General features: G+C 41.7%; 51 protein-coding genes and 2 tRNA genes (1 of these 53 cut by a window edge). 25 read left to right on the plus strand and 28 right to left on the minus strand.

Going from position 1 to position 55,794, the window contains the following annotated elements:
- The 9 genes from Q8M62_RS03510 to Q8M62_RS03550 form a co-directional block, all read left to right on the plus strand.
- Positions 1-923: the 3' portion of a M1 family metallopeptidase gene (locus tag Q8M62_RS03510; protein WP_304899607.1), read on the plus strand. Its footprint begins 706 nt before the window's first position; the window shows 923 of its 1,629 coding nt (coding positions 707-1,629); the start codon falls outside the window, past its left edge; its stop codon occupies positions 921-923.
- Positions 924-998: 75 nt separating this feature from the next.
- Positions 999-3,023: a M13 family metallopeptidase gene (locus Q8M62_RS03515; RefSeq protein WP_304899608.1), complete on the plus strand. Its 2,025-nt coding sequence runs from the start codon at positions 999-1,001 to the stop codon at positions 3,021-3,023.
- 156 nt (positions 3,024-3,179) lie between these two features.
- On the plus strand, positions 3,180-3,437 hold the full coding sequence (locus Q8M62_RS03520) for a type II toxin-antitoxin system Phd/YefM family antitoxin (protein ID WP_304899609.1): 258 nt from the start codon (positions 3,180-3,182) through the stop codon (positions 3,435-3,437).
- The gene (locus tag Q8M62_RS03525) at positions 3,438-3,704 is read left to right on the plus strand and encodes a Txe/YoeB family addiction module toxin (protein WP_304899610.1); all 267 of its coding nucleotides are present in this window, start codon (positions 3,438-3,440) and stop codon (positions 3,702-3,704) included.
- A 117-nt stretch (positions 3,705-3,821) separates the two neighbouring features.
- The gene (locus tag Q8M62_RS03530) at positions 3,822-4,025 is read left to right on the plus strand and encodes a hypothetical protein (protein ID WP_304899611.1); all 204 of its coding nucleotides are present in this window, start codon (positions 3,822-3,824) and stop codon (positions 4,023-4,025) included.
- Between the two features lie 144 nt (positions 4,026-4,169).
- A complete protein-coding gene (locus tag Q8M62_RS03535; RefSeq protein WP_304899612.1) occupies positions 4,170-5,636 on the plus strand; it encodes a DASS family sodium-coupled anion symporter in 1,467 nt (488 codons plus the stop codon).
- A gap of 340 nt (positions 5,637-5,976) precedes the next feature.
- Positions 5,977-6,138: a hypothetical protein gene (locus Q8M62_RS03540; RefSeq protein ID WP_304899613.1), complete on the plus strand. Its 162-nt coding sequence runs from the start codon at positions 5,977-5,979 to the stop codon at positions 6,136-6,138.
- A gap of 17 nt (positions 6,139-6,155) precedes the next feature.
- On the plus strand, positions 6,156-7,577 hold the full coding sequence (locus Q8M62_RS03545; RefSeq protein ID WP_304899614.1) for a sensor histidine kinase: 1,422 nt from the start codon (positions 6,156-6,158) through the stop codon (positions 7,575-7,577).
- Between the two features lie 3 nt (positions 7,578-7,580).
- Positions 7,581-8,258 (plus strand): LytTR family DNA-binding domain-containing protein, encoded by a 678-nt coding sequence (locus tag Q8M62_RS03550; protein ID WP_304899615.1) that lies wholly within the window; start codon positions 7,581-7,583, stop codon positions 8,256-8,258.
- 7 nt (positions 8,259-8,265) lie between these two features.
- On the opposite strand, the gene Q8M62_RS03555 is transcribed toward Q8M62_RS03550, so the two are convergent.
- Positions 8,266-9,147: an AraC family transcriptional regulator gene (locus tag Q8M62_RS03555; protein WP_304899616.1), complete on the minus strand. Its 882-nt coding sequence runs from the start codon at positions 9,145-9,147 to the stop codon at positions 8,266-8,268.
- Positions 9,148-9,278: 131 nt separating this feature from the next.
- Between Q8M62_RS03555 and Q8M62_RS03560 the strand changes: the two genes are divergently transcribed.
- The 3 genes from Q8M62_RS03560 to Q8M62_RS03570 all read left to right on the plus strand — a co-directional run bounded on the left by Q8M62_RS03560 (position 9,279) and on the right by Q8M62_RS03570 (position 14,908).
- Positions 9,279-12,782 carry a PVC-type heme-binding CxxCH protein gene (locus Q8M62_RS03560; protein WP_304899617.1) on the plus strand — a complete coding sequence of 1,168 codons (3,504 nt, stop codon included), beginning with the start codon at positions 9,279-9,281 and terminating at the stop codon, positions 12,780-12,782.
- Between the two features lie 2 nt (positions 12,783-12,784).
- Complete coding sequence (locus tag Q8M62_RS03565; RefSeq protein ID WP_304899618.1) at positions 12,785-13,645, plus strand: sugar phosphate isomerase/epimerase; 861 nt, start codon at positions 12,785-12,787, stop codon at positions 13,643-13,645.
- A 147-nt stretch (positions 13,646-13,792) separates the two neighbouring features.
- Positions 13,793-14,908: a Gfo/Idh/MocA family protein gene (locus tag Q8M62_RS03570; RefSeq protein ID WP_304899619.1), complete on the plus strand. Its 1,116-nt coding sequence runs from the start codon at positions 13,793-13,795 to the stop codon at positions 14,906-14,908.
- A gap of 460 nt (positions 14,909-15,368) precedes the next feature.
- Here the strand turns inward: Q8M62_RS03570 and Q8M62_RS03575 are convergent, their stop codons facing one another.
- From Q8M62_RS03575 to Q8M62_RS03590, 4 genes are all read right to left on the minus strand, one after another.
- Positions 15,369-15,746 (minus strand): hypothetical protein, encoded by a 378-nt coding sequence (locus Q8M62_RS03575; protein ID WP_304899620.1) that lies wholly within the window; start codon positions 15,744-15,746, stop codon positions 15,369-15,371.
- A 330-nt stretch (positions 15,747-16,076) separates the two neighbouring features.
- Positions 16,077-16,149: transfer RNA gene (locus tag Q8M62_RS03580), tRNA-Thr, on the minus strand.
- Positions 16,150-16,246: 97 nt separating this feature from the next.
- Complete coding sequence (locus Q8M62_RS03585) at positions 16,247-18,439, minus strand: DUF349 domain-containing protein (protein ID WP_304899621.1); 2,193 nt, start codon at positions 18,437-18,439, stop codon at positions 16,247-16,249.
- Between the two features lie 48 nt (positions 18,440-18,487).
- A complete protein-coding gene (locus tag Q8M62_RS03590; protein ID WP_304899622.1) occupies positions 18,488-19,057 on the minus strand; it encodes a YqgE/AlgH family protein in 570 nt (189 codons plus the stop codon).
- A 103-nt stretch (positions 19,058-19,160) separates the two neighbouring features.
- On the opposite strand from Q8M62_RS03590, the gene pdxH reads away from it, so the two are divergent.
- Positions 19,161-19,796, plus strand: coding sequence for a pyridoxamine 5'-phosphate oxidase (pdxH, locus tag Q8M62_RS03595; protein ID WP_304899623.1), 636 nt, complete (start codon positions 19,161-19,163; stop codon positions 19,794-19,796).
- On the opposite strand, the gene bshB1 is transcribed toward pdxH, so the two are convergent.
- From bshB1 to Q8M62_RS03635, 8 genes are all read right to left on the minus strand, one after another.
- Positions 19,797-20,516 (minus strand): bacillithiol biosynthesis deacetylase BshB1, encoded by a 720-nt coding sequence (gene bshB1 / locus Q8M62_RS03600; RefSeq protein ID WP_304899624.1) that lies wholly within the window; start codon positions 20,514-20,516, stop codon positions 19,797-19,799.
- A gap of 11 nt (positions 20,517-20,527) precedes the next feature.
- The gene (locus Q8M62_RS03605) at positions 20,528-21,568 is read right to left on the minus strand and encodes a M23 family metallopeptidase (protein ID WP_304899625.1); all 1,041 of its coding nucleotides are present in this window, start codon (positions 21,566-21,568) and stop codon (positions 20,528-20,530) included.
- A 9-nt stretch (positions 21,569-21,577) separates the two neighbouring features.
- The gene (trxB, locus tag Q8M62_RS03610) at positions 21,578-22,522 is read right to left on the minus strand and encodes a thioredoxin-disulfide reductase (protein WP_304899626.1); all 945 of its coding nucleotides are present in this window, start codon (positions 22,520-22,522) and stop codon (positions 21,578-21,580) included.
- A 162-nt stretch (positions 22,523-22,684) separates the two neighbouring features.
- The gene (locus Q8M62_RS03615; protein ID WP_092732058.1) at positions 22,685-23,548 is read right to left on the minus strand and encodes an RNA polymerase sigma factor RpoD/SigA; all 864 of its coding nucleotides are present in this window, start codon (positions 23,546-23,548) and stop codon (positions 22,685-22,687) included.
- Between the two features lie 67 nt (positions 23,549-23,615).
- A complete protein-coding gene (pnp, locus tag Q8M62_RS03620) occupies positions 23,616-25,751 on the minus strand; it encodes a polyribonucleotide nucleotidyltransferase (protein WP_304899627.1) in 2,136 nt (711 codons plus the stop codon).
- 99 nt (positions 25,752-25,850) lie between these two features.
- Positions 25,851-26,126, minus strand: coding sequence for a 30S ribosomal protein S15 (gene rpsO / locus Q8M62_RS03625; protein WP_092732064.1), 276 nt, complete (start codon positions 26,124-26,126; stop codon positions 25,851-25,853).
- A gap of 61 nt (positions 26,127-26,187) precedes the next feature.
- Positions 26,188-27,945: an LptF/LptG family permease gene (locus tag Q8M62_RS03630; RefSeq protein WP_304899628.1), complete on the minus strand. Its 1,758-nt coding sequence runs from the start codon at positions 27,943-27,945 to the stop codon at positions 26,188-26,190.
- A gap of 72 nt (positions 27,946-28,017) precedes the next feature.
- Complete coding sequence (locus Q8M62_RS03635) at positions 28,018-28,413, minus strand: START-like domain-containing protein (protein ID WP_304899629.1); 396 nt, start codon at positions 28,411-28,413, stop codon at positions 28,018-28,020.
- A 267-nt stretch (positions 28,414-28,680) separates the two neighbouring features.
- On the opposite strand from Q8M62_RS03635, the gene Q8M62_RS03640 reads away from it, so the two are divergent.
- Both Q8M62_RS03640 and Q8M62_RS03645 read left to right on the plus strand, forming a co-directional pair.
- Positions 28,681-28,754 (plus strand) — tRNA-Met (locus Q8M62_RS03640).
- Positions 28,755-28,769: 15 nt separating this feature from the next.
- Positions 28,770-30,137 carry an Nramp family divalent metal transporter gene (locus tag Q8M62_RS03645; RefSeq protein WP_304899630.1) on the plus strand — a complete coding sequence of 456 codons (1,368 nt, stop codon included), beginning with the start codon at positions 28,770-28,772 and terminating at the stop codon, positions 30,135-30,137.
- Between the two features lie 53 nt (positions 30,138-30,190).
- Here the strand turns inward: Q8M62_RS03645 and rplT are convergent, their stop codons facing one another.
- From rplT to Q8M62_RS03680, 7 genes are all read right to left on the minus strand, one after another.
- Entirely contained in the window at positions 30,191-30,535 is a 345-nt protein-coding gene (rplT, locus tag Q8M62_RS03650; RefSeq protein ID WP_092732221.1) for a 50S ribosomal protein L20, read from the minus strand.
- A gap of 106 nt (positions 30,536-30,641) precedes the next feature.
- Entirely contained in the window at positions 30,642-30,836 is a 195-nt protein-coding gene (rpmI, locus tag Q8M62_RS03655) for a 50S ribosomal protein L35 (RefSeq protein ID WP_304899631.1), read from the minus strand.
- 24 nt (positions 30,837-30,860) lie between these two features.
- Positions 30,861-31,412, minus strand: a complete 552-nt coding sequence (gene infC, locus Q8M62_RS03660) for a translation initiation factor IF-3 (RefSeq protein WP_304899632.1) — start codon at positions 31,410-31,412, stop codon at positions 30,861-30,863.
- Positions 31,413-31,499: 87 nt separating this feature from the next.
- Positions 31,500-33,446: a threonine--tRNA ligase gene (gene thrS / locus Q8M62_RS03665; protein ID WP_304899633.1), complete on the minus strand. Its 1,947-nt coding sequence runs from the start codon at positions 33,444-33,446 to the stop codon at positions 31,500-31,502.
- A 381-nt stretch (positions 33,447-33,827) separates the two neighbouring features.
- Positions 33,828-34,388: a hypothetical protein gene (locus Q8M62_RS03670; RefSeq protein ID WP_304899634.1), complete on the minus strand. Its 561-nt coding sequence runs from the start codon at positions 34,386-34,388 to the stop codon at positions 33,828-33,830.
- 70 nt (positions 34,389-34,458) lie between these two features.
- A complete protein-coding gene (locus tag Q8M62_RS03675; RefSeq protein ID WP_304899635.1) occupies positions 34,459-35,019 on the minus strand; it encodes a hypothetical protein in 561 nt (186 codons plus the stop codon).
- A gap of 169 nt (positions 35,020-35,188) precedes the next feature.
- Positions 35,189-37,666, minus strand: coding sequence for a DUF5686 and carboxypeptidase-like regulatory domain-containing protein (locus tag Q8M62_RS03680; RefSeq protein ID WP_304899636.1), 2,478 nt, complete (start codon positions 37,664-37,666; stop codon positions 35,189-35,191).
- A gap of 166 nt (positions 37,667-37,832) precedes the next feature.
- On the opposite strand from Q8M62_RS03680, the gene lhgO reads away from it, so the two are divergent.
- The gene (lhgO, locus tag Q8M62_RS03685; protein ID WP_304899637.1) at positions 37,833-39,035 is read left to right on the plus strand and encodes an L-2-hydroxyglutarate oxidase; all 1,203 of its coding nucleotides are present in this window, start codon (positions 37,833-37,835) and stop codon (positions 39,033-39,035) included.
- A gap of 48 nt (positions 39,036-39,083) precedes the next feature.
- Here the strand turns inward: lhgO and Q8M62_RS03690 are convergent, their stop codons facing one another.
- The 4 genes from Q8M62_RS03690 to Q8M62_RS03705 form a co-directional block, all read right to left on the minus strand.
- Complete coding sequence (locus tag Q8M62_RS03690; protein WP_304899638.1) at positions 39,084-40,049, minus strand: YheT family hydrolase; 966 nt, start codon at positions 40,047-40,049, stop codon at positions 39,084-39,086.
- Positions 40,050-40,189: 140 nt separating this feature from the next.
- On the minus strand, positions 40,190-40,534 hold the full coding sequence (locus Q8M62_RS03695) for a hypothetical protein (RefSeq protein ID WP_092732203.1): 345 nt from the start codon (positions 40,532-40,534) through the stop codon (positions 40,190-40,192).
- A 7-nt stretch (positions 40,535-40,541) separates the two neighbouring features.
- Entirely contained in the window at positions 40,542-41,744 is a 1,203-nt protein-coding gene (locus tag Q8M62_RS03700; protein WP_304899639.1) for an NAD(P)/FAD-dependent oxidoreductase, read from the minus strand.
- Positions 41,745-41,778: 34 nt separating this feature from the next.
- Entirely contained in the window at positions 41,779-43,314 is a 1,536-nt protein-coding gene (locus Q8M62_RS03705) for a helicase HerA-like domain-containing protein (protein WP_304899640.1), read from the minus strand.
- 316 nt (positions 43,315-43,630) lie between these two features.
- Here Q8M62_RS03705 and Q8M62_RS03710 point away from each other — a divergent pair, with 316 nt between their 5' ends.
- Positions 43,631-44,296, plus strand: a complete 666-nt coding sequence (locus tag Q8M62_RS03710; RefSeq protein WP_305668015.1) for a molecular chaperone DnaJ — start codon at positions 43,631-43,633, stop codon at positions 44,294-44,296.
- Positions 44,297-44,299: 3 nt separating this feature from the next.
- On the opposite strand, the gene Q8M62_RS03715 is transcribed toward Q8M62_RS03710, so the two are convergent.
- Both Q8M62_RS03715 and Q8M62_RS03720 read right to left on the minus strand, forming a co-directional pair.
- The gene (locus Q8M62_RS03715) at positions 44,300-44,902 is read right to left on the minus strand and encodes a tetratricopeptide repeat protein (RefSeq protein ID WP_304899642.1); all 603 of its coding nucleotides are present in this window, start codon (positions 44,900-44,902) and stop codon (positions 44,300-44,302) included.
- Between the two features lie 10 nt (positions 44,903-44,912).
- Complete coding sequence (locus tag Q8M62_RS03720; RefSeq protein WP_304899643.1) at positions 44,913-45,728, minus strand: 2,3,4,5-tetrahydropyridine-2,6-dicarboxylate N-succinyltransferase; 816 nt, start codon at positions 45,726-45,728, stop codon at positions 44,913-44,915.
- A gap of 20 nt (positions 45,729-45,748) precedes the next feature.
- Between Q8M62_RS03720 and Q8M62_RS03725 the strand changes: the two genes are divergently transcribed.
- The 8 genes from Q8M62_RS03725 to mnmE all read left to right on the plus strand — a co-directional run bounded on the left by Q8M62_RS03725 (position 45,749) and on the right by mnmE (position 53,649).
- Positions 45,749-46,876, plus strand: coding sequence for a hypothetical protein (locus tag Q8M62_RS03725; RefSeq protein WP_304899644.1), 1,128 nt, complete (start codon positions 45,749-45,751; stop codon positions 46,874-46,876).
- 325 nt (positions 46,877-47,201) lie between these two features.
- Positions 47,202-47,864 (plus strand): metal-dependent transcriptional regulator, encoded by a 663-nt coding sequence (locus Q8M62_RS03730; protein ID WP_304899645.1) that lies wholly within the window; start codon positions 47,202-47,204, stop codon positions 47,862-47,864.
- A complete protein-coding gene (locus tag Q8M62_RS03735) occupies positions 47,861-48,775 on the plus strand; it encodes a metal ABC transporter solute-binding protein, Zn/Mn family (RefSeq protein WP_304899646.1) in 915 nt (304 codons plus the stop codon). Before Q8M62_RS03730 ends, Q8M62_RS03735 begins: the two co-directional genes overlap by 4 nt.
- Positions 48,772-49,560: a metal ABC transporter ATP-binding protein gene (locus tag Q8M62_RS03740; protein WP_092732180.1), complete on the plus strand. Its 789-nt coding sequence runs from the start codon at positions 48,772-48,774 to the stop codon at positions 49,558-49,560. Before Q8M62_RS03735 ends, Q8M62_RS03740 begins: the two co-directional genes overlap by 4 nt.
- Position 49,561: 1 nt before the next feature.
- Positions 49,562-50,857, plus strand: a complete 1,296-nt coding sequence (locus Q8M62_RS03745) for a metal ABC transporter permease (RefSeq protein WP_304899647.1) — start codon at positions 49,562-49,564, stop codon at positions 50,855-50,857.
- Positions 50,844-51,740, plus strand: coding sequence for a metal ABC transporter permease (locus Q8M62_RS03750; protein ID WP_304899648.1), 897 nt, complete (start codon positions 50,844-50,846; stop codon positions 51,738-51,740). The genes Q8M62_RS03745 and Q8M62_RS03750 overlap by 14 nt, the downstream gene beginning before the upstream one ends.
- Before the next feature lie 74 nt (positions 51,741-51,814).
- The gene (locus tag Q8M62_RS03755; protein WP_304899649.1) at positions 51,815-52,270 is read left to right on the plus strand and encodes a thioredoxin fold domain-containing protein; all 456 of its coding nucleotides are present in this window, start codon (positions 51,815-51,817) and stop codon (positions 52,268-52,270) included.
- Positions 52,267-53,649 carry a tRNA uridine-5-carboxymethylaminomethyl(34) synthesis GTPase MnmE gene (gene mnmE / locus Q8M62_RS03760; protein WP_304899650.1) on the plus strand — a complete coding sequence of 461 codons (1,383 nt, stop codon included), beginning with the start codon at positions 52,267-52,269 and terminating at the stop codon, positions 53,647-53,649. The genes Q8M62_RS03755 and mnmE overlap by 4 nt, the downstream gene beginning before the upstream one ends.
- Before the next feature lie 73 nt (positions 53,650-53,722).
- On the opposite strand, the gene Q8M62_RS03765 is transcribed toward mnmE, so the two are convergent.
- Together Q8M62_RS03765 and Q8M62_RS03770 are read right to left on the minus strand one after the other, a co-directional pair.
- Positions 53,723-54,865, minus strand: a complete 1,143-nt coding sequence (locus tag Q8M62_RS03765) for a permease (RefSeq protein ID WP_304899651.1) — start codon at positions 54,863-54,865, stop codon at positions 53,723-53,725.
- Between the two features lie 13 nt (positions 54,866-54,878).
- On the minus strand, positions 54,879-55,613 hold the full coding sequence (locus Q8M62_RS03770) for a histidinol-phosphate transaminase (protein WP_304899652.1): 735 nt from the start codon (positions 55,611-55,613) through the stop codon (positions 54,879-54,881).
- Positions 55,614-55,794 lie beyond the last annotated feature (181 nt).

The raw sequence follows: 55,794 nt of genomic DNA on the forward strand, positions 1-55,794 counted from the left end.
ATGCCGGAGAAAAAGGCACTTTGGACATGGATTATTTTGTGCTGCGCGAAAATCTGGAGAAAGCAAAAGTTCATTTTCAGGACGCAAGAAGAATGATGGAGGCTTTTGAACATTGGTTTGGGCCGTATCCATTCTATGAAGATGGGTTCAAACTGGTCGATGCACCCTATTTGGGTATGGAGCATCAGAGTTCGGTGACCTATGGCAACGGCTATCAAATGGGCTATCGGGGCCGGGATTTGAGTGGCACGGGTTGGGGGCTGAAATTTGACTTTATCATCATCCATGAAGCTGGACATGAGTGGTTTGCCAATAATATTACCTACAAAGATGTGGCAGATATGTGGATCCACGAGAGTTTTACCAACTATTCGGAAAGCCTCTTTTTGGATTTTCACTATGGGAAAGAAGCGGGGCAGGAATATGTCCGCGGCACCCGAATGAATATTGCCAATGACCGTCCGATCATCGGAACTTACGGCCTCAATCAGCGGGGTTCGGGCGATATGTACTACAAAGGAGGAAACCTGCTCAATATGCTTCGGGAAATCCTCAACGATGACGAAAAGTGGAGACAGATCCTACGAGGCTTAAATCAGGAGTTTTATCATCAGACCGTGACTACATTACAGGTAGAAAGCTTTATTTCACAGGCATTTGGGATGGATCTCAAACCCGTTTTTGACCAGTATTTAAGAGATGCCCGAGTTCCGATTCTGGAATATTATTACTCAGACAATCAGACCCTTTCTTACCGATGGATCTCCTGTTTACCCAATTTCACCATGCCTGTGGATGTGGAAATCGGAGGAAAAAAGCTGAGAATCCTGTCCAAAACTGCCTGGTCAGAATTGAAAGTACAGCATCAGGGTGAAGTAAAGGTGGATCCTGATTATTATGTCGGTTTGATAAGAATGCGATAAGCCATAAAAACAATTACATGGATGGGTAAAATCCCCATCTATTTTTCTTTTATTTCCAACAAAAACTGACCTCCAATGAATCATAAAACCCTCCTCGCTTTACTTGCTTTGGCAGCTTGCACTTCCAAATCTCCAACACCTGAGTCCGGAGAGCGCCTGTTTGTCGATGTTGCAGGAATTGATTCCAACATCAAGCCCGGCGACAACTTCTTCATGCACGTCAACGGCAAATGGTATGATACTGCCAGGATAGCCGACGATCAGGTAGGGGTGGGGTCTTATTCGTTCTTGAATATTCCGCAGCGGCAGCTTTTGGAAAACATACTCGAAGAAGTATCAGCACAAACTCATCCAAAAGGAAGTAACGAACAGAAAGTAGGGGACTTCTATGCCTCCGGCATGGCCACTGAAGTCATCAATGCGCGCGGATACGAGCCTGTTCAGCCGATTCTAAATGAGATCGATGGAATCAAGGATCTTACAGGAATGATGGCATTTGTCACTATGCAAATCAGCCGAGGCAATAATTCCATCATCGGAATGAACGTTTCACCCGATCAGGAAAACAGCAGCATCAATATCCTGCATTTCAGTCAGTCAGGCTTGGGCTTACCGGATCGAGATTACTATTTCAAAACTGACTCAGCCACTCTTGGAATTCAAAAAGCCTATAAAACCTACATTGCCACACTTTTTGAACTGACAGGGTCAAATCAAGCAGATGCTCAAAAAAGTGCTGAGAAGGTATATGGAATAGAAAAGTCGCTGGCAGAATCCCATAAAACACGCATCGAGCGGAGAGTAGTCAAAGAGAATTACAATAAGATGGCTGTCGCTGAACTGGATTCAAAAATGCCGAATATCGGGATTGGTAAGATGCTAAATCAACTGAATCTCAAAGCAGATTCCGTTGATGTGCGCCAACCTGCCTACTACAGCAAACTGAATTCGATGCTGAATTCTGTCAACCTGGGCGATTGGAAAACTTATTTAAAAGCAAGTTCCTTAGTGACCTATGCGAGTGTCTTGAGCGAACCGTTCGAAGCGGCTAGCTTTGAGTATGAAAAAGTCCTACTAGGCCAATCCAAGCAACTGACCCGTGCGCAGCAAATGGTCAGCAAAGTAGACCGCCAATTGGGATTTGCTTTGGGTCAATTGTATGTCAAGCGGTATTTCAATGAGGATGCCAAAAAGCGGATTTCGGAACTGGTGGACAACTTCCAAAAAGCCTTCGAAACCCGCATCAAACAGTTGGACTGGATGAGCGACAGCACCAAAATCAAGGCAATCGAGAAACTCTACGCCATCAAAAAGAAAGTGGGTTATCCCGATGTCTGGAGAACATACGAAGCGGTCACAATCAATCGGGATACCTATTTTGAAAATGTGGTCGCACTGATGGAAAACGACTATCAGTATCAAGCGGCAAAGCTCAACAAAGCGCCAAACAAAGACGAGTGGGGGACTACACCTTCTACGGTGACGGCCTATTACAATCCTTCCCTGAATGAAATTGTCTTTCCTGCGGGAATCTTACAGTATCCATACTTTGATCTTTACGCTGACGATGCGATCAATTATGGAGGCATTGGCATGGTCATCGGACACGAACTGACGCATGCCTTTGATGATCAGGGTGCGCAATACGACAAAGATGGTAATGTCAAAAATTGGTGGACAGACGCTGATTTTGCGAAGTTCAAAGCCAAAACACAACAATTGATCGAACGCTATGACACCTTCACCGTCTTGGACAGTGTTCCGGTAAAAGGCGCCATGACGATCGGTGAGAATACCGCAGACAATGGCGCGCTCTACATCGCCTATGAAGCCTTCAAACTCACCAAACAAGGACAGGATACCACCAAAATCGACGGTTACACCCCGGATCAGCGCTTTTGCATTTCGATCGCACAAATCTGGCGAGTCAAAACCAGGGATGAGTTTATGCGCAACTATGTGAATACCAATTCCCATTCACCAGCCACATGGCGAGTCAATGGCCCGCTGATGAACTTTGATTCATTTTATACCGCATTCAACGTGCGGCCTGGAGATAAAAATTACAAGGCAGAAGGGGATAGGATTAGGATTTGGTGATGTATGTTGAATGGTTGTAAAGTTGTAAGGTTGAAAGGTTCTAAGAACACTATTCTTCATATTTGATTAAGACACGAAGAATTAAATTATAAAATAAGTACAGAATTACGTACATTTATTTGTAACTTTTTTGAAAAAATTAGGTTAAATAAAGCTATGAAAACTTCGACAATTACAGATTTTAGGACGAATATGAAAGAGCGGCTTCAGGAAATTGAAGAAGCCCAAGATATCCTGATTCTTTCGGGGCCTAAAAAGCGGGATTTCGTCGTGATGTCTTTGGATCAATTTAATTCAATGGAAGAAACTGTCCATTTGCTATCCACTCAAGCCAATACTCAAAGACTTCTGGAAAGTATCGCTCAGGATAAAGCAAGTGAAGCCCAGATCCGGGAAATAAAATTGGAGGAATAAATGCAAGTCGCATTTACAGACCACGCTTGGGAAGAGTATTTGTATTGGCAAGAGCAGGATGCCGATGTCCTTGAAAAAATCAATGAGCTGATCAAGGAAATCAAACGAACTCCTTTCAAAGGAAAAGGCAAGCCCGAACCACTCAAAGGAAATTTAGCCGGATATTGGTCCAGGAGAATAACGGGGGAGCATCGATTGGTTTATCGGGTTCAAGGCGCTGGAGAAGATCAAGTTCTCAGGATTGTGCAGGCGAGGTTTCATTATTGAAAACCGGTTTGAAGGTTTTAAACTTCTGTTGGAATTTCTATAGGAGCCTCCAAATACCAGCGAGTTAGGATTTGTAAATAGTGTTTTAAAAAATGGAAATCCAATAATTTGGTTATTGTGAAGAAACCTACAAAAAGTAGAAAATATAAACCATTGATTCGACCGACTACTTTTCAAATGTCCGTGAATGAATTACGTCTAAACAAAGCAGAAATTTACAATCGGATGGAGCTTCAGGCAAATGAGCTTGAGACGATTGAATTTTACAAGAAGGCTGAAAATGACCTTTCTAAATTGGATTTAGAAATCATGGAAGGATGATACGTTGGACAAAGGCTGGGATTTAGGAATAGATCTTAATGTTGTATAATTTATATTATGTTAAATAGAAAATCCCGATCTCCATTCGGGATTCTTTTTTATCTTTCCTGCACTATTCCAGCCCTAACCTCTACTTTGCCTTAAATGACAAATTGGCTTCCCCGATTCGGCTTATATTTCGGTCCGATTTCCTTTCTGTTGATTTATTTTTTTGTACAGTCTGCAGGATTGAATCCTGCAGCGCAGGCTATGCTGGGTTTGGCCTGCTGGATGGCAATCTGGTGGATCACCGAAGCCATACCCATTGCTGCCACCGCAATTCTGCCTTTGATCCTGATGCCGCTGCTTGGAATTCTGAATATCGAATCCATCTCGGATAATTACATGCACCCTACAGTACTCCTATATATGGGAGGATTTCTGTTGGCTACAGGAATTGAAAAATGGAATCTTCATCGCCGGATTGCGCTGAACATCATCAACCTGATGGGAACAGATTTACGACGGATTGTACTTGGGTTTATTCTTGCCACAGGATTTCTATCCATGTGGATTTCCAATTCTGCCACTGCCCTCATGATGTTACCGATTGGTTTGGCTGTAGTCAATCAGTTTAAAACCCAGCTGGGACCCGAAAATGAAGGAATTGCTTCCAGTCTCGGAAAGAATATCATGCTGGGAATTGCGTATTCGGCATCGATTGGTGGAATGGCGACTTTGATCGGAACCCCTACCAATGCCATTATGGCTGCGGTAATTAAAGAACTTTACAACTATTCCATTGGGTTTAATGAATGGATGCTTTTTGGTTTTCCATTTGCAGCTTTCCTTTTAATTAATTGCTGGTTGTATTTGGTCAAAACAGCCAATCCCCTACCTAAAAAACTAAATCTTGACGACATCAAATCCGTAATTGCCAATCAACTAAAGGCCTTGGGAAAAATGAGTTTTGAAGAAAAAGTGGTCTTGATTGTCTTTGGATTGGTTTGTTTTTCCTGGATAACGCGAAGTTTTATTTTGGCCAAAATTTTCCCTCAAATCGATGATACAATCATTGTCTTGATCGGTGTGGTGTTACTTTTTATCCTTCCCTCCGCTCAGAAAAATGTTCGGATTCTGGACTGGAAAACTGCCGAGAAGATCCCCTGGGGGGTTTTGATTCTTTTTGGTGGTGGTTTGGCTTTAGCCGAAGGCTTCAAAGAAACAGGCTTGGCTGAATGGATTGGCGGAGGTTTTACCACCATTGACGGAATTGGTTTTATCGTATTGCTACTTATAGTTGTCGCCTCGGTCAATTTCCTCACTGAGGTCACTTCTAATGTCGCTACTGCTTCGATGCTGCTTCCAATATTGGCTTCTGTTGCGCTCAAGCTTGATTTGCATCCTTTTGGACTGATGGTTGGGGCCACTTTGGCTGCAAGTTGCGCATTTATGCTTCCGGTGGCCACCCCTCCCAATGCTGTGGTTTTCGGTTCGGGTTACCTTCAGATGAAGGATATGGTCAAAGCTGGATTCCGTCTCAATTTGGTGTCCATCGTGGTCATCACGCTTATGGTCTACTTTATCCTTCCGTTGTTGTGGGGAATTGACCTGGAGCACTATCCATTTTGATTTCTGATTTCGGATATGTGATTTCGGATTTTTTCTTCAAATATGGGTACTAAAATATTTTTAGTTTCCGGAGATAATAATCCTAAATATTGATTCACCTGAGCATTTCGGTGTGTCAGGTTGAGCGGAGTCGAAACCGGACTTCGACTCCGCTAAGTCTGACACAACCACCTGCCAGTTTGATCGAAGATACCTGGTACCCAAAATTTCAAATCTCAAATTTCAAATTCCCTTTCATTTCCACCCCTCAAACCTCTCCTTTCGTCCCATTTTTTTGCCTGTATTTGGCTGGGTAAGTATTCTTGTGATGTCAATTGACGAAACGAAAACTAAACCAACTTTGAAAACCCCAAAGCTAAAAGTGGAACGCAAAACTGTCTTTTATCTGCTGATCGCTGCGGGGCTTTTCTATAATCTGTTTTTGGCTTTTTCGGATCCGGAGCCTCATGAACAGCGGCAATTGACCAAACATGAAATTTCCAACTCACCCAATCTTAAATAATCTTTATTTTACCAGCTATGCAGTCCAAAAGCTTAGATTTCCGACAGGTCGAATGGTGGATCGTCACCACAGCGGTTTTGACCGCCTTTCTTTTTGTCCTCTTTGGTTACCGTCCTCAATTCTACAATGATTCCGGAATGGCTATTTTCCAATTTGCCAGCAGGCTGCTGATTTTGGCTGCACTCTATTCCGCTTTCCATTTGATTCACATGGTCCTGATTCCAAAGTATCAAACAGATTCCAACAAGTGGCCATCCGTGGTCTGGATTGCACTGACCGGACTTGTTGCATTTGGTATTTGTGCGATTTTTGGATACACGTCCAAATTGGTCAAGACACCCTTCCCCACCTACTTTCTTGGAATAGTGGTGCTTTATGTCTGCTACCTGATCGGCTCCAAACTTTTCAGTCAGGTGCTGACTCCTCCCAAAATCCGCGATTTTCAGATTTACAATATCTCCCGTCTAATTTTGGGCTATCTGTTTACATTGCTTTTTCTGATTCAGCTCGATGTCATTTCCAGCGAAGGTCCTTCCATCATCTTTGGTGTCTTCATTCCGGTGATTTTCATTGCCAGTCTTTACAATTTCTTTCTGGTGTATGGAAAAAAGAAAACAGGCCAAATCAAGCAATCCAGGTGGTATAATTGGGGTTTGATGGCCATCATTTTAATTGGTGCTCTCATTATATCGGTAGAGAGTAATCATGAGGAAATATTTGTAATTGGCGGCTTGGGAACTGTAGCTTTCATCCAATTGATCTTTTTTCCTTTGACTTCCCTCCTTTTCAAAAAGTACGACTCATACATTGGTCAAATCTCCACCCTTTCTTACCAAGTCAATCAGGGTGAAGCAGGAATGGATTTCCTCCGCTCCCAAATCAACCCTCACTTTCTCTTTAATGCACTGAACACGCTCTATGCGAGCTCTTTGATGGAAAATGCGGAGAAAACATCCGATGGCATTCAGAAACTCGGTGATATGATGCGTTTCATGCTCCATGAGAACCAACTCCCCCGCATTCCGCTCTCCAGAGAAATCAACTACCTTAGAAACTACCTCGACCTGCAGATGCTTCGCTTTGGGGCTCAGGACAATTTGGATATCGATATCCAGATCAATGAAAATCAATGTGCCGGAGACATCGCTCCGATGCTGTTGATTCCGTTTGTCGAAAATGCCTTCAAACACGGCATATCTGCCAAAGAAAAATCCTGGATCAAGCTTAACTTGAGGTGCATTGCAGGGTCTGTTCATTTGGACTTGGTCAACAGTACTCATCCCGAGAAACCGGCCTCAGAAAAATCCCGTGAAGAATCCGGAATCGGACTTGAAAATGTGAAAAGCAGGCTTCAATTGGTCTATCCAAATCGACATAACTTGAATATAATTTCCAACGATACCGACTTCTTTGTCCACCTTTCCATTCAATTGAATTAACACATGATATCGGCAATCGCCATCGACGATGAATCCTACGCTTTGGAAGTGATCAAATCGCACGCTTCCAAAGTGCCTTTTCTGGAGCTCAAAGCCACATTTACCAATCCGGTTCAGGGACTTGAGTATCTGAAAAACGAGTCCATTCAACTGGTATTTCTTGATATCAATATGCCGGACATCTCAGGAATTGACTTGGCGGTTCTCCTTCCAAAAGAAACCGTGGTGATTTTTACAACCGCTTATTCAGATTATGCGGTAAAAGGCTTCGAGCTTGATGCCCTGGACTATTTGTTAAAGCCTTTTAATCTCAGTCGTTTTCTGAAAGCCTGCCAAAAAGCCCAGGAATGGATCGAACTTCATCCGAAAAATGAACCCTCCTTCCTTTTTGTCAAAACCAGCGATGGTCAGATTCGAGTCGATTTTTCGGATTTACTGTATTGCGAGGCTCAGGGAAATTACGTGACCTTTCAGCTGTTAGACCAAAAGATTATGAGCCGGATGACACTTTCTGAAACGGAAAAACTTTTGCCGGTATCCTTTATCCGAACTCATAGATCGTTTTTGGCCAATAAAAATCAGATCACTAAAGTCGAAAAACATCAACTTCATCTGAATGGATTTGTGGTTCCGATAAGTTCGTCCTACATCGATCAGGTTTTGGAACTATTAAAAACCTGAATTGATCCTAGGCGATCACAAATGTTTTATAAAACTCTTTCCTGTATTGCACAGGGGTCATTTTGATCCGTTCCTTGAAGAGTTTGTTGAAATTGGACAAAGTAAAAAACCCGCATTCATAAGAGATCTCGCTGATATTCAAATCAGATTCATGCAGTAGTTTGCAGGCATGAGAAATTCGAACATCAGTCAAAAAATCGGAAAATGATTTATTTACTCTTGATTTGAAGAATCTGCTGAAAGCAGACACCGAAAGATTGGAAATTTGGGCAGCTTCTTCCAAACTGACTTTCGACTGGAAATTGTGCATGACATATTCATACACCTGACCCATTCGATCCTTTTCGGATTCCTTGTTGGTATTTACATAAGCCGCATCGGTAATCAATTTGCAATCCGGTGAATCAGCTATTGTCTGTAGGATTTTGAGCAAACTGATAAGACTATTCACTCCTTTTAAATCGAGCAGCTCGATCATCATATTTTTAACCAAATGATTCGTGTTTCCGGTAATCTCAATTCCTCTCACTGATTTTTTGAGCATATTGGATAAGCCTTCGAATTCCTCCAACTGAAAAACTGAATTGTTAAGAAAATTATCCGGAAAGTAAACCACAATGCCATGCGTGCTCAGATTATTCTCAGGAATGTGATAAGCCTTATCATTTTTCCAAAGGTGAGGGAGATCAGGTCCGGTAAGTACCATATCCCCTTCCCGAAAAGTCTGCATATGATCTCCAATAAAGCGGGTACCACTCCCCTTCAAGGCAACGAATAATTGATATTCTGAATGAAAATGCCAGTTTACGTCAAAAAATGGAGCGATCAACTCTTTAACTACAAATGCTTTACCCTCTGGGATACGGGATTTTTGGAGTGGTCTTTTCACTGATTTCTGCTCTTTTTTTTCAAATATAAAATTCAAATTGGAAAAAAACAGTCACTATTCAAGTAAAAACAGTAAGGAATTCTGAGCCAAATTGAGGAATATTAGCATCTAAATTTTAGTAAGCCCAAAGCATGACCAATTTAAAAAATTGGAGAAGCTCTTATCTTCTCCTTCTCATCGCACTCACCCTCATTATTTCCTGCGGAAAAAAGGAAAATTTCCTTTCCATGACTGATCCAAGACGGGTAGAAATCCTCGTCCTAGGCCATGAAAGTGAACATCACAACTCCGAAAAGCTGATGATGTATCTTGGAACTCCCCTTTTCCAAAAAGGAATCAACCTCACCTACACTACAGATCTTAATGATCTCAACAAGGTGACCTTAAATAATTATGACGGGCTAATGATCTATGCCAACCATGAAAAGATCAGTCCTGAACAGGAAAAAGCACTTAAAGACTATGTTCAAAGCGGTAAGGCGCTAATACCGATCCATTCGGCTTCCTTCTGTTTCCAAAACTCCGACTGGTACATCGGTGCGGTTGGAGGTCAGTTTAGTACCCATGGAACAGGAGATTTTACCGTGGGCATTATTGATAGTGCACATCCGGTGATGGCTGGCTTGGAGGAGTTTGAAACTTGGGATGAAACCTACGTTCATACCAAAGTCAATCCCGACATGCATGTCCTGATGGAACGGGTCGAAGGCGGCAAAAAAGAACCTTACACTTGGGTAAGGAATGAAGGCAAAGGGCGTGTGTTCTATACGGCTTACGGCCATAATGAGAAGACATGGGGAAAAAAGGGCTTTCAGGACTTGGTGGCAAATGGTATTCTTTGGGCTGTTGGAGATAAGGTGAATGAACTTTTGACCAAATATGAAATTCCAATACCTGAATTTCAGGATGCCGAAATACCAAATTATGAAAAGCGGGATCCCGCCCCACGCTATCAGCTTCCTTTGACACCTGAGCAAAGTATGAAACTGATTCAGGTTCCTGTCGGGTTTGAATTGCAGCTTTTCGCTGCCGAACCAATGATCATCAATCCGATGGCAATAGCATGGGACGAAAGAGGCAGACTTTATGTCATCGAAACAGTGGATTATCCTAATGAAGTCCGAAAAGAGGGTGGCAATGACAAAATCAAAATTCTGGAAGATACCAATGGAGACGGCAAGGCTGATAAAGTTACTGTCTTTGCAGATAATCTGAATATTCCGACATCCATCATGGCTGTAAATGGCGGCATTGTAATCTCCATGGCACCTGATTTTATATTCTTAAAAGATACCGATGGCGATGATGTTGCCGATGTCAGAGAAGTAGTAATGACTGGTTGGGGCAAAAGCGATACCCATGCAGGACCTTCTAATTTGAAGTATGGTTTTGACAATAAAATCTGGGGCGTCTTGGGTTATTCCGGCTTCAATGGAGAAGTAAGTGGCGTAAGACATCAATTTGGACAGGGTGTTTATCGATTTGATCCTAGCGGAAATAATCTGGAATACCTGGGAAATACTTCAAACAATACTTGGGGATTGGGTTTCACCGAAGACTTTGAAACATTTATTTCTACGGCAAACGGTCAGCACAGTGTGTATTTTTCCATGGCAAATAACTACCTAAAGCGACCAGTCTTTCAAGGATCTGCCAATACAGTTCATGGCATCGACTCGCATTATGATATGCCTCATCTCACGCCTTTCCTAAGACAGGTTGATTGGCATGGAAGCTATACCGCTGCTGCAGGACATAATTTCTACACAGCAAGGAGCTTTCCTAAAAACTATTGGAACAAAATCGCCTTCGTGGCAGAGCCAACAGGACGAGTGCTCCACAATGCGATCATGAATCCGGAAGGATCTGGATTTAAAGAAAAAAATGGATTTAATATTTTGGCGAGTTCAGACGAGTGGTTCTCCCCTGTTCATGCCGAGGTTGGACCTGACGGAGCGCTTTGGGTTGCAGACTGGTACAACTTTATCATCCAGCATAACCCTACTCCAAGAGGATTCGAAAACGGTGACGGTAATGCTTACATCAATCCCCTACGTGACAGCAAGCACGGACGTATTTATCGAATGGTATACAAAGGCGGAGATGATTCAGAGACGTTTGACCTGAAAGATGCCAGCTCCAAAAAGCTAATCTCTGCCTTGAAAAGCGAGAATATGTTTTGGAGATTGACCGCGCAGCGTTTGATTGTAGAGACAAAAAATAAAGAGGTCCTTCAAGACCTGTATAAAATTATCGGAGATCAAAGTGTTGATGCAGTGGGGCTTAACGGTCCTGCAATCAATGCCCTTTGGACCTTGCATGGTTTGGGAGAATTGAATGGGACAAACAGGGAAGCGGAGCAAATGGTAGAAAAAGCACTTCGACACCCTTCCGGTGCGGTAAGGAAAAATGCACTTCGCGTGATCCCTCGTACTGAGGCTTCGCTGAAAGCCATCATGGCTTCCAATCTCCTGAACGATTCGGATTTACATGCACGAAAATATGCTTTCCTGACTTTGTCAGAAATGCCTTTCAATGAAGGTGCTGCCAAAGAATTGATCAAGGCTGCCGATGTTGCTGATAATGGAACAGATGCGTATTTGCCTCAGGCAATATTTGCAGCGGTTTTAGCACACCCAACTGAATTTGCAAAGCGAGACAGCAAGACAGCTTTACAGTCCGGTGACAATGCCGAATTGTCCTTGGCTGACCGAATCAGCAGAAGCTTGGTTGCGGAGCAATATCCATTGGATTCCAGAAACTCTATCCTTTTTCCACCTGAAGTGGCTGGAAAGGAAATTGCAATTCGAATGATTGCATCCAAAGGCAACAATCCTCTGGATGGAATTTTGGTGGCACATGGAAATGGTACCAATGGTTACAGCTTATATATCTATGAAGACAAACTTCACTTTGCAGTAGCTCAGGATGAAAAACTCACGATAATTAGTTCTAAAAAAGGCCTCCCTGAAGAGCAATTCATCATTGATGCAACCCTTGTGGAAGATGGAAGTATGACATTGATGATCAATGGGGAGGAAATCGGAAAAGCTAAAACCAAAGGACTTTTCGCCGCAGAACTTACTCCTAGACGTGTTCGTGTTGGTCAAAATGACTCAAGAAATCAAGTTGGAAAATATGAAGGGGGCTGGATGTTCGCTGGTAGAATTAGCAACAAATCAACCCTAGCACTGAAAAAACCAGGATCTGATATTCAAATGATGGCTGACGCTGGAGGTGCTACCACCGCAGCAAATGGTACAACTCTGATCAAATTGGGAGTAATCCCCCATGAGATGAAATTCACCTTGGCCACATTCACGGTGAAGGCTGGTTCTCAGGTTACGATAGACTTCGAAAACCCGGATTTCATGCAGCATAACTTGGTCATTGGACAAAAAGGATCCATGGAGACCATCGGTGAAGCTGCGGATGCTTTGGCCCGTGATCCAAAAGGTGCCGAACAAAATTACGTCCCTAAGATTCCTCAAGTAATAGCTGCTACCCTATTGGTTGATCCAGAAGGTCGTGAATCAATCGTATTCACTGCCCCAACCGAACCGGGAGACTATCCATTTGTCTGTACAGTACCGGGCCACTGGAGAATTATGAACGGAATCATGAAAGTAGAATAGGCATGGCGTTGAATGTAACATTTGCAGTCAGCACCTGGCTATGGACTTCGCCTTTCAACAAGGAAACCGTCAAGCTTTTTCCAAAAATCAAAAGCTACGGATACGATGCGGTGGAGATTCCTGTGGAAGATCCCGCTTTAATTGACATTGATTGGGTAAAGAAAGCACTTGCGGATAATGGGCTCAGGCCTGTTCTCTGCGGCGCTTTCGGCACAAGCCGGGATTTGACCAATGAAGATCCGGCATTTCATCAAACCTGCTTCGATTACCTTGATTCCTGTTTTGAAATTGCTTCTGAATTGGGAGCAAGTTTTGTGGCCGGACCGATGTATTCGGCGGTAGGAAAAGCCCGTTTGGTCTCAGCCGAACAAAAAAAAATCGAATGGAATCGCGCTGTCACCAACCTCCGGAAAGTCTGTCATCGTGCAGGTGAATTTGGATTGGAGATCGCAATAGAAACCCTAAACCGATTTGAAACTGACCTGATCAACACCTCCGAAGAGTTAATGCAACTGATCACAGATATCAATGAACCTCAGGCCAAGGCAATCCTAGATGGATTCCACATGAATATTGAGGAACCGAGTATCGAGCATGCGATTAAAACTGTCGGAGATAAACTGATCCATGTGCAGGTTTCTGAAAACTACCGAGGAACTCCCGGAACAGGCCAAACCAACTGGGCTGCCTGGAAGCGAGGCTTGGAAGGAATCAACTACCAAGGGGTAATTTCTATCGAAAGCTTTACTCCCGATGTGAAAGAACTGGCAGGTGCGGTATGCATCTGGAAACCATTGGTTCCTTCTCAGGACGGCTTTGCCAAAGAAGGACTGGAATTTTTGAGGAAGTGGGCAGCGGAATAGGTCCAAACCGCAAGTTTTTGTCAGTCCGAGCGGAGTCGAGGACCCTTCGACTCCGCTCAGGGTGACATCCACATTGGTCTTCCCAACTTCCTTACCTCCAAACCTCCATACTCCCCAACATCTTTACACCAAAAACACTAAATACCCATGAGTCAAAAACAAATCAACATCGCCATCATCGGATTGGGATTTGGAGCCGAATTTATTCCAATTTACCAAAAGCATCCCTTGGCCAATATGTATGCAATTTGCCAGCGAAATAAAGAAAAGGCAGAAGAAATCGGAAAAGCATTTGGAATCGAAAAGGTGTATACCGACTACGATGAGTTACTTAAAGACCCCAATGTCGATGCAGTTCACATCAATACGCCAATCCAAAATCACGCTGAGCAATCCTTAAAAGCCCTTCGTGCTGGCAAGCATGTCGCCTGTACCGTACCCATGGCTACTACCGTCGAGGAGTGCCGTGCGATCGTCGAAGAAACCGAGCGTACCGGTTTGACATACATGATGATGGAAACGGTGATTTACAGTCGCGAATTCCTCTTTGTAAAAGAAATGTATGAGAAAGGCGAGCTGGGCAAAATTCAATTTCTTAGAGCCTCTCATCAGCAGGAAATGGCAGGATGGCCAGGCTATTGGGAAGGCCTCCCTCCAATGCACTATGCCACCCACTGTGTGGGTCCGGTTTTGGCCTTGCCAAAAGGACAGGCAGAATACGTTTCCTGTTTAGGGTCAGGAAGAATTGATGAAAATCTTATTCCAAAGTACGGTTCTCCTTTTGCGATCGAGACTTGTCACATCAAGCTTAAAGATTCCGATTTGGCGGCTGAGGTTACAAGATCTTTATTTAACACGGCAAGGCAGTATCGGGAAAGTTTTGATGTGTATGGCTCTAAAAAGTCATTTGAGTGGACACTGATCGAGCACGAAGATTCTGTAATCCATACCGGAGAAAGTCCGGAGAAAGTCAAAATCCCGGATTATGCACATTTGCTTCCTAAAGAGATCGCTTCTTTTACAACTCAGGGAGTATATGACGGTGACGACAATCAGCATTTGTCTTTTATTCAAGGATCCGGCCATGGAGGTTCTCATCCACATCTTGTAAATGAATTTCTCAATGCCCTGATTGAGAAAAGAGCTCCATATCCGGATGCAAGGCAATCTGCCAATATTACCTGTGTGGGTATTTTGGCTCATGAATCTGCCATGGAGGGCGGAAAAATCAAGTTCCTCCCAGACTTTACAATGAACAAATAACAAACAGAAAAGGCAGCTGCGAGGCTGCCTTTTTCATTCAACGTTTTTTTAACCGTTAAGAACACAAAGTTGCGCAAAGGTTTTTATTGCAAAGTTCTTGGCTGGTTCAAGTCTTCAGACCTGCCTTGCCGTCAGGCAGGCTTGGACCTTCTATGCTGCAGTCTTCGGACTGCTTTCCTTTCGATTTCAAGCGGCAGTCTGAAGACTGCATTTAGGTAAGCACAAGTCAAAAGACTTGCGCTAAATGTTTACTTATTTTCAAAACCTCGGGTAGTCTAAGATCAAAAAATAAAAATCTGTGAATTTCTCTGCGTGAATCTGTGGGAAATAAAAATCTGCGCGAATCAGCGATTTTTTCTGGGGAGATAATAAAATGGCCCTATAAAAACAGAGACCTTCGAGGTTCTGGAAAACCTCAAAGGTCTAGGTCTTGATACTAAAATCTAGCTACTTGATACTATCACTTCACGCGTTTTCCCTCAGCGTTAAACATATCCATCAAAGAACCTCTAGATACATCCTCATCCTTTTTTACCAAACTAAGGTAAACATCATAGCCGGTGATGTTAAAGTAGGCAACCAAATTGTCACCTGAAATTGAAACAGAGGTCATTTCCTTTTCTGTACCGGAAGCATCTTCAATGAAATACCCTTTGGTCTTGCCATCTGCGGTCTCAAAGCGCATCGGGATGGTAGCAGTGCCCTGAGGCGTGTCAAATACGGTGACTTCCCATTTTCCCTCGTAATATTCGGGAGTCACCGTAGTAAAGCTGGAAAGCGCAAATGTGGCCGATAGTGCGATCAATAGGCCAAGGGTGTTGAATAGTAATTTTCTCATATACGAAAGAAGTTAAAATGAAGAACAAAATGTAGAAAAAAATAACTAGAAGCGATACTATAAAGGAAATATTAAAGAGTAAAATATGATGTATAAAGGTAAAAATACCCCCTGTGAGTTTAGCAGACGATACCAAATCATAGGTCAATACCTCTCCATGAATTCGAGTTTACCAAGGAGTAAGATCCGCTTCATTAAATTCGTCGAAAGGATTACTTCTTGATTTTTCTGATGGTTCCAAGGGTTTATTAGGTAAAAAATGGTCGGAGTAGCCTTACTCTGAAATTGACCAAAAAGCAAAAAGGGAAACATTTCTGTTTCCCTTTTAAGAGCCCCTTGCCGGGATCGAACCAGCGACCTACTGATTACAAGTCAGTTGCTCTACCAGCTGAGCTAAAGAGGCTTACTTTTATTGTGGTGCAAATATAGGCCTTCACATGATTTGCTCCAAACTCATCTCCTAAGAATTTTCTATCTCTCAGAGTTTGAGCAGGAAAAATTTAGAATTCTTTTAGAATAGTCAATTTCTTCTTCAACTTATCTACTTCCTCTTCGGCTTTTTGAATCTTTATATCAAACTGATCTTTTAGCTTATCTGCTGTTTTTGATGCCGCAAAGTATTCCAAATTGTTTTTCCAAAGGGTGATGCTGTTTTCCAAATCGGAAATCTGCTTGCGAATTCCGTGCTCTTTTCTGTTTAACGTTTTTATTGAATTTGGATCTGTCTGAATTCGATTCAGATTTAATCTGAACAAGAAGTCATCGCGATCTGATCCGCTAGGGTCCAGCTTTTCCAAATATTTATCAACGGCATCCTTAAATTGAGCCTGAATTTCTTTGATGTTTTTCCGAGGAACGAAACCTGTCTCGTTGAATTCAGAAACCCAGGTAGAAAGGGTTTCTTCTTGCAAGTCTGTACCGGCAGCTGCATCCAGAATTTGCTTGATGATATCCTGCTTCTTTTTGAGATTCTCTTCAAATTCAGAATTCGCCTGCTTGTTGGAGTTTCTTCGATTGTCAAAGAAAGCATCACAGGCAGCTTTGAATTTTTTGTAAAGGCCATCTCTGTTTTTCTCCGGAGTCGGACCTAACTTTTTCCATTCCTGCTGCAGCTTCACCAGTTGATTTGCTGTGTTTTGCCAATCTTTATTATCCTTCAAGGCATCAGCCTGTGCTATAAGTTCTTCGGCTTTCTTCTGATTGGTAGCTCTGATTTCATCCAGTTCTTTGAAAAACAAATTCTTGTTGTGAAAGAAATGCTTGAATGCAGCCCAAAACGCTTTGTTGATTTCCTTACCGGCTTCTTTGGTAACGGGTCCGATTTTTTCCCAAGCTTTTTGAATTTCGAGAATTTCCTTGGTTTTGGTATTCCAATCCTTAATTCGGTCTGCTTTGAAATCAGCAAATGATACCAGTTTGCCAATCAGTGATTCTTTTTCGGTTTGATTTTGCTTAAAGACTTCTTTTTGTCCTTCAAAGAAGTCTTTTCTCCGATCGTAGACTGCATCAGATGCCGCTTTAAAACGTTGCCAAAGATTTTCTTGTTCTTCTCTCGGTACAGGACCAATGTGCTTAAATTCCTCGTGGAGTTCATTAAGCATACGAATGGCATCTTTAAGATCTTTTACCTCTTTGAGGGCATCAGCCTTTTCACAAAGTTCAGTTTTACTTTCAAGATTCTTCTTACGATCAAGTTCCTTCAATTCAAAATAGATGCTACGGTTGTCGTAGAATCTGTCCATCAATGCATTAAAACTTGCCCAAAGATTTCTGTTTTGAGCAGTTGGAACCGGGCCTATCGTTTTCCATTCTTCCTGAATGGATTTGATTGTCCCCATGCTGAGTGTAGTTTCTTCCCCATCGACGAGGTCACGAAGCTTATTCAGCAATTCAGTCTTGGCGCTAAGATTCTTTTCTTTTTGTCTTTCGGCTTCTTTTCTCAACGAATTCAACTGATAACGGAAGTCATTAAAGACTTTTAAAAATTCCCGCTCCTCTTCATGTTGACGGTATTCAAAGTCGTCCTCAGCCCCACCTTCGGCTTTAAACTTATTCAGCGCTTCTTCTTTGTCTTTTCCGGTTAACTCGTCAAAAGCAGACTTGATTTCGTGTGCAATTTTGTCAAGTTTGAGAATCGGAATATTCTGAATTTTATCTTTAAGTAACTTTAAAAGCTGAATCTTGGTCAATCCGGAAAGTTCAACGGGGTCATTCGAATGATCTTCCTCCTCTTCACTTTCTGAGGTTTCGGTATCGGGAGATTCTTTTTGATCTATTTCATCTGTGACTTCTACTTCCGCAGAGCTGACGACGGTTTCTTCTTCTTGTTCCTCAGAAGCAATTGAAGCTTCATTTTCCGAAGAATCATCCGTCACTGTGGTGTTTTCAGCACTATCTACAGCAATTGGCTCAGATTCAATCTCAACAGAGTCTTGAGGATTTTCTAGAACAGGCTCAACCTCGGCGGCTGGCAGTTCCTTTTCGATGTTGTCTTTCGCCTCAGCAGATGGATTTTCAACGTTAGATTCCGCTTCTATTGAAACAGTATCTTCCAGCACAATCTCTTCCTTGGCTTCAGCGGCATCCACTTCTGATTGCTCAACTTGATCTTCTTTATCGATACCCTTTGCTTCATCCAAAGAAGCTTGAGTCACCTTGTCTTTATCAGACAATTCGTTACTTTTCTCAGTCATAAAAACACTACTATTTCGAGGCAATATGGGCAAAAGTAGGCATTTTGCCTAATTTAATCTTGGATCCAGAGGATAATTTGCCATAACCTTAAACTCCCCACCCATGTTTTTTAGGACTACTCTCCATAGTTCATCGGGCGTATTTTTAAGGACATTTAAATCAATTTTATTGTCAGAAATTATCCATGTATTCTCGCTAAGTTCGTCGGAAAGTTGACCAGAGCCCCAACCACTGTATCCAATAAAAAATCGAACTGAATCAGAGGCCATGGAACCAATTTTCAAATTTTCCACCAATCCTTCAAAATCTCCTCCCCACCATAGTCCTTCTCCTATTGAAATACTTCCTTCAAGTTTCTTTTCACCGAAATAGATAAAGTGCAAGGTATTTTGCTCAACCGGTCCACCCACGAAAATTTCAGATTCCAAGAAAGATAGCTCCTCAACAAGTTCGCTTAAATGCAAAATTGATGGTTTGTTCAAAACCAATCCAAAACTTCCTTCCGAATTATGTTCACAAAGTAATACAACAGAACGTACGAAGTTTTCATCCTGTAAAAAGGGTTCTGAGATTAATAGGTTACCAGCCTGTGGAATTTTAGAAGGATCGTTTGTCATTTGTTTATCTTTCCTTTTCAGTGAAAAATATAGGCTTAAATTTTAAAAAACCAATGGCTGTGGTACTTTTAACAAGTAATTTAAAATTCTTTTCAAAAGCCAAATGAAGCTATCCGAAATACGCAAAGACTACACAATCAAATCTCTGGATTTCAATGATGTAAGTTTTGACCCCTTTAATCAGTTCAGAGTTTGGTTGGATGAGGCTATTGATGCGGAAGTTCCTGAAGTTAATGCCATGTGTCTTTCCACGCTTGGATTAAATGGATTTCCCAATGCCAGAATTGTACTCTTGAAAGAAATGGATCATGGATTTGTCTTTTTTACTAATTATAAAAGTGAAAAAGGACAAGAAATTGAAGCCAATCCAAAAGCATCAATAACATTTTTCTGGCCCGAATTGGAACGACAAGTTAGAATCATGGGATTGATAGAAAAAGTAAGTGAAAAAGAATCCGATGAATATTTTCTTTCCCGTCCTAAAGGATCACAAATCGGAGCTTGGACATCACCTCAAAGTGCTACGATTGCGGATCGGAATGAATTAAATAGCCGCCTTGAGGAAATGGAAAAGCGATTTTCCAGTGAACCGCTCACCCGACCTGATTTTTGGGGAGGATATCGCCTTTTGCCATTCAAGATTGAATTTTGGCAGGGAAGACCAAGCCGACTTCATGATAGAATCTGTTATGAAAAACAGTCAGATGGTTCTTGGAAAATTTCAAGACTAGCTCCCTAATCACTTAAGATCAAAAAGATTACTTACACCTATAAATCTTTCCACAGTAAACCCTTCTCCGTATTTGGTCAGAATCCGATGGCCTAATTCCCTTGCCCGTGATTCGATAAATGGAAGAAACTCAGGAGATGAGATAAAACTTGTAGGTTCTTGGCTACCGGGATCATAAAATTGTGATTTAAACGCCATGATACTGGCAATTTTGATTTCCCAAAATTCAGATACATCAACAATAAAATCAGGTTGGATGTAATTATTCTGAATATAGTGGTACACAAACTTAGGCCTCCAGGGGTCTTGAGGCTGCTCTTCAAGGCTTGTTTCTATCTTTCGCAAGCCACTCATAAAACAGGCATGAGTAGCCAAAGAAGCCCCTTTTCCATGGTCCGGATGGCGATCGGTCACCGCATTTGCCAAAACTATTTCCGGTTGATACTTTCGGATTATTTTGATCAGTTCATGCTGGTGTTTTGTGTCGTCTTTGAAATATATATCCTCGAAACCCAAATTTTCCCGTGCAGAAAGCCCGAGGATTTTAGCGGCTTCTTCGGCTTCCTCAATTCGAGTTTCAGGAGTTCCTCTTGTCCCCATTTCACCACGGGTGAGGTCTACAATCCCAACCTTTAAACCTTTGGCAACATGTGCAGCAATCGTACCTGCGCATCCCAATTCAGCATCATCAGGGTGTGCTGCAATAACTAAAATATCAAGTTTTGTCATGTTTCCGCAAATTATTTAACCCTTAAATTTTGGCCTACACGCAATACAGTTCTTGTGCTAATGCTATTCAATCGTGTCAATTGAGTCACTGTCACACCATATTTTCTACTGATAGAGCCGAGGGTATCCCCTCTTTTTACTTTATGGTAAGCGGCAGTTCTAGCTTGAACCGCCTGTCCAAAAAGTTCTTTTGAAACTAATAAATCCTGAACTGAAATTGTGTTGCTCCCAAAATCATAGACGCGTTCAGGGTCAAACGGGACACCTTTATACCTCAATTCGTAGTGCAAATGCGGTCCAGTACTTCGCCCTGTCGATCCACCCCTACCCAATAAATCGCCGGCTTTCATTTCGTCTCCAACTTCGGCTACATGCTTTGACAAATGTCCATAGACAGTTTCAAGACCATTTTTGTGTCGAACCACATAAAAATACCCATACCCATACCGATCATATGATTTGACACGGACAATCCCATCAAAAGCCGAATAAACCGGATCGCCTGTATCCAAATCCAAGTCTGTACCATAATGCATTCTTCTCCAGCGATAGCCATATTTGGAGTTGATGATGGTTTTTTCAAGCGGCATTTTCCAATCCAAACCATACCTTGGATCGTAAAGCCTTAGACTAAGGCTATCCGTGAAGTTCCGGATATCAAAATTATAGATATCTACTTTTTGGCTATCCCAATTTGAAAAATATTCAAAGGCTGTCACCCAGATACTGTCAATCTGAATTTGCTCGGAAACTCTGATCATTTGATTAGTTGGAGACCAGGACATCACATTTCGATCTTCACTTATTATTGACTGAATCCGAGCGAGGTTCACATCATATTGAAAAATCATAGAATCAGTCTGAGAAGATAAAGTTCGCAGGTATGAATCTTGGTCAAATTGCCTCAGTTCGATATTTCTTCGTTCCTGGGCAGTTGCTGGAGTTGTGGTAGTGTTTCTCTTAATAATCTTTGGAAAAACTTGAGCATTGGCTTCAAAAAAACCAATGCTCAATAGTATTCCAAGAATTACTTTCAGATTAAAGTTACTCATCAATTAAATTTAATGATTCTCTTGTGAAGCAAGGAAGCGCTCTGCATCCAATGCAGCCATGCAACCTGTACCTGCTGCAGTAACGGCCTGTCTGTAAACGTGATCCTGCGCATCACCACATGCAAATACACCTTCCACATTTGTCTTGGTACTTCCCGGAATTGTTTTGATATATCCTGAAGAATCCATGTGAATAAATTCCTTGAAAATTCCGGTATTGGGCTCGTGTCCAATAGCAACAAAGAAGCCAGAAATTGGTATTTCGCGCTTTTCTCCTGTTTTATTGTTCATGACTCTTACACCAGTGACCTCTTCTTCCCCCAAGATCTCATCAGTCTCTGTGTTCCAAAGAATTTCAATTTTTGGATTATTGATGACTCTCTTTTGCATGATCTGAGAGGCCCTCATTTCGTCTCTTCTCACAATCATGTATACTTTAGAACAAATGTTGGATAAATAAGACGCCTCTTCACAGGCCGTATCTCCTGCGCCAACAATTGCAACTTCCTGACCTTTAAAGAAGAACCCATCGCATACAGCACAGGCTGATACACCTTTTCCATTCAACCTGGATTCACTTTCTATCCCAAGCCACTTAGCTGAAGCACCTGTGGAAATAATGACTGTGTCTGCATGAATGGTAATTTGATCATCGACAGTAACCTCACGGGGTGTAGCGTTAAAATCGACTTTTGTCACCATTCCATAACGCACAGAAGTACCAAATCTTTCAGCCTGCTTCCTGAAATCTTCCATCATTTCCGGGCCCATTACTCCGTCAGGATAGCCAGGATAATTTTCTACATCATTGGTAATTGTAAGCTGTCCTCCCGGTTGTGGTCCAGTATACAAGATCGGTGATAATCCTGCACGGGCAGCATAAATTGCGGCTGTGTAGCCGGCGGGCCCTGATCCTATGATCATTACTTTGGCCCGTTCAATTTCTTGATTCATCTCTTGATTGCTTAAATCGTTTAAATTTTGTCATTTCTGAATATGAAACAAAACTCAGGGAAGTTAAAATTCCCAAAGTGAAAGATTGTCACTTATACTCAGTCAAATAATTTTCCTCAAAAGGAATCGAAAAAAAAAGGGGCCTAAGCCCCTTTTGATAATTTATCCCAGATAAGGTTTAAGCGTCTTACTCCTTGAAGTATGACGAAGCCTTCGAATGGCTTTTTCTTTTATCTGTCTTACTCTTTCACGAGTTAAATTAAACTTTTCACCGATTTCTTCCAGCGTCATTGCGTGTTCGCCATTGAGACCAAAGTAAAGCGTGATAACATCAGCCTCTCTTTGAGTCAGGGTGGAGAGTGCACGCTGTACTTCTTTACGAAGTGAATCAGTCATCAAACCATCATCCGGCTTCTCATCTCCATCATTTTCCAAAACGTCAAGGAGACTGTTTTCTTCCCCCTGTACAAATGGAGCATCCATCGATACATGACGTCCAGAGATCTTCATTGTATCAACAACCTCTGAAGCAGACACTTCGAGTACCTCAGCTAATTCTTCCGGAGAAGGTTCACGCTCAAACTTTTGTTCCAATTCACTAAAGGTTTTGGAAATTTTGTTTAGAGATCCCACCCTGTTCAACGGTAGACGAACGATTCTTGATTGCTCGGCCAATGCCTGCAAAATCGACTGTCTGATCCACCAAACTGCGTAGGATATGAACTTAAAACCTCTGGTTTCGTCAAATCGCTGTGCAGCTTTGATTAGACCTAGGTTGCCCTCATTGATCAAATCTCCGAGAGAAAGACCTTGATTTTGGTATTGTTTGGCAACAGACACCACAAAACGAAGGTTTGCCTTTGTCAATTTTTCGAGCGCAAGTTGATCGCCTTCACGAATTCTTTTTGCCAAAACTACCTCTTCATCTGCTGTCAACAGATCAACCTTTCCAATTTCCTGCAAGTATTTATCCAGGGATTGGGATTCTCTGTTGGTAATCTGTTTGCTAATTTTTAGCTGCCTCATTCAATATAGAATTTGAGAAATAAATTTTTAATGTTTTAAGATAGTCAATTGTTGATCAAGCATGACCTCAAGAAACAGGTTTTTCTGGCTTTGGTAAAAGAACCTTTCTTGAAAGCTTAAATTTGCCTGTCTTTTTATCTACGTCAATCAATTTGACCATAATCTCTTCACCGGGTTCAAGTACACCTTCCATACTTTCCAAACGTTCCCACTTCACCTCAGAGATATGGAGTAAACCATCTTTGCCTGGCATAAATTCCACAAAGGCACCGAAAGGTTGAATATTTTTCACTTTTCCGGTATAAGTCTCGCCAATTTCAGGTTGAGCTACTATCGCTTTAATTCTTCTGATAGCCGCATCCATATTAGACTGATTAGCAGAGAATACATTGATCTTACCTTGATTGTCGATTTCTTCAATGATGATTGTGGTAGAAGTGTCTTTTTGGATTTCTTGGATCACTTTTCCTCCAGGTCCAATAACCGCACCAATCAATTCCTTAGGAATCCACATCATAAATGAACGTGGCGTGTGCGGTTTCAAATCAGCTTTTGGAGCTGCAAGAGTTTTGGTGATTTCATCAAGTATGTGAAGACGTCCTTCTTTTGCCTGATATAAAGCTTCCTTCAATACTGAATAATCCAGTCCTTCAACCTTAAGGTCCATCTGGCATGCAGTAATTCCTTTTGCTGTGCCTGTGACTTTAAAATCCATGTCACCCAAGTGATCTTCGTCTCCTAAGATGTCAGAAAGAATGGCATACTTTCCCGTTTTTGCGTCGGAAATCATTCCCATCGCAATTCCTGTCACAGGTGCTTTGATAGGAATACCAGCATCCATCAAGGCCAAAGAGCCTGCACAAACTGTTGCCATAGAAGAAGAACCATTTGATTCCAAAATATCCGAAACGATACGGATGGTGTATGGATTCTCATTATCTGCTGGAAGAACTTTTTTCAAAGCTCTCATCGCAAGATTTCCATGTCCTACTTCCCGTCTTCCTGGGCCTCTGTTGATTTTAACTTCGCCCGTAGAGAATCCCGGGAAATTATAGTGAAGGTAAAATTTATTGTAACCAGAAATCATCGCGCCATCTACCATCTGCTCGTCCATTTTGGTACCAAGCGTACAAGTGGTAATAGACTGTGTTTCACCTCTGGTAAAAATAGCCGATCCATGTGCCGATGGAAGATAATCCACTACTGACCAAATAGGTCTGATTTCATTTAAGGCTCTACCGTCTAATCTCTTTTTGGTTTCAAGAGTTAAATTACGAGCAGCTTCCTTGTGAATTTTATGAAAATATGGCCCGATCAAGCTGGTCTCAAAACCATGATCTTCACCTAATCCATTAACAAATTCTTCTTTTATCTTTTTAACAAGATCAGAACGCTCTGACTTATTTGCGATTTGCTTAGAAACCGACTCAAAAAGTTTTCCATAGAGCTCAGACTTCATTTTGTCAAAAAGCGCAGGATCAGATTTTTCGTGGTTATATATTCGCTTCACTTCTTTACCCACTGCTTTGGTCAATTCCATTTGAACATCGCAATGTCTTTTAATTTCCTCATGAGCATACTGAAGTGCTTCCACCATCTCGTCTTCGGAGATTTCGTTTGCTTCACCTTCTACCATAAGAATGTAATCCTTCGAACCGGCAACTATAAATTCCATGGAGGATTTTTCGAGTTGCGCAGGAGTTGGATTCAGGATCAAGGCTCCATCAAGCTTTGCTACTCGAACTTCTGATATAGGTCCGTTGAATGGAATGTCCGAAACCGCCAAAGCTGCAGATGCAGCTAATCCAGCCAAGCAATCAGGCAAAACGTTTTCGTCTGCTGACATTAATGTGATGGACACATTGGTATCTGCATGATAATCATCTGGAAAAATCGGACGAATGGCGCGATCTACAATTCGGCTAATTAAAATCTCGTAATCAGAAAGTCTACCCTCTCTTTTCAAAAATCCTCCCGGGATTTTTCCCGAAGCTGCAAACTTCTCTTGGTAATCAACTGACATAGGTAAAAAGTCGACCCCTTCACCAGCTTCTTTTTTTGATACAACTGTAGCCAAAATCATGGCTTTACCCATTCTCACGACTACTGCACCATCTGCTTGTTTGGCAAGTGCTCCTGTTTCAATAGTGATTTCTCTGCCATCCTGTAAGTGGATGGTCTTTGTAATTAAATTTGGTAACATAAATGGTTGTTTGTGTAGTTTCTTCGGTTTGAAAAATTTCTGCCTCTAGCTTAAAAAAGAAAAAAGTAAGGTTTTCATTTTGAAAACCTTACTAATGGGTTATTTTCTAATTCCGAGCTCAGCAATTATAGATCTGTAACGCTCGATTTCTTTCTTATGGAGGTAATCCAGTAGGCTTCTTCTCTTACCTACCAGCTTCAACAAACCCAATCTCGTAGAGTGATCCTTTTTATTTGACTTTAAATGCTCAGTCAAATGTTGGATTCTGTGGGTGAAGAGGGCAATCTGTGATTCAGGAGATCCTGTATCGTTTGCAGATTTTAACCGTCCATGATTTTGAAACAACTCTTGTTTTTTCTCTGGTGTTAAATACATGTTTAGCTAAATTAATTAAAACAGTCACAAATGTAAGACTATTATTTCAAAAAGTAAATATTCAATTGGTCTTTGCTGGGGATTTGTACAAAAACCCTCTAACTCTTTTCCAAATTCCCGAATAAAAATCTCCTTCAAATAGTCGGGCATCTTTTCTGGCTTGCCTCAAAAAAAACAAGCCGAATGGTACTAAGCAAAGATTAGAAAATACTGTACCAAAAAGTGAATCCGTCACGCCTTCCTTTGCCCATTTTTCTCCCGTAATAGTCAGCATGTAGAACATAATAAAGAAGATAATTGAAATCAAAACCGGCAAACCTAAACCTCCTTTTTTAATAATGGATCCTAATGGAGCCCCTATTAAGAACATGACAAAGCATGCAATTGCCTGCGTATATTTTTGATACCAAGCGATTTCGTACCTTCTGAATTCTCTTTCATGGTTATCGACTTGGGACATTTTTACATTGAAAGTATTTTTAAGATTTCTGGAGTTATTGAGCGCCATTGTCAAAGCATTTGACATGTATCCTCTCCTGTATACAACCGAATCAATCAATTCCTTTTCAGTTGCGGTTAGTGGAGTCGTTCTTATAATTTTTTTGGGAGCTCCTATTCCCAGTGTATCTACGGTTGTAATCAGCGTTGATTGCTGCGATGAAGAATCATTTACTGTCAAATTTCGGCTGCGCTTTCTTTGAAAGATTGAATCCAATATTTTGTTTTCGGACGTCGTAGCCACATTGATTTTCAATTCGCGATTAGAAAGCGTGTCAATTTCTTTAAATTCTGAAGGTGAAGAGTTAATATTATCAAGAGAGTCCCTCACCTTTTTTTCCTGCTCAAGTATCACTCTTCGAGCCTCATCATCCTTGATTTTTCGTTCTTTAATAAACTCAGGAGGAGTAAGTTTTCGATTTCTTGTAAAAAAAGGATAAATACTTTCTGCAGTTTGATAGTTCTGAAATTTAAGATCATTGATCAAGGAGTAAATTGAATCCAGGCCATCTTTGATTTGCGCTATATTTTTAATGGCTCTATTTGTGGACCAAAGATCCTCTGGAGTTCTGCTTAGCTGGAATGCGTCTAAGTCAAAAACAATTACGTTTTCTTCAAATTTAGTTCTGGAAAATTCAACCGGAGCTTCATTAATGCCTCTTGTCGCCCGAGCTTCCTTGTAATTATGACCTTGGTATAAGGTCAGCTTGAGGTAACTGTCATTGAAAAAGGTTTCCATCCTGCCTGAATCTGCCAAAGTAACATTCAAGTTCCCTTGCTGATCTGCATGATTGTAGATGATAATATCTCTTAATCTGATATCATCTTTTTTTTCATTGACTTTAATACTATATCCTGGAATTCCTGAATAAAATACGCCTTCCTTAATATCCAAAGCGGGCGATTTCATCCGGATATCATATAGCAAACTGAAGGTCTTCAGGTTGACTTTCGGCACCAAATAATTGTTTGATAAATAAGCAGCAATTGTCAATAAAATAGCAAAGATACCTATAGGTCTCATCGCTCTAATTAGGGAGATTCCGCTGCTTTTGATTGCCGTGAGCTCAAAATGTTCCCCGAGGTTTCCAAATGTCATCAAACTGGAAAGTAGGACGGCCAAAGGCAAAGCCATAGGCGAAATACTGATCACAAAATATCCAATCAGTTCTACATAAATCCAAAATCCCAATCCCTTGCCAAAAATCTCATCGAAATATTTGAGCATGTTGACAATGAGTAAGATAAAGTCAACGACCAAAAAAGTGAGTAGAAATGGGCCCAAAAAGGACCCGAGAATTAGCTTATCGAGTTTTTTCATCCGTAAAGTTCACCTCTGGCAAAGAAACGACATATCGGTACCAGAGTTCAAAGTTGGGAATTAGTATGGAATTTATCCACCTATAATCTCTTTTAACTTCGAAATTAATCCGTCCCAGATCGCTTCTAATTCGTCTTCTTCATAATCATTAGAATAATCAATCACTTTCAAAAAGAGTGACTGTGTTAATTCATTTTCCTCTAATTTGAATTCAATGAATGAATGATCGGTTTCATTTGGGCTTTTTGGATCAAAAAAATCGAATTTGACATGTAGGTTTGATCTCAGCGAAGTCAATTTTGCGTGATGGTCTTCATTATCAAAATTGAAGATGAAATTTCTGTCTTCATCAATTCGCACATCATCTGCAAACCACTCCTCTAATCCACTGGCAGTACTTAAATATTGAAAGACAATTTTCTTGGAAGCATTTATTTGATAATCAGCTACAAACTTATTTTTAACCATGATTAGTTATTTTAAAGGTGACTTTTTCACACTTTTTCTCAAAACTGAACTTGCATTTCAGAGCGCAAGACCTCATATTTGCATTCCCTTTGACAAGGGGAGCAAAATGGCTTAATTCAAAAGGAAAAAGCCCTGTTTTTTTGAAATTTGATGATGGTTTAATTTAACGATTAATTTCAGAAATCAATATTTAAAAAAAATTAAATAAAATATTTGGCGAGGTATCCCGATGACTATCGGGAGCAGGATATTATAAATAAAAAATAAGGCGAGGTAGCTCAGTTGGTTAGAGCGCAGGATTCATAACCCTGAGGTCGGGAGTTCAAATCTCCCTCTCGCTACAAAGGCTTTCAGAAATGGAAGCCTTTTTTCATTTTTGGCTATATTTCAAAGAGATGATGCCGAATCACACCCAAAATCCACCTGAGTCTTTTATTAAAAAACTTGGCTTTTTAGGGCCAGGATTCATTCTTTCAGCTTCTATCGTGGGTTCAGGTGAATTGATAGCGACCACTATTTTAGGAGCTAAGGGTGGCTTCATTACTTTTTGGGTAATCCTTGTCAGTTGCTTGATCAAAGTTTCGGTGCAACTCGAATTTGGAAAAAATGCTATCGTCTCAGGAAAACCCCTGATGCAGGAGTTCGGGGATTTGTCAGGACTAGGATTAACAAAAAGTAACTGGGCCGTTTGGTCCACTTTTGTCCTTACATTATTCAAGATCCTTCAACTTGGTGGAATGCTGGGAGGTGCGGCAATCGTTCTAAACTTGATTGTTCCTCAGGTTTCCATGGTTGTTTGGATTGTTTTTTTGGGATTAAGTTTGGGTCTTTTGATCTTCAAAAACTACTATCATTTAATTGAAAAGGCTTCCATGCTGATGGTTTTTGGGTTTACACTTTTTACAATTGCTTCATTGATTGGTCTTTTCTTTACTCCTTTTGCATTTTCTACTGCTGATGTCCTGTCAGGTCTAACCTTTGATCTTCCTCAAGAAGTCCTTTTTGTAGCTATCGGAGCATTTGGTATTACTGGGGTGGCCAGCGATGAAATCATTGCATATACCTATTGGTGTCAGGAAAAAGGATACGCAACCTTTACAGGATCAAATGACGGGTCTGAGGAATGGAAAAAGCGCGCTCAGGGTTGGATCAAAATCATGTATATGGATGCATTCTTGGCCATGACCATCTACACATTGGTGACCGCAGCTTTCTATTTACTCGGAGCTGCAATACTGCATGGTCAGGATTCTCTACCTGACGGCATGGATCTTATCAATTCTTTGGCGGCTATTTATACTGAATCGCTCGGTGCAGGTGCTAAATATGGCTACCTCATCGGTGCATTTTTCGCACTTTATTCCAGTGTATTTGCAACGCTTGCTTATTGGTCTCGACTTTTTCCGGACATCTTTTCTCAGCTAGGCTGGATAACTTCTAATGACGGGAAAGGTCGAGAAAAATGGGTCAAAATCCTGGCTTGGGCACTTCCCATAATTTGGATCCTGACATTTCTTTTTGTGCAATTACCGGGTTTTATGATTCTGTCCGGAGGCGTTGTTGGCTCGGTACTTTTGCTTGTGGTGGTATTTGCAGGGATCAAATTCAGAGCTAAAAACCGAAAGTTGCAATTAGTATCAGGATGGTGGTCTGAGCTTATTTTTTGGCTGAGTGTTGCTTCTATTTTGACGGTTTCCGGCTACGGTATTTTCAAGTTATTTTAAACAAAAAAAGCCTTCCCTAGGGAAGGCTTCTGCAAAATAAGGATGTGCCGACCTTATTTTACTCTTTCAACTACAGCTTTGAATGCTTCTGGATGGTTCATTGCCAAATCTGCCAAAACCTTTCTGTTAAGATCGATTTCTGCTTTCTTCAACAAACCCATCAATTGAGAATAAGATACACCGTGCATTCTTGCACCGGCGTTGATACGCTGGATCCATAAACCTCGGAATTCTCTCTTCTTCGCTTTACGGTCTCTGTATGCGTACTGAAGACCTTTCTCGTACTTGTTTTTAGCTACTGTCCACACATTTTTACCTCTTCCGAAGTAACCTCTTGTGGCCTTAAGTATCTTTTTTCTTCTTGCTCTGGACGCTACCGCGTTTACTGATCTAGGCATAGTGTTTGTTTTTTGACGCTTGGTGTCCTGATTTATTCGGGATCTTTTTTACCAAAGCATCTGGTGAATTAATAAACCTTAATTTTAAAGAGAGTTCAATTGAAGATCAGATCCTCAACATATCTCTTACTCTACCCTCGTCGGCAACGTTGACAAAACCAGTCTTGGTTAGGTTACGCTTACGTTTGGTAGACTTTTTTGTCAGGATGTGGCTTTTGAAAGCGTGTTTCCTTTTGATTTTACCGGTGCCTGTTAGGGCAAACCGCTTTTTTGCACTTGATTTGGTTTTTACTTTTGGCATTTTGCTGTATTTTATTAGTTGAAATTATTTTTTACCCGGTTTAGGTGCGATGAATATATTCATACGCTTACCCTCCAATTTCGGCATCTGCTCCACTATCCCATGATCTTCAAGAGCCTGAGCAAATTTCAACAAGAGCATTTCGCCCCTTTCCTTGAACACAATCGATCTACCTACGAAATGCACATAAGCTTTCACTTTTGCACCCTCTTTCAGAAAGCTAATTGCATGCTTCAATTTGAAATTGTAATCATGGTCATCGGTATTAGGCCCGAAACGGATTTCTTTCAAAACAACTTTAGCCGCATTGGCCTTGATTTCCTTCTGCTTTTTCTTCTGCTCGTATTTGAATTTGGCATAGTCCAAAATCTTACAAACAGGTGGATTGGTAGTCGGTGAAATTTCAACCAGGTCCAGCTCATTGTCCTGAGCCAGTTTAATTGCCTTTTCAAGAAGCAATACTTCGTTCCCTCCTTCGACGAAATCTCCTACTACTCTTACTTCGCGAGCTCTGATTTTTTGATTTACCTTATATGGTTCTTCTTGTCGACCTCTAGGTGGTTGTCTTTCTCTCAAGTGTTTTCTATTGTTTTTATTGAAATTGACTGCAAATATCGGAATTATTTCTAATTCTAAAAAGCAGAATAAAATATTAGCTAATTACTACTTACTCAATGATTCTGAAATAATCTTCTGGAAGTAAGCAATAAACTCAGCTGGCGTGAAGCTACCCAAGTCCCCCTGACCATGCTTTCGGACGGATACTTTTCCTTCTTCTTGTTCCTTTTCCCCTACTATCAGCATGAAAGGCACTTTTTTCACTTCCGAATCACGAATCTTTCGACCGATCTTTTCATCACGGTTATCTATACTTCCCGCGATATCCGCATCATCCAAGATACTTTTGAGTTCTTCGGCGTATGCAATATATTTTTCGGAAATGGGTAGAATATTGATCTGCTCTGGAGATAACCAAAGCGGAAAATCACCTGCACAGTGCTCAATTAGCACGGCAACGAATCTTTCCAAAGAACCAAATGGAGCCCTGTGGATCATCACCGGTCTGTGCTTTTGATTATCCGAACCGATATACTCCAATTGGAATCGATCAGGTAATTGATAATCTACTTGAATAGTTCCTAGCTGCCACTTTCTGCCCAAAGCATCCTTCACCATGAAGTCCAACTTAGGACCATAGAAAGCTGCTTCGCCTAGTTCAGTTACCGTATCCAGTCCTTTCTCTGCCGCAGCTTCGATGATTGCTGATTCAGCCTTTTCCCAAGCCTCATCCGTGCCGATATATTTCTCTTTTTTCTCAGGATCTCTTAGAGAAATCTGAGCAGTGTAATCTTCAAAACCCAATGCCTTGAAAACATAAAGCACCAAATCGATCACTTTGATAAACTCTTCTTTTACCTGATCAGGACGGCAGAAAATGTGCGCATCATCCTGAGTAAATCCTCGAACGCGGGTCAATCCGTGCAATTCACCACTCTGCTCGTAACGATAAACTGTTCCAAACTCTGCATATCTAATAGGTAAATCCTTATATGATCTTGGCTTGTGCTTGTAAATCTCGCAGTGATGCGGACAGTTCATCGGCTTTAGCAGGAAAGTCTCACCTTCATGCGGAGTGGTAATCGGCTGAAACGAATCCTTCCCATACTTTTCATAGTGCCCGGAAGTCTCATACAATGCTTTGCTACCGATATGTGGGGTTGTCACCTGCTGATAGCCTGACTTATCCTGCGCTTTTTTCATGAAGCTGATGAGTCGCTCACGCAAAAGGGTTCCTTTAGGAAGCCAAAGCGGCAAGCCCATTCCTACTTTTTCGGAGAATGTAAAAAGCTCCAATTCACGACCGATCTTTCGATGATCACGTTTTTTTGCTTCTTCAAGCAAAGTCAAGTATTCCTGAAGTTCTTTGGCTTTTGGGAAAGTGACGCCATAGATACGGGTCAGCATTTTGCGCTTCTCATCCCCTCTCCAATACGCTCCGGCGATATTGGTCAGCTTGACAGCTTTGATAAATCCGGTATTGGGAATGTGCGGTCCTCGGCAAAGATCAGTGAAATTGCCTTGCTCATAGAATGTGATCGAACCATCTTCCAATCCTTCCAAAAGGTCGAGCTTATACTCGTCTCCTTTCTCCTTGAAAAATGCGATAGCATCCGCTTTACCAACTTCTTTCCGAATGAAATCAGCTTTTTCACGGGCAAGTTCGATCATTTTCTGCTCGATCTTTTCCAGCTCCTCTCCTTCCAACTTGTGATCGCCGAAGTCCACATCGTAATAGAAACCGGTTTCAATCGGAGGACCGATACCGAATTTGATTCCAGGATAAAGCGCTTCCAAGGCTTCAGCCATCAAGTGGGCGGAGGAATGCCAAAAGGTATTTTTACCTTCTCCGTCATTCCAAGTAAGCAATTGCAAGCTTGAATCTTCTTGGATTGCTCGAGTAGCGTCCCAAATCTGACCATTGACTTTGGCAGCAAGGACATTTCGAGCCAAACCCTCGCTGATACTTGCAGCAATCTGTAGCCCGGAAGTTCCTTTTTCATACTCCTTCACAGAGCCATCCGGAAGGGTGATTTTAATTTGTTGTGACATGTATCGTAGTTTTTCTGCCCATACAAACAGGCAAATGGTTTAAGCTGCAAATATGCATAACCATCCTGCAAAGGAAAAATTTAGGCAAAGGGAATCTTGAAATGATCTTCTATTTCTTCTCCTTTAGCTGAAAAGGATTGGGATTAACCAAATGTTAGATGTGTATACGGATGACTGCACGTAGACTATTCCTAAAAACATTTGAGGATCAATTTAGGCAACTCCCTCCGCCGCGGCGGAGGGCAAGGAGCCAATCCCTGCGAAAGACGGGAGGATTTTCTGAATCTCGAAAACGGTCTAAATTCTGTAACCTACAGATATGAGGATACACATAAAATGATAATTTTTTTTCCTGATGGATTCAAAAAGATTTTTTCAAACTCAAAAACTCTTTCCAAAACTTATCCCTGCCCAGTAAGGAAAGAAGTACCAGCCATCCCCTCCTCCAATTGGAGTGTTAATTAAAGGAGTGTAGGCAATTCGAAAAAAGAATCCACCTTCAGGTTTTTGGTATCTGTAGCCTAATCTAGTCGACATACCAGCAGAAAATCCAACTTTATCAGTTACTTCAAATGATCCTGATTTAATCACTGGAACTCTTTCCAAATAAGTAAAAAGTCCTAAACCTACCTCAAGATGATGATTTGATTTTCCCCAAAAACCAGAAAACTCTAAGGGAATTGCAGGAAGCCAAGTTGTTTTAGAATTTATTCTGTGATGCCACATAGTAAAACCTGCACTTGCATTCAGCTTTAGTTTACCTTTTTGATGAAATATCTTGCTGTAGTTAACTGCATATCTTCCAGAACTTCCGCCTAATTCAAGATAAATGGCATTTTTAGCGGTGAATGTCTCGGGTTCGGTCTGTGCAAAAGTGAATTGAGATAGTGTCAGGAAAACTAGAAAAAATCCTATAGGAAATGTTTTGAATTGGATATTCATGTCAATATGGGTTTAGAATTTATTTCGGTTTTTATCTTGCCTGGTTGATTCAAAAAAGGTTTATTCCAACTCAAAAGCTCTTTCCAAAACTTATTCCTGCATGATATGGATTGAAAGACCAATTTCCTCCTGTTCTTGGCGGGAAGTCAATAATTGGCGTATATCCAACCCTAAAAAAGAATCCACCTTCAGGTTTTTGGTACCGATATCCGACTCTTAGAGGAATAAAGGCATCATAAACCACTATTTCTCTAAATTCAAATGTTCCCGAAATTCTTTCTAAAGTTCTACCTAGGTAAGAAGTGACTCCAAACCCCATTTCCAAATGATGATTTGACTTTCCGTAAAAGGCTGTTACCTCCAATGGAATTACAGGAAGCCAAGTTGTTTTAGAATTTAATTTGTCACGCCACATTGAAAACCCTGCACTCCCATTCAGCTTTAGTTTCCCTTTTTGATGAAATATCTTGCTGTAGTTAACTGCATATCTTCCGGAACTTCCTCCCACTTCTAGATAAATGGCATTTTTTGCGGTGAAAGTTTCGGGTTCCGTTTGAGCAAAAGTTGATTGAGATAAAGTAAGGAAAACCAGAAAAAATCCTGTAAGCAAAGATTTGGAAGAGAAGTTCATGGCAAAATGGATTTGAATTAGATCTGATTTCTTTGATCTTAAGCAATTGATAACCTATGTTTAATCCTAAGTCAACGAAACCTTAATTAGATTATTTTCCCATTAAATTAAAGTTTTTTTTTTTTTAGCAAAAATATTTAGTGAAACTAAATGAAGTTTTCTTCGCTAATCACAAAATAAACTGAGCACTAACCTTTACATGAAACGGCTTTGCTCCCGGATTATCCAAATAAGTCATCCGATGAAAAAAGTCTACCCGAAAGAATTTAAAAATATTTTCCACGCCGTACCCCAATTCCAAGTAAGGCGTCCCAAAATCCAATTGTCCAAACGTTTTGCGAGGATTTCCTTCAGGATCTACCATAGGCACATTGGCCACATTGTAATTTTCTACGGATCCCCAAAGCACATTGGCATTGCCGACAAATCGCCACTTCAATTTTTTAATCAGCGGAAGTGAATTCAACAAAAAGCCTTCAAAAGACTGCCGGTAGCGGATACTGAAATATTTATCCGAAGTGAATTCCGTGAAATTCATCGTATTAAATGCTGCCGTGGTGTAAAACAAGGTCTCATTCCCCAAATGATTTTTCAGAATTGGATAAGGAACTTCCCCAAAGATTTTCCCCGCATCCAATTCATACCTTCCTACCCCAAAACGCCCCAAATTAATCCGATGATAGACATATAAACTTAGCTTTTGATAATCTAAATCTCCCCCAAACCCATTTATTCCCTGGGTATAATTGATTTCAAAAATCGGCCATTTCACCGATCCAAGTGAGGCTCGCTCGTTGTCATTGATAATGATGATTTCATCTCTACCGTAGCGGATTCCTGCACGGATTTCGGTAGTTGAAAAGTTAGATTTGAATTCCCTGGTATTCTTATCCAAGTAGTAAAAGTCAAAAAGCGGATCAAATTGACCCAAGTTCACTCCCCCTTTTACCAAAAATCCTTTAAAAAATTCCCGTTGAATATTAAGTCCGTGATTCGTACTGAAGTAAGGGCTTCGTAAAGTGCCAAATCGGCTTGCAGCCAGAAATATGCTGTTGCCTTGAAGGTTTGAAATTTCAAGGCCTACTTGATCGATTTCTCTTGAAGAATAAGCCTGCAGGGATGTCCAGTGGTTTCTGTCTAATATATGGGTGATCGAACTTGCATATTTCCATTCCTCATCTCTAAATCCTCTGGCTAAATACCCTTTCAATTCCCACTTTTTACTGAATTTATAATTGGTACGAAAGCCCATACCCAAGCGCACTCCTTCCACATTATTGTAATTGAAAAATTCAGGCCAAGGCCCGACATCGATTTTTCCAAAAGATTTATATCCTGTGGCGAAGAACTTCAAGCCTTCAGAGTAAAACCTAATAATCGGAATATTCTTCAGGGTATCCACCATTTGAAGTACTGCCAACTCTTCCACGCTCAGGGGATCAGGTCTGTTTTTCTCCCAAAAATCTGCGCCAACAAGCCCAAAATCAGGCTTTAACTCAACTGCCTGGTTGAAAAATTTAGTGTCCTTTGGCTCATTAACCAATATGCTGTCAATGGCGGTGTAAAACTTAGCCAAAACTCCCGCTGTATTATCGCTAAGCTGCGAGATCTTAATTAGAACCCGTGTCTTGGAGGGGATTAAAGGGCCAGCCGAACTGGCTACCAATTCCTGTTGAATTTTTATCCGGTCTACGAAATTCAGATTCGCGGCTTTCGGAATTGTCAAATCGACCTGCCTGAGGGCGTAATTGTCTTTCTGGATCCAAATCGTCCCTGAAAACGCCAAATCCTGTTCTCTGCGTGGATAAACTTGGAGTTTGTAGCAAGTATCCCGACCAACCAAAACAGAATCAAGCAGGTCATAATCATAGGATGTTCGCCAGCCATCAGCTATCGGTGAAATAAAGTCTTTATTTAGAATGGAAAGCCAGTTTTTATAAAAATTATATTCCTGAAACACTGACCCCGTAATCTGCGAGGTAGTAGATCCATCGGTGATGCCGACCCCGGTGACTTTCGATTTTTCGATTACCTCTTTTTTGAGTTCAGGATTATTTCGGTAATAAAATTTTGAAACCGTCTCTGAAAAAAATACGGGAAGGATTTTTTCACCCTCATCATCGGTCAGCTGCTTGATGCTGTCGAGCACTGCCGTGACCTTCTTTACAGACCTACGTTGCCTAAAATCTTCCGAAAGGTTATCAATGTCAATCTCAATTTTGGTATAGCTCCTTGTTTCATAAGCCGATAGAGTCCTTTTATCAAAGTCTTTTCTTCGCTCTACGGCACGTCTTATGATCTCGAAAGCTGGATTTTCCCCAGCTGTAAAGACAAAAGTCTCTAAATCAAACGAGGCAGATCGAAGTTGAAAATTGATCGTTTGGTCTGCTGATTTACTTAATGCTTTTGACTGTTTGATATATCCCAAATAGCTGACGTCAAGGCTATCTGCCAAAGTTTTTGACTGTAGGAAATAATTCCCTTCAAAATCTGTGGTGATACCGACTGTCGTCCCTCTCAAAATCACATTTGCAAAGGGAATAGGGTCACCCGTTTCGGCATCAGTAACTTTCCCTTTTATGGAAAACTGCGCCAAAACTGAACTTGAAATCAAGAAAAAGCCAGCAAAAAGAAGGTTTCGAAGCATGGGGTGAACGCACTGAATTTTAAAAGTCTCGAAAGATAAAGTCAAACCGCCTTTTTAAGGTTCGATTTGAACGCAAAAATTTACAAATCACTGTTTTTTTTCAGAATGGCAAACCTACTTGGATTCAAATTTCGACATGTATATTTGGGGCCAAATAGATTCAGTGATGACATACGATGTAGTAATAGTGGGCGGCGGAATTGTGGGCTTGGCAACAGGATTGAAAATCCAAAAAGGCCGTCCAGACCTTAAAATAGCAATTCTGGAGAAAGAAGATCAGCTTGCCAAACATCAAACAGCCAATAATTCAGGCGTAATCCATTCAGGACTTTATTATAAACCCGGTTCACTGAAGGCCACCAACTGCATTAACGGGTATCATGAGTTGATACAATTTTGCACGGAAGAAAAAATTCCTTTTGAAATCACCGGAAAAGTAGTGGTGGCTACGAAGGAGGAACAGAAACCATTGCTCAAAACACTTTGGGAACGTGGTCTTCAAAATGGACTTGAGGGAACGCGCTACATCACTTTGGAAGAACTGAAAGAATTTGAACCGTATTGCGCGGGAGTAGCGGCCATTCATGTTCCTCAAACAGGAATTGTTGATTATTACAAGGTCGCACTAGCCTATGGCAGAAAAATAATACAAGCTGGAGGTGAAATTTTTTTAAACCATAAAGCCCTTAAAATCAACCAACAGAATGGAATTAATTTTATTGAAACGGCAAATAAAACTTTTGAAGCAAAACTGGTAATCAATTGCGCAGGACTTTATTCTGACAAAGTCGCCCAGATGAATGATCCCTCTTTTAACGATGTGAAAATCATTCCTTTTCGGGGTGAATACTTTAAGCTTAAAAAAGAAAAGGAATACTTGGTCAAAAATCTGATTTATCCTGTTCCGGATCCCAATTTTCCTTTCCTTGGTGTCCACTTTACCCGAATGATGAAAGGTGGAGTGGAAGCAGGTCCCAATGCGGTTTTGGCTTTTAAAAGAGAAGGATACAAGAAATCACAGATCAATTTGGGAGAATTAGCCGAAACCTTAGCCTGGCCGGGATTCCAAAAAGTGGCAGCAAAGTATTGGAAAACCGGATTTGGAGAGATTTACCGGTCCTTTTCAAAAGCCGCATTCACTAAAGCACTTCAAGAATTGATTCCTGAAATACAGGAAAGTGATCTGGTCGAGGGCGGAGCCGGAGTCCGTGCACAGGCTTGTGACAGAACAGGAGGATTGTTGGATGATTTTGCAATCAGAGAATCAGCCCATGCAATTAACGTCTTAAATGCACCCTCTCCTGCGGCGACAAGTTCACTTTCTATTGGCGGAACTGTCGCTGAGATGGCATTGAAGCGGTTTGGTTAAGTCTGGAATTTAGCTTTTCCAAAAGTTTCAAAACTTTGTAAAAGCTCATCATTCCTCTTTTGTCAGAAAATACAGAAATCGGTATTCTGCCCAAGTGAATTCTTGCCCTGAGACCATAAAACCAGTATGTCCTCCCCTTTTTGGCATTTCAAGAATGATTTCTGACTTTGATTCAGCCAACTTTACAGGATAGCATTCCGATCCAAGCAGGGGATCATTGAGTGCATTGATAATAAGGGTTGGAATACCAATATGTGCCATCCAATTATCTGCGCTGACAGCTTGGTAGAAGTCTGCTGAATCTTTAAATCCATGTAATTTGGCGGTGAAATGAGTGTCAAACGAATCAAAATCCTTCACTTTGTGCAACAAGTCCAGATCAATCAAATCAGGAAACTGCATAGCTTTTGCCTCAATTTTTTTCTTGAGTTTGCCCAAAAACCGATTTCTGTAAAACAGATTCCTAAGAAGCTTGAGGGTAGCAGCACTCGATGGAAGGTTACAGGGTGTTGAATACACGGCTGCTCTTTGGATGACTTTAGGCAAATCGTCTCCTTTTTCACCTAAATATTTGAGCGTTTGTGCTCCACCCATGCTTATTCCGACAAGGAAAATTTCAACGTAGGAATGAGTTGAAATGACATGCTCAATGACTGTATTCAGATCATAGCTGGCACCATGATGATAAAGAATCGGCCTGAGGTTCATTTCTCCCCCACAGCTTCGATTGTTCCAAACCAATACATCGATCTTATTTTGATTGAAAAGCTTCACCAAGCCCATAGCGTAATGCCTCCTTGAATCTCCTTCCAATCCGTGGGAAATAATCAGGAGTTTACTTCCGCCTACTTTTGACCAATCCAAATTCAAAAAGTCATTATCCGGCGTGTTGATTTTCTCTCGCACATAGTTGACTCCCAATATTTTTCGAAGCAAACTTGGTACAATGGTTTCCAAATGCCCATTAAACAAATGCCTTGGGGGATTAGGATAAGTACTTGGTATAATTGGCATTAATTCAAAAATTTAAATCTTCACATGAAGTTTACTTACCGGAAAGTCATCATCCTCAAACAAACTTTACCTTTGACTAATAAAATTTAATCATCGGGTCTAAAGCAAAATCGGAGCTGCATGTGCAAGCTCCTATTTTATTATTTCAGGCGATCCACTTCTGATATAGCCAATTCAACTTGGTGTAAAAATTTCTGAAAATGCTGTTCAAATTGAAATCCAAAACCCTGTGATTCTAAAATAACTTTTCCCTCATTTAATGCTTCTGCTAAGCCCGAAAACTCAAACATCATTAGTGTAGGTTTAATTTTGTGACGAATTTGCTGGATAATTACCTCATCTTTCTCTTTAAGACCTTCTGCATATTTGGATTGTAATTCAATCAGTCCATTGTATATCGCAGAAGTCAGTTCCATTCTAAATTCCTCGTCTCCTTCAGCCATTTCCAGAATTCGCTGATTTAATTCCGGGTAGTAACTATTCATAAATCTGTTATTTAATAGACTTTCCGGCTAAATATCCTGTAGACCAAGCGGCTTGAAAATTAAAGCCCCCTGTAATACCGTCAATGTTTAAGACTTCGCCGGAAAAGTATAGGTTTGGGTGGTAAAGACTTTGTAAACTTTCCGGATCGACCTCACTCAATTGGATTCCACCTGCGGTGACAAATTCCTCTTTGAATGTTGTTTTTCCATTTACTTCCAAAATATAGCAAAAAAGGTTCTGTACCATTCTGTTTAATTGCTTTTTCGGCAAATTTCCATAAAGTTGGGTTGAGTCGATCTCAGCTTTGAAGCAAAAATGCTCCCAGAGCCGTGACGGGATGTCAAATAAGGGATGTGTAATTACTTTTCGATTAGGATGATCTTTGCCATAGTTAAGTAGCTGTATTTGGTAATCATTTTCACCAAAACTCGCATTCCAATTGATAATCGCCCGAGCTTGGTACTGATGATCATGAAGCCATGCTGCACCGAAAGCGGAAAGTTTCAGCACGGCAGGCCCGCTGACACCCCAATGTGTAATCAATACCGGACCCCGATAATTCAACTTGGTCCCTTCTATTTTGACCAAACCATCTGGTACAGCCACTCCCATCAACTCTCGAATGGGTTCCCCCGGAGTATTGAAAGTAAATAATGAAGGAATTGGGCTATTTATCCTGTGATTTAATGATTTAAGAAAATTGTAACCTTCGGTTTTTGGATGTCCTCCGCTTGCAATTACTACTGCATCAGCACGGAATACACCCTTCTCGGTGATCAGCTCATAGCCTTTCTCAGTAGGGTTAAGTTCTTTAATCCCTGTGGAAACCAGGATTTTGACTTTGCACTTTTTAGCCTCAGCCATGAGCACATCAATAATAGACTGAGAAGAATTCGAAACAGGAAACATACGTCCATCTGACTCGACTTTCAGTTCAACCCCCCTTGACTCAAACCATTTGATAGTATCCGGAATGGAAAAGTGCCGGAAGACACGCTTTAGAAATTTCTCTCCCCTCGGATAGTTTTTTATCAATTTAGAAATCTCCATAGGCCGATGGGTGACATTGCATCTACCACCACCGGAGACCTTTACCTTGGATAAAAGCTTGGGGCTTTTCTCGAAAATAGTCACTTCCCTCCCCATTCCACTGGCATGGATTGCAGCAAAGAAACCAGCCGCACCCCCTCCTATTACTGCGATTTTCAATTGGTTTATCTAATTAAATAACAATAAGTTATGACTATCTTCTTTTACCGGTAAATGATCCCAAAATTCCTCTGGCTAATTCACGAAACAGGGTTCTCCCCATTTGCCTCACCATCGTGTTTTTACTAAGCTCACCGAGCAAAGATTCATCTTGCTTAGTCCTGGATCCGCTTCTTGGAGGAGGACCGGGAAGTGTAGCTTTATCCTGATCTCGTTGAACTTGTTCCATTTTTCGCTCCAAAATCTCGAATGCACTGTCGTGATCTATCTCCTGATTGTACTTGGAGGCCAACTGGGAATTTGATACCAAACCGCGGATTTCTGAATCCTCTAAAATATCCATGCGGGTAATCGGAGCCCGTACCAAGGTGTGTGCCAGTGGTGTTGGTATCCCTTTCTCATTCAGTGCTGTAACCAAAGCCTCCCCAATTCCCATGGAAGTCAAGACTTCCGAAGTCTTATAAAAAGGAGAATCGGGATAATTCTCGGCCGTTTTAGTGATGGCCCTGCGGTCTTTGGCTGTAAAAGCCCGAAGGGCATGCTGGACTTTCAATCCCAACTGTCCCAAGACGTTATCGGGGACGTCAGTTGGAGTCTGGGTACAGAAAAAGACGCCAACACCTTTAGACCGGATTAATTTTATGATGGTTTCGATTTTGTCCAAAAGATCCTTGGATGCACTGGAAAACACCAAATGAGCTTCATCAATGAACAAGCACAACTTTGGTTGATCAGCGTCTCCCTGTTCCGGAAAAGTCTCATAGATTTCAGAAAGCAAGCTCAGCATAAAGGTCGAAAACAGCTTTGGCCTGCTTTGAATGTCAGTTAAGCGAATGATCGAAATGACACCTTTGCCATCTTTTGTTCTCACAAAATCATTTACCTCAAAAGAGCGCTCACCAAAAAACCGATCTGCACCCTGCTGTTCCAATTCGATGATTTTTCGCATAATCGTGTTGACCGAAGCTGCAGAAACCTGTCCGAATTCTTTGGTAATCGCTTCTTTTCCTTCATTGGAAACAAACTGAAGCACGCGCTTGAAGTCCTTCAAGTCCAACAGAGGCAAATGATGCAGATCACAATACCTAAAAACCAAAGCGACAACTCCTCGCTGTGTATCATTCAATTCCATAATCTGGGAAATTAAAACAGGCCCAAATTCTGATACTGTTGCGCGCAAGCGAACCCCTTTTTCGTTGGAAATAGTCATCAGCTCCACAGGCAATCCCTGTGGGGTATAGTCCACTCCGATCGTGGCTGATCTTTTCAAAATAAAATCATTCGATTCTCCCGGCATAGCGAGACCAGAAAGGTCTCCCTTTAGATCCATCAATACGGAAGGAATTCCTTTCAAAGAAAGTTGTTCGGCTATTACCTGAAGGGTTTTGGTTTTTCCCGTTCCGGTGGCCCCAGCGATGAGTCCATGCCTGTTTAGAGTCTTCAGGGGTATTTTTATGTGTGTGTTGGTTATCGCTTCTCCATCCAAGATCCCTGTGCCGAGGACGATAAAATCTTTTTTGTAAATCTGACCCTCAGTCAGGAGTGTTTTAAACTGATCAATTTTGCTCATGGGAAAAATTTTGAATTCCAAACTACAAAAAAACCATGAGTCGCCTCAAGGTTTCCTGAATGAAAGATTCCGTCAGACTCAATGTGTGATAATAGGATCAAGTGATTCTGCCTAGCTGATAAAGTCTTTCCATTTGGAAGATGCCGAAATTCCTCTAAAAGGTCTCAAAACCTACAGTAATTTTTCTTATTGATCCGCTTGCAATTTTTAACTTTGGCTTAATAGAAAGTGTTCTTTACTTGCAAAACATTACAAATCTGAAATCTTGAAATTATATACGTTGATTTCCCGAATCTTTCTCGTCACATTATTGACAATGTCTTCCCTAGACGTCATTGCCCAAGCCGGACCGAATCTTGGTCAAACTGACCGCTGGATGAAAGGTGCTTTGGCCGCAATAGAGAGAAACGATTACCAAACTGCCAATTCTATTTTTAGAAACTTGATTGATTCGGGACTTCCACTTCCGGATGAGATGCCTTATTATTTTTCAGAGACACTTTATAATCTTGGCCAATTTGACAACAGTTCCAACTTCCTGAAAAAATATTTTGAATTAACGGGATTCAAAGGTGAAAACTACCAAGGGGCAAAAGAGCTTCAGGAAAAGCTTAAAATACATATCTCGGCAATTGAGGCATGCAATCTCTGTGATCGGAGAGGGTACCGATATGACACCTGTTTCACTTGCGATGGATCAAAGCAAATCGAGCAAACCTGCACTTATTGCAAATCAAAAGGAATCGTCGGCTGCAGCCGTTGCGCTGCCTCAGGTTTGATCAAAAAAGTAAATGTTTTCAACATCGTGGAGTTTTTTGAATGTGAGCGCTGCTCCGGCAAAGGTCGCTTGACCTGTCCTGAATGTGAAGGCTCCGGAAAAGAAGTGAGTGATTGTAAAACCTGCTCAGGTGCCGGAAAAATAACTTCCGATCATATTTGCGATCACAAGGACCATGATCATCAAACGGATCCAAAAAAGTAAAAATCATTTGCAATACTTATTGAATAAATCATCAGCACCTGGATATTCTAAAACTGATGCAAGCTTAAAATCTTCACATGCTTGTTTTTTTCTGTCTAAAGCTATTTTTAATAATCCCCTGTTAAGATAGGCCTGACCAAAATCCTTATCAATCTGAATGGCATTTCCATAAGCCTTCAAAGCATCTTCAGGTAATCCCAATTGATGCAATGCTCTGCCCTTTAAAAATGAGGCCATGGCCGGAGCCCCGGGAATAGCCTCCGCCTTTGTTGCATAGAGTAATGCACTGGCATATTTCTTTTCTTCCAACTGAACAGCTGATAAGCTTAGAAGAACCTGAAAGTTATTTGGATCATAAGCCAGAGCTGACTCAAAGTCAATTCTGGCTTTATTATAATCTCCCATTTCCTGATAGGCCCTCCCTCTGTTATACAACATGGTCACATCGGTAGGCTTTAACTTAAGATTATCCGTGTAAGTCTGAACCGCACGTTCATACTGCCCTTTTTCAAAATAACTGTCGGCTGGATTCTTTTTAGAATCGGAACAAGCCCAAACTGTCACAGCGAAAACCGAAACAATCAGGGCTTTGGGAAATAAATTCATCTTTTTTCTTTTATACTGCTACGTTATTTTCTCTCAGCGCATCATTGAGGGATGTTTTGAGGTCGGTAGAAGCCTTACGTTGACCAATGATCAGTGCACAGGGAACCTGATAGGTACCTGCTGGGAAATTTTTGGCAAGCGAACCCGGAATTACCACTGAGCGCGGAGGAACATATCCTTTGTACTCTACGGGCTCAGATCCTGTCACGTCTATGATTTTGGAACTTGCGGTCAGTGTTACCCCCGCTCCTATAACGGCTTCTTTACCGATTCTGACACCTTCTACGATGATGGCCCTTGAACCGATAAAAGCACCTTCTTCTACAATAACCGGTGCAGCTTGCACTGGCTCTAACACCCCACCAATCCCAACTCCTCCACTCAAATGAACGTTTTTGCCGATCTGCGCACAGGAACCGACCGTTGCCCAGGTATCAACCATCGTGCCACTGTCCACATAGGCTCCGATATTAACATAACTTGGCATCATCACCACCCCGGACGCCAAAAAGGCTCCGTAACGTGCAACAGCATGCGGAACTACCCGAACTCCCTGCTTTGCATAATTGGTTTTAAGCGCCATTTTATCATGGAATTCAAATGGTCCCACTTCGATAGTCTGCATCTTTTGGATCGGAAAATAAAGGATTACAGCCTTTTTTACCCAGTCGTTTACTTTCCAGTTTCCATCAGCAGTAGGCTCGGCCACTCTCAGTCTGCCCGCATCCAAATCAGCGATAATAGTTTTTATAGCTATTTCAGTTTCTTTCTCTTTCAGTAATTCCCTGTTTTCCCAGGCGGCTTCAATGATTGTCTTGAGTTCCATTATTTTAGTTAGTTTCGTTTATGAGTCAGTTTCCGGCCAAAAAGGTTTCCGTTCTGATCGCTTCCACGCTGAAGCCGATCTTGGATGTTCGAGCTTTTGGAAAGCTCGCCCTTTCGCTTGGCGAAACAAATAAATACAGGCTATTTATCATAGGTTTTTCTCCGAAAAGGCCGACATCCATCCACGAATTCCGATTTTATTCTTCTATGAGCCATTTCGATTCCCGCGTGGATCGCCTGTTGGCACAGGGAAGATTTATGTTTAGACTGCTCAAAATCAGACCAAAAATCCTGATTTGCTGCACTTATGAACTATTACCGATCGCTTCATTCCTGAAATCAATAGTGGGATACAAAATCATTTATGATGTCCAGGAAAACTATCGTGCAAATCTGGATCTCAATCCAAGCCTTTCAATTAACCAAAAAACAAAAGCTTCAAACCTGATTCGGAAAGCTGAATCTGTTCATGGCATCGATCTCTTTCTTTTGGCCGAAAAGTGCTACACAGATGAAATGCCCGAAAAACAACCTTACTTAATTCTTGAAAACAAATACCAAGGGCAAATCAAAAAAACGGGGCCTAAAAGCTTCGAAGGGAAAAACAAAATCCGGTTTTGCATCACCGGTACTATTACTCCGGCTTTTGGCACTTGGGATGCCATTCGTTGGTTTGAAGCAATCCTAAAGAGTTATCCCGAAGCTGAATTGGAAATAGTAGGGCACTGCCCTGTTGATTCTTTTCAAAAGCAACTGTTGGATATAGCCCGAGGAATCCCAAATCTGATACTTCGAATAGATCGAAATCCAATCGGACATTCCGAACTTATTGCAGTGATCGCAAAATCAGATTTTGCATTACTCCCTTACCAAAATCATACAGGTATTCGTGACAAAATGCCAACAAAACTTTTTGAATGCGCCGCTTTGGGAGTACCTGTTTTGATCAGTCCCAATGTAAAATGGGAGGATTTTTTGGCTGAGTTCGGCGGAGGATATTGCCTTGACTTTTTAGACCTCCCTCAGGCTGGGGACAATTTGAATGCCGCTTTAAGCCTTACTTTTTTTACAGGAATGCCCACAGACAACATCCTGTGGAAAACTGAAAAGTCTGATTTTCAGCAGGCTGTCCAAAATCTCCTCTCTTAATCTGTATTATTTTTCGTGGCAGAGTGGATAAATGTGGGTATTTATCCACTTACACCCCTTCTTTTACACTCATTTCCTCTAAATGGAAACTGATAAAATTCACTTTACAAATCGCATTTTGCATCATTCTTATAATTGCAACCAATTGTATTTCAATACAATAATTCATTTTTTAGAAACATATAATCTTATTTTTAGACTAATCTAAAAAGGAAAACACATTAATGAGACGGTTTTCCACAGACGATTTAGCATTTCTTAAAAATATATTTAGCCATATCTAAATTAATTTTTACATTTGACTTATTATACAATTTGGATTACCATGGATTTGACCAGCACAGAAGAGAATTACCTGAAGGCCATCTATCACCTCTCCGATGGAGGAAAGAAAAGTGTCTCGACGAATGATATCGCAGCGGAGATGAAAACCAAGGCAGCTTCAGTGAGCGACATGCTCAGAAAACTTGGAGAAAAAGAAGTCATCGAATACCGCAAATATTACGGCCTACAGATCACTGAATCGGGGAAACGATTCGCCCTACAGACCATTCGTAAGCATCGACTTTGGGAAGTGTTTTTGGTGGAGAAATTAAATTTTGCTTGGGACGAGGTCCATGAAGTGGCAGAGCAACTGGAACACATCCACTCCCCTCTTCTGATTCAGCGTCTGGACTCCTACCTCAATTACCCCAAATTTGATCCGCATGGAGATCCGATCCCTGATGAATTTGGAGATGTAAGAGCGAGACCCCGAGTACAGCTCAACGAAATGGAAGTGGATCAAACTGGTCAGATCGTGGCAGTCAAAGACAGTTCTGCGGCATTTCTACGCTACCTGGATAAAGTGGGTGCCTACATCGGTGCTCGGATCAAAGTACTCGACAAAGTAGAATTTGACGGCTCACTGGAAATCCTGGTAGATCAGAAAAAGACCCTATTCATGTCCAAGGATGTGTCCTGTAACATTTTGGTTTTGCAGTCATGAGAAATTTCTTCCTGTTTGTATTTGTGTTATTGATTTCTTTCTCCTGCAAAACGGACTCAAAGGAAAGCAGGGAAAAACCGTTGATTGTAGCGACCACCAGTATATTGGCCGATGGGATCAAAAATCTCGTGGGCGATCAGGCTGATGTCATCGCCTTGATGCCGGCAGGAGTAGATCCTCACTTATATAAGGCATCTGTCCGGGATCTGGATTTACTGACCAATGCAGATTTGGTCGTCTACCATGGTTTGTATCTGGAAGGAAAAATGACAGAGATTTTTGAAAAATTGGCCCTGAGTCAATCACTTATTGACATCTCTCAAGGACTCCCAAAATCAGAACTGATCCGATCCGGCCCCGAGGCGCATAGCGTAGATCCACACATTTGGTTTGATGTTAACCTCTGGTCAAAAGCGATGGCGTATGTATCTCAGGAAATGATTGAATGGAAACCTGAATGGCAGTCAATACTTGAATCCAATTCAGCAGCTTACCTTGACCAACTTCAGGAACTTGATGCAGAAGTTCGACTTAAAGTCAATGAACTGCGGTCAGCCGGGCAGATTCTGGTCACTGCACACGATGCCTTTGCCTATTTTGGAAAAGCCTATCTACTCGAAGTCAAATCGCTTCAGGGACTTTCCACCTTGAGCGAACCCGGGCTTCGGGACTTGACCGAGTTGATTCAACTGGTGCAAGTGAATAAAGTCAAAGCCATTTTTGCAGAACAGACCATTTCACCAAAGGCAATCCGGGCAGTGGCTGCAGGTGCAGCTGAAAACAACCATCAGGTCAAACTCGCAGGCCCACTGTATACCGATAGCCTGGATGCTGTCGGAACACCCGCCGGAACTTATATCGGAATGGTGAAAACCAATCTCAAAATAATCTACGAAAACCTATTGCTATGATCACACAAGTAGAAAATCCCATACTTGAAATCCATGACCTTACGGTCAGTTACGATCAAAATCCAGTGCTTTGGAATGTAGACCTCAGTTTACCCGGAGGAAAATTGGTGGGAATACTTGGTCCCAACGGGGCTGGAAAATCCACACTGATCAAAGCAATTATGGGTCTGATTGCGCCTACATCCGGCTATGTCAAAGTGTTCGACAAACCACTGAATGAGGTCAGGTCAAGAATCAGTTATGTTCCTCAGCGGGAATCTGTGGATTGGAATTTTCCGGCATCGGTACTGGATGTGGTGATGATGGGGACGTATGGTAAACTTGGGCTTTTTCGCCGTCCCGGAAAAAAGGAAAAAGACATTGCGCTAAAAAGTTTGGAACAGGTCGGAATGAGTGGTTTTGTGAAAAGACAGATTTCTGAACTTTCAGGTGGACAGCAACAGCGTGTATTTATTGCCCGGGCATTGGCACAAGAGGCCGATTTGTATCTGATGGATGAACCCTTTGCCGGGGTGGATATGTCAACAGAAACGGCGATTTTTCAGCTGCTTCAGGAAATGACCGCAGCCGGGAAAACCGTCATTGTAGTTCATCATGATATCCACTCGGCTATGAATTTCTTTGATTGGTTGATCATGCTCAACTTACACTTGGTCGCATCGGGGCCAAAAGAGCTGGTAATGAACGAAGAATTGCTCCGAAAAACCTATGGAGGAAAGCTGAATCTACTCACCCGAGTCACTGACATGATTCGCCAAAAAGACTTCAACCCATTGAAAAGCTGACATGGAAGATTTTATTTACTTCTTCACGTTTCAGGATCCATCCATAGTTTGGGTGGTTTTGGGAATCACTTTGCTGGGAATCGGATCGGCTTATGTTGGCACTTTCTCATTTTTAGACAAAAAGGCGCTTTTGGGCGATGCGATTTCTCATGCAGTTCTCCCGGGAATCTGCTTGGGTTTTATGCTGGCAGGTGAAAAAAATCCGGTTTACATCGTCACAGGAGCATTTCTTTCGGGAGGAGTGGCCACATTCCTGAGTTCATGGTTGAAGCGCAACACCAAACTCAGCGAGGACACCATTATAGCGACTATCCTTTCAGTATTTTTTGGATTTGGTATCGTGCTCTTGACCTCACTTCAGAAAAGCGGCAATCCCGAGATTGCCGGTTTGAATTCCTTCATTTTCGGAAATGCCATCGGGATATCCGAGTCTGATCTAATGCTTTATGGCGGGCTTTCCTTGGTGATCATTGTAGTGTTGACCTTGATGCTGAAAGAATTTCGTTTGATGGTCTTTGATCCGGAGTATGGAAAAGCAATAGGATTCCCCATGAAAGCCATTTCATTTCTGTTTAATGTGCTGATGATTTTGGCAGTGGTGATCGGGATTCAGGCAATTGGCGTAGTATTGATGGCAGCGCTCTTAATCACTCCCGGTGCGGCAGCCCGATTCTGGACAGATCGATTGAATCCGCTTTTGATTTTGGCCGCAGTTTTTTCGGTCCTATCCGGGATCCTTGGAACCTATGTTTCATTCGTCTTGCCGCAGATGCCGACCGGGCCTTGGGTTGTTGTTTTCCTTTCGATGTTTGCCTTGATCTCTTTTTTGATTTCTCCCAAAAGTGGTATTATTTCCAGATATTTTTCCAGAAAGAAATACCTCCGAAAAACACATCGCGATCACCTGATGAAGGCACTGTATAAAGCCAAAGAAGGAGGCAAGAATGGTTTGCCTGTAGAGGAAATCTATGAGCTCTACCCCTACCAAAAAGCGGAAACAAGTAAATCAATCAAATATTTAGATAGATCTCAATTTATTGTTAAAAATCAATATGTTATATCTTTAACAGAGAAGGGGATTTCTGATGCGATGCGCATTGTTCGATTGCATAGATTATGGGAATTGTACCTCAATGAATCTATGAATATTGCCCCCGACCATGTGCACGATTCAGCCGAACAACTGGAGCATTTGATTACACCAGAGCTTGAAGCTTTGCTTGAAAAGAGACTCAACTACCCTACCCTCGATCCTCACCAAGAAACTATCCCCAGAGAAAACCATGACCTTCGATAGCAACGCATTTCTGATCATTTTCACAGGCTCGCTGATTGCGATTTCCTGTGGATTTTTGGGGGTCTTTATGATGCTCCGCAAAATGTCCATGACAGGTGACGCCATTTCACACGCAGTGCTACCCGGTATTGTTATCGGATACTTTGTTTCAGGAAGTCAGCGGAGTTTGGAAGTAATTATTGGAGCAGGCTTCTTGGGGATTTTGGCCACCTTGATGATTGATTGGTTGCGCAAAAAAGCCCGTGTTCAGCTCGATGCCTCGATCGGAATCACCTTTACCTTGCTTTTTGCCATCGGTATTATCCTGATCAATCTCCTTGCCTATAAGGTCGATTTGGATCAGGAATGCGTACTCTACGGAGAGATCGCCTACTTGCCGATCGACAGCTGGATCACCAAAAGCGGCTTAAACCTCGGCCCAAGAATCACCTGGTTGGCAGGGTTAAACTTCTTCTTTGTTATTGGATTTATATACCTATTATTTAAGGAGTTAGTACTCACTAGCTTCGATGAAAACTTTAGCTCCGTAATGGGAATCCCATCCAAAGGCGTGAACTTGGCATTGATGAGTATTGTGTCTTATACTACAGTTAGCAGTTTTGAGTCTGTTGGCGCGATATTGGTAGTTGCCTTGCTCGTAGTCCCTCCTGCCACAGCTTTCCTTTGGACCAAGAGCCTGATGCCGCTTCTCAAACTCACCGCTGCTATGGGAATTTCAATTTCGGTTTTGGGGTATTACCTTGCTTACTGGATCGACAGTTCGATTGCTGGAATGATGGTGACTGTTGCCGGAGTCTTCTTTGGAATCAGTGTATTGATACATGGCAAAAAGCCGGCATGGTTTCGAGGAACTTCTCCCGCCAATCAACCGTTTGGAGTTTGATTGGAAAAAGACGAAAGATGTAAGATATGAGATGCAAGACATTCGCCTCTTTTACCTTTAATTAAAAAATATCAATGAAATATATAGTCCTTTTAATTTTCGGTGTCTTGTTGAGTTTTTCTACGAAAGCTCAGGAGCAGATCAAATGGTTAAAGTTTGAGGAGGCAATCGCTGCCAATGCTCAAAAACCAAAAATGCTGCTTGTGGATGTTTATACCGACTGGTGTGGCTGGTGTAAGAAGATGGACAAGGAAACTTTCACAGATCCCAAAGTCATCGCATACATCAATAGCAACTTTTACGCTGTCAAAATGAACGCAGAAGACACCAAGAGGACTTTTGACTTTATGGGAAAAGAATACACGGAAGCCCAAATGGCAGCGGCCATGCGGGTTCGCTCTTATCCTAACTTTGTGGTCATCGAGCCAAAACTTCAAAATATTGCCCAACTTCCCGGCTACAGGGCCCCTGAAGCATTTTTGAGCGGGCTTTCTGAATTGATCGAAAAAGCATTTAAAGCCAAACCATGAGTTTTTCCCTCGCAGAGCGCGAAGATACGATCATCGCACTTGCCACTCCTCAAGGTGTCGGTGCCATTGCAGTGATTAGACTTTCCGGAAAAGACGCCATCAGTGTCACCAACGAAGTCTTTTTCGGAAAAAACCTGGAGGAAGTTCCTTCCCATACCATTCATTTCGGAACAATCCGGGATGGGGATAAAATTATCGATGAGGTATTGGTGTCAGTTTTCAAGGCTCCCAAATCCTTCACCAAGGAAAATGTCGTGGAAATCTCCACGCATGGTTCCTCCTATATCATCAATCAGGTTCTCAAACTTTTCGTCAGAAAGGGCGTCCGCCCGGCCAAACCCGGAGAATTTACCCAGCGGGCCTTTCTTCATGGTCAATTTGACTTGGCACAAGCCGAGGCCGTAGCGGATTTGATTCATGCCGATTCCGAAACAAGCCATCAAGCCGCATTGAATCAAATGCGCGGTGGGTTCAGTTCTGAGATCCAGGAGTTGCGTAACCAACTGATCCATTTTGCTTCCATGATCGAGTTGGAACTTGATTTCACAGAGGAAGACGTGGAATTTGCCAGCAGAGCAGATTTACGTGTTTTGGTTGAGCGGATCCTCCGGATTGTGGAAGAATTGATCCTGAGTTTTGATTTGGGAAATGTGATCAAAAATGGAGTCCCCACGGTGATTGCCGGGAAACCGAATGCCGGGAAATCTACCTTGCTCAATGCCTTACTAAACGAGGAAAAGGCGATTGTATCCGAAATCGCCGGAACCACCCGGGACTTTATCGAAGATGAAATCAGCATCGGAGGCGTGATTTTCCGATTCATCGATACCGCAGGTTTGCGGGAAACCACCGACGTAATCGAAGCAATTGGAGTCAGCCGAACACAGGAGAAAATGAAGACCGCTTCCCTGATTTTATACCTCTTCGATCTCAGTGACACCGACCTCATCGAGATCAATCGAGATATCAACAAATTGGAAAATCTAGGTGTCCCCTTCCTGAAAGTTGCGAATAAGACAGACAAGGCTAAGGAAAATATTATCAATGAGTTAAAGACACAGCATCCGGACACTATTTTTATTTCTGCAGGCAAAAAAGAAAACCTCGAAGGCCTTAAATCTCGCGTATTGGAACTGGTCAATCTGGACAAATTCCGCACCGGAAACACCATCGTTACCAATGTCCGGCACTACGACTCCCTCACCAAAACAAGGGAATCCTTACTCGATATTTTGACAGGATTGGACAATGAAGTGACCAATGATTTCGTGGCGATGGACATCCGCCGATCTCTGCATTATCTGGGCGAGATCACCGGGGAAGTGACGACCGATGATTTACTGGCGAATATTTTCAGTAAGTTCTGTATCGGAAAATAACTCACCGTTTTCCCCCGAAAAAAATACCCCGAAAATATCCCGGGGCATTTCTAATTAAATCAAACCTATTGTATTATCTGCCTTCAGTAGGACTGTTTTTGAGATCTTGATTTTTTGACAAATCAAGTGTGATATCCAAACCCCTAACCCAAGTAATTGCTTTTGAAGTAAGTGGGATCAAAATCAAAAGGAACCCAAACGTTCCAATTTGAAAGGCTGAGGTGAAATACTCCCCCGCACTGAAAATCCCTAAAATAAGCAAAGTGCTAAAAGGCAGGGAAACTGCCAGAATATTTATCCCAAGCTCCAAATCAAATGTTTTGTTTGCTGCTAAATTCTCTGAATTCAGTTCAAGTTGCCGCACCGCTGACATGTGGGCGAAAGGCCAAAAAGAACAGCTGGACAGCGGGAACACCACCGTCAGCAAAATAGCTGCTGTGCTTGGGAAGGGAAAAAGGCTAACCACTAACCCACTCAGAAGCAAACTGATTCCCGCACGTAGCATCAGCACCGAAAATATGGCTTGAATCTGCTTCCATTTCAAAACCACAGACATCCCGATAAAAAGCAAAATCAATGGTGTCATGATTTCCTTCAACATCAGCACCGATTTTCCAAAGTACTTTGGGAGAGTTTGCATGCTCATTCCAAGACTCAGCAGGATCATTGCCAAGATCAATACTAGGTTGATCGGCTCCTTCAACATCGCCAAAAGCAATTGTTTTACTTTTTCTCCATTGGATCTCCTACCCATTCGATGAACCCGATAGTACCATGCCATGGCAAGTAGATAAGCGAAAATCAACACATAAATCTTATTGCCTATATCTGCCAAAGCACCCCAAGCTAAGGCCTCTTCACCCAAATATTCAATCAAAAATGGAAAGCAGGATAGTCCGGGTGCCAGCGAAGGCAAGAGCATCAACCAAGTTCGGTGAGCGGCACTATGCCGCTCTACTCCCATCCATGGCAATCCAAAATAGCCTGCTCCAAGCATTGCACCGTTCCAAGCCAATACTAATGCTGGTAAAATTACCAGCTCGGCCTCCATTTTAATGCCCAACAAGGCGACAAAAATCATCGCCGGCAAAGCCAAATCCAGAATTACTACTTTCAGTCCTTTCCGATGCTCTTCTTTATCCAGCTTACTCCTGAGGAAGTAGCCGAGCAATATCATCAACAAAAGTGAAAGGGAAGTTTGAAGCGCTACAGGCATCGTATCTTTTTAATCAGGCTTTGGTGACTTTTTTGAATGTTTCGACGAAGTACTCCAACTCCTCATGGGTACCCATGCTTACCCGGCACCAGGATTTCCCATACATCTCATAGGCTCTGATTCCCACACCCTCTTCGTACATCGATTTCATAAAGGATTTACCTTCCATAGCAATCGGGAAAATCAAAAAACTGGTGTATGACGGAATAGGATTGTAACCCAAATTGGTGATTTCCGAGGTCACATAATCGCGGCATTCGGTATTTTGCGCTTTGCATTGGCCCAGAAACTCTGTTTCTTTCATACTTGCTATTGCACCTTTTAACGAAGTCACACAGAGTCCCATCGTGCTTCTTACTTTACTGGTAATACTTTCAATCCGTTCAGGGGTTGCAACGATGTAGCCGATTCTCAATCCCGCCATGCCATGGATTTTACTGAAAGTTCGGGCTACAATTACATCTTTACCTTCCGCCACCAATCCAACCATGGTTTGGGTTTCAGGTTTTTCCAAAAATTCCAGGTACGCTTCATCCACAAAAATTGGAGCCTTGGCAGAAGCTTCAATGCAGAATTTCTTAAGGGATTCAGCATTGGTGATCGAACCGGTCGGATTATTCGGATTGCAGACATAAACCAATCGAGTAGCTGAATCGATCGCTGCATTCATTCCGTCCAAATCGTGGGAATAATCGACTGTCAAAGGAACTGGCTTCCAGGTACCTCCCATTGCCTGGGCTGTACTCATAACGTAAAGAGTTTTAAACGCAATCTGGCCAAAAAAGAGGGACCTTGGTAAGACGGTATCCCAGATTGCGTTTAAAACTGTGTTGAACGAAGCCGTGGTTTGCTATGGGTATTTCTTTGTTGATTTTTGAGTGTTTCCAAGGATCAAAACCCAGTTGAAAGGCTAATTTGAACGTTTTGTG

The sequence above is a fragment of the Algoriphagus sp. genome (assembly GCF_030694375.1).
Lineage (GTDB): Bacteria > Bacteroidota > Bacteroidia > Cytophagales > Cyclobacteriaceae > Algoriphagus.

Excerpts from the sequence above, each read along its gene's own strand:
- Q8M62_RS03515 (WP_304899608.1), top strand. The coding sequence starts at position 999 with ATGAATCATAAAACCCTCCTCGCTTTACTTGCTTTGGCAGCTTGCACT.
- Q8M62_RS03520 (WP_304899609.1), top strand. The coding sequence starts at position 3,180 with ATGAAAACTTCGACAATTACAGATTTTAGGACGAATATGAAAGAGCGG.
- Q8M62_RS03525 (WP_304899610.1), top strand. The coding sequence starts at position 3,438 with ATGCAAGTCGCATTTACAGACCACGCTTGGGAAGAGTATTTGTATTGG.
- Q8M62_RS03535 (WP_304899612.1), top strand. The coding sequence starts at position 4,170 with ATGACAAATTGGCTTCCCCGATTCGGCTTATATTTCGGTCCGATTTCC.
- Q8M62_RS03545 (WP_304899614.1), top strand. The coding sequence starts at position 6,156 with ATGCAGTCCAAAAGCTTAGATTTCCGACAGGTCGAATGGTGGATCGTC.
- Q8M62_RS03550 (WP_304899615.1), top strand. The coding sequence starts at position 7,581 with ATGATATCGGCAATCGCCATCGACGATGAATCCTACGCTTTGGAAGTG.
- Q8M62_RS03560 (WP_304899617.1), top strand. The coding sequence starts at position 9,279 with ATGACCAATTTAAAAAATTGGAGAAGCTCTTATCTTCTCCTTCTCATC.
- Q8M62_RS03565 (WP_304899618.1), top strand. The coding sequence starts at position 12,785 with ATGGCGTTGAATGTAACATTTGCAGTCAGCACCTGGCTATGGACTTCG.
- Q8M62_RS03570 (WP_304899619.1), top strand. The coding sequence starts at position 13,793 with ATGAGTCAAAAACAAATCAACATCGCCATCATCGGATTGGGATTTGGA.
- Q8M62_RS03575 (WP_304899620.1), bottom strand. The coding sequence starts at position 15,746 with ATGAGAAAATTACTATTCAACACCCTTGGCCTATTGATCGCACTATCG.
- Q8M62_RS03585 (WP_304899621.1), bottom strand. The coding sequence starts at position 18,439 with ATGACTGAGAAAAGTAACGAATTGTCTGATAAAGACAAGGTGACTCAA.
- Q8M62_RS03590 (WP_304899622.1), bottom strand. The coding sequence starts at position 19,057 with ATGACAAACGATCCTTCTAAAATTCCACAGGCTGGTAACCTATTAATC.
- pdxH (WP_304899623.1), top strand. The coding sequence starts at position 19,161 with ATGAAGCTATCCGAAATACGCAAAGACTACACAATCAAATCTCTGGAT.
- bshB1 (WP_304899624.1), bottom strand. The coding sequence starts at position 20,516 with ATGACAAAACTTGATATTTTAGTTATTGCAGCACACCCTGATGATGCT.
- Q8M62_RS03605 (WP_304899625.1), bottom strand. The coding sequence starts at position 21,568 with ATGAGTAACTTTAATCTGAAAGTAATTCTTGGAATACTATTGAGCATT.
- trxB (WP_304899626.1), bottom strand. The coding sequence starts at position 22,522 with ATGAATCAAGAAATTGAACGGGCCAAAGTAATGATCATAGGATCAGGG.
- Q8M62_RS03615 (WP_092732058.1), bottom strand. The coding sequence starts at position 23,548 with ATGAGGCAGCTAAAAATTAGCAAACAGATTACCAACAGAGAATCCCAA.
- pnp (WP_304899627.1), bottom strand. The coding sequence starts at position 25,751 with ATGTTACCAAATTTAATTACAAAGACCATCCACTTACAGGATGGCAGA.
- rpsO (WP_092732064.1), bottom strand. The coding sequence starts at position 26,126 with ATGTATTTAACACCAGAGAAAAAACAAGAGTTGTTTCAAAATCATGGA.
- Q8M62_RS03630 (WP_304899628.1), bottom strand. The coding sequence starts at position 27,945 with ATGAAAAAACTCGATAAGCTAATTCTCGGGTCCTTTTTGGGCCCATTT.
- Q8M62_RS03635 (WP_304899629.1), bottom strand. The coding sequence starts at position 28,413 with ATGGTTAAAAATAAGTTTGTAGCTGATTATCAAATAAATGCTTCCAAG.
- Q8M62_RS03645 (WP_304899630.1), top strand. The coding sequence starts at position 28,770 with ATGGAAGCCTTTTTTCATTTTTGGCTATATTTCAAAGAGATGATGCCG.
- rplT (WP_092732221.1), bottom strand. The coding sequence starts at position 30,535 with ATGCCTAGATCAGTAAACGCGGTAGCGTCCAGAGCAAGAAGAAAAAAG.
- rpmI (WP_304899631.1), bottom strand. The coding sequence starts at position 30,836 with ATGCCAAAAGTAAAAACCAAATCAAGTGCAAAAAAGCGGTTTGCCCTA.
- thrS (WP_304899633.1), bottom strand. The coding sequence starts at position 33,446 with ATGTCACAACAAATTAAAATCACCCTTCCGGATGGCTCTGTGAAGGAG.
- Q8M62_RS03670 (WP_304899634.1), bottom strand. The coding sequence starts at position 34,388 with ATGAATATCCAATTCAAAACATTTCCTATAGGATTTTTTCTAGTTTTC.
- Q8M62_RS03675 (WP_304899635.1), bottom strand. The coding sequence starts at position 35,019 with ATGAACTTCTCTTCCAAATCTTTGCTTACAGGATTTTTTCTGGTTTTC.
- Q8M62_RS03680 (WP_304899636.1), bottom strand. The coding sequence starts at position 37,666 with ATGCTTCGAAACCTTCTTTTTGCTGGCTTTTTCTTGATTTCAAGTTCA.
- lhgO (WP_304899637.1), top strand. The coding sequence starts at position 37,833 with ATGACATACGATGTAGTAATAGTGGGCGGCGGAATTGTGGGCTTGGCA.
- Q8M62_RS03690 (WP_304899638.1), bottom strand. The coding sequence starts at position 40,049 with ATGCCAATTATACCAAGTACTTATCCTAATCCCCCAAGGCATTTGTTT.
- Q8M62_RS03695 (WP_092732203.1), bottom strand. The coding sequence starts at position 40,534 with ATGAATAGTTACTACCCGGAATTAAATCAGCGAATTCTGGAAATGGCT.
- Q8M62_RS03705 (WP_304899640.1), bottom strand. The coding sequence starts at position 43,314 with ATGAGCAAAATTGATCAGTTTAAAACACTCCTGACTGAGGGTCAGATT.
- Q8M62_RS03710 (WP_305668015.1), top strand. The coding sequence starts at position 43,631 with ATGTCTTCCCTAGACGTCATTGCCCAAGCCGGACCGAATCTTGGTCAA.
- Q8M62_RS03715 (WP_304899642.1), bottom strand. The coding sequence starts at position 44,902 with ATGAATTTATTTCCCAAAGCCCTGATTGTTTCGGTTTTCGCTGTGACA.
- Q8M62_RS03720 (WP_304899643.1), bottom strand. The coding sequence starts at position 45,728 with ATGGAACTCAAGACAATCATTGAAGCCGCCTGGGAAAACAGGGAATTA.
- Q8M62_RS03725 (WP_304899644.1), top strand. The coding sequence starts at position 45,749 with ATGAGTCAGTTTCCGGCCAAAAAGGTTTCCGTTCTGATCGCTTCCACG.
- Q8M62_RS03730 (WP_304899645.1), top strand. The coding sequence starts at position 47,202 with ATGGATTTGACCAGCACAGAAGAGAATTACCTGAAGGCCATCTATCAC.
- Q8M62_RS03735 (WP_304899646.1), top strand. The coding sequence starts at position 47,861 with ATGAGAAATTTCTTCCTGTTTGTATTTGTGTTATTGATTTCTTTCTCC.
- Q8M62_RS03740 (WP_092732180.1), top strand. The coding sequence starts at position 48,772 with ATGATCACACAAGTAGAAAATCCCATACTTGAAATCCATGACCTTACG.
- Q8M62_RS03745 (WP_304899647.1), top strand. The coding sequence starts at position 49,562 with ATGGAAGATTTTATTTACTTCTTCACGTTTCAGGATCCATCCATAGTT.
- Q8M62_RS03750 (WP_304899648.1), top strand. The coding sequence starts at position 50,844 with ATGACCTTCGATAGCAACGCATTTCTGATCATTTTCACAGGCTCGCTG.
- Q8M62_RS03755 (WP_304899649.1), top strand. The coding sequence starts at position 51,815 with ATGAAATATATAGTCCTTTTAATTTTCGGTGTCTTGTTGAGTTTTTCT.
- mnmE (WP_304899650.1), top strand. The coding sequence starts at position 52,267 with ATGAGTTTTTCCCTCGCAGAGCGCGAAGATACGATCATCGCACTTGCC.
- Q8M62_RS03765 (WP_304899651.1), bottom strand. The coding sequence starts at position 54,865 with ATGCCTGTAGCGCTTCAAACTTCCCTTTCACTTTTGTTGATGATATTG.
- Q8M62_RS03770 (WP_304899652.1), bottom strand. The coding sequence starts at position 55,613 with ATGAGTACAGCCCAGGCAATGGGAGGTACCTGGAAGCCAGTTCCTTTG.